This is a genomic window from Aliirhizobium sp. YIM B11859 (assembly GCF_057163345.1).
In genome coordinates, this window is the sequence record NZ_JBXHAY010000002.1 from 898,114 (window position 1) to 952,440 (window position 54,327).

Sequence of the window (54,327 nt, forward strand, 5' to 3'; positions counted from 1 at the left end):
GTTCCTTTCGCGCATTCCGGCGATCATGGCGGCGATGGCGTTTACCTGGTTCGTCAACCGCAACCGCACGTTCGAACCCTCACCGCATTCGCTTGCGGTCGAGGGATTTCGCTATTGGACGGTCGGGATCACCTCGGCGCTGATCAACTACGCGATCTATTCGACCTTGATCGCCCGTGCACCGATCCAGCCGGCGGTGGCGATCGTTTTCGCCTCCGCTGCCGCCACGGTCTACAGCTTTTTCGGTTATTCCCGGTTCGTCTTCCGCCACAAGAACCAAGGCTGAGAATAACTCAGACCGTCTCCCAGCCGTCATGCTCACCGGCACGGTAGACGGCATCAATGAAACGCTGGTTGCTCACCGAGTTCTCCAACGTCACGATCTCGGTCGGTTCGCCGGCAACCGCCTGGGCAAAGGCCTCCGCCTGGCGGCGATATTGCCGGCTGTCCTGAAACCGGAAGATCTGCGAGACATCGTGCTTCTGGCTGGTGAGCTCGATTTCCTCGGCGCCCCAGCGGTCGGCGTTGAAGGGGGACTTCACCTCGATGTAACCCTCGGTGCCATGGAAGATCATGACCTGGCGGTTCGCCATCTGGGTCGAGATGTAGAAGGTCATTTCGAACGTGCCGAAATCAGCCTTCACGCTGGCGTAGATATCGGTGCCGAAATCCGGATCGCGGCGCACCACAGCCTGCACGCGCTGCGGCTCCAAGCCGGTGGAAAAGCGGGTGGCAATCGTCGGATAGACGCCGATATCCGGCAGAGCGCCACCGCCGAGCTCGGGGATATTGCGCATGTTGGACGCATCGCGATTGAAATAGCTGAAGGCGCCCTGGACATGCAGGAGTTCGCCGATCGCACCGTCCTTCAACAATTGCCTCACCTTATGCCAGACCGGCGCATAGGTGACCATGAAGGCTTCCGATACAACGACCCCATTGCGGTCACGCGCCTCGATCAGTGCGTTTATCTCGGACGCCTTCAATGCCAGCGGCTTTTCGACAAGGACGTGTTTGCCGGCATTTGCCGCCTTGATCGACCATTCGACATGCTGGCTGGTCGGCAATGGGATATAGACCGCATCGATTACCTCGGAGGCCAGCATTTCCTCATAGGAACCAAAGGCATGCGGCGCGCCGAAACGATCGGCCAAGGCCCGCGCCTTGGTCACGTCACGGCTGGCGACCGCAGTGACAATGCAGTTTTCCGCATCCTGGATCGCCGGCATCACGGCATCTCTTCCAATCTTGGCGGTCGATAAAATCCCGAAGCGCAGCATCGCATTCTCCCATCGCAAATGTTCCCGAAAGCTTAGGGTGGCAGGCTGCCCGGTTCAATGCGTCATGTCCGGCATTTGCCGTCCATTGTTGAAAAAGCGCCGTGCCGCGCAAGATAGGGGATTGCGGCGCAGCCGTATTGGAATAACCTGAGGCTCCCTCCGCATAGAAATCTCAAAATCCGAAAATCTGGAGAATATCATGGAGTTGCGCAAACTCGGCCGGACCGGCCTGTCTGTTTCCCCTGTCGTGTTTGGCGGCAATGTGTTCGGTTGGACGGCAGACGAGAAGACCTCCTTCGATCTCATGGACAAGTTTTTCGACGCCGGTTTCAACACGCTTGATACGGCCGACGTCTATTCCAAATGGGTTTCGGGTCATGTCGGTGGTGAAAGTGAAACGGTTATCGGCCGGTGGCTGAAACGCGGCACGGTCACTCGCGACAAGGCGATCATCGTGACCAAGGTCGGTCATCCATCGATGAATGACGACAAGCTGAAGGCGCGCTGGATCATGCAGGCGGTGGAGGATTCGCTGAAGCGGCTACAGACCGACTATATCGACCTCTATCTGTCGCATTTTCCCGACGACGATACGCCGCATGAAGAAACGCTCGGTGCCTATGCAAAGCTGAAGGAGCAGGGAAAGATCCGCGCCATCGGCTGCTCCAACTACAGCGCCGAACAACTTAGGGCTTCACTCGAGGCTGCCGCCAAGAACGACCTGCCGCGTTACGACGTGCTGCAGCCGGAATACAATCTCTACACCCGCGACAAGTTCGAGAGTGCGCTTGCCGATCTGTGCATTGCCGAGGATATCGGCGTGATCAGCTATTATGCGCTCGCCGCCGGCTTCCTGACCGGCAAGTACCGCAAGGCGGAAGATGCGACAGGCAGCGCCCGCGGCTACCGCATTCCCGACTACATCAACGACAAGGGAACGAGAGTTCTTGCGGCACTGGATCAGGTTGCCGCCGAGACGGGTGCCAGCCTTGCCGCGATCTCGATCGCATGGGCGGCGGCAAGACCGGGGATCACCGCCCCGATCGCCAGTGCCACCAGCCTGAAACAGCTCGACGCGATCTTCGATGCCGGCAAGCTGTCACTGAGCGATGCGCAGATGAAGCTGCTCAACGACGCCGTTTGAGCGGGCCGCAGCTAACGACTTCGTGACCCGGGATGCGGTTTGATCGCCACATCTTTGGACTTAGATCAAGAGGAACCGGTATCCACCGGTTCCTTCCCGCAATAGACATTTGGAGCATATCATGGATCTGCGCGTACTCGGCCGGACCGGCCTTTCCATCTCGCCCGTCGTTTTCGGCGGCAACGTGTTTGGCTGGACGGCAGACGAAAAGACTTCATTCGAGCTGCTCGACAAGTTCTTCGATGCCGGGTTCGACACGATCGATACGGCGGATTGCTATTCGGGATGGGCGCCCGGCAATGCCGGTGGCGAATCCGAGACGATTATCGGCAAATGGCTGAAGCAATCCGGCCGCTCGCGTGACAAGGCGGTGGTGATCACCAAGGTCGGATCCAGCATGCAGGGCGCGGCCATACCGAAAGGGCTTGAAAAGGCGCGGATCATCGAGATGGTCGACGCTTCGCTTCGCCGACTGCAGACCGATTATATCGACCTCTACCTGTCTCATTGGCCGGATCCGCAAACGCCGCATGAAGAAACACTATCGGCCTTTGCGGCGCTGAAGGATCAGGGCAAGATCCGAGCGATCGGCTGCTCCAATTTCGATGCGGCCCAAATGCAGGCATCATTCGAGGCTGCGGAAAAGGCGGGGCTGCCGCGTTACGACGTGCTGGAACCGGAATATAATCTCTATGACCGGTCGGGCTTCGACGGTGCGCTGGCGGAGCTCTGCAATGCAAACGATATCGGTGTGATCACCTATTTCAGCCTCGCCTCCGGTTTTCTCACCGGCAAATACAAAAGCAAAGCCGATGCGGAGGCGAACAAGAATCGCGGCGGCATGGTGACGAAATATTTCGACGAGCGGGGCATGCGTATCCTTGCAGCACTCGACGAAGTCGCTGCCGAGAGCCATTCCCAGCCGGCTTCGGTCGCGCTCGCCTGGATCGCCCAGCGCCCCGGCGTGACCGCGCCGATCGCCAGCGCCACCAGCCCGCGCCAGCTCGACACGATCATTGCCGCCGGCAAGCTGAAGCTCTCCGGCCATCAGATGGAACAACTGAACGACGCCAGCAGCTGAGGCATAAGGCAGAAGAGCCGGCTTCGTCATTCAGTGTGACGGAAGAAATCCACGAAAGCCCGCAGCGCCGGACGCATCTGGCGCCGCGAAGGATAATAGATGTAAAACCCGTCGAAGGGCGCGCACCAGTCGTCCAGCACCCGGACAAGGCGCCCCGCGGCAATGTCATCACGCACACGCGGTTCGAAAACGAAGGCGAGGCCGGCGCCATCGACCGCCGCCCGGCGGATCATGGTCTGGTCGGACAGGATCAGCGGCCCACGCACGTCGACGACGATCGTCTTGCCATCCTTTTCCATTTCCCATCGGTAGATCCGCCCGCCGGAAAAACGCCGTCGGATACAGCGATGCGCCATCAGATCATTGGGGTGCAGCGGTATCGGGTGGCGCTCGAAATATTCCGGTGTCGCAACAACCGCTCCCCGCCAAGGACCACTCGCCTTGACCGCGATCATATCCGCCTCAAGATGCTCCCCAAGGCGCAGGCCCGCATCATAACCGCCGGCAACGATGTCCTCGAAGCGATCGTTGGTGGCAAGATCCAGCTCGATATCCGGATAAAGGCCGAGAAACTCGCCGAGCCGCGGAACGATCAGGTCGTCGGCGGCAAGCTGCGGCATGGTGATACGCAACGGACCGGCAGGCCGGCCGGCATGTTCCGCAAGATTGTCCAGGGTCGTGCCGATATCGCCGAGCGCCGGGGCCAACGTCTCAAGCAGCCGCCTGCCCTCCTCCGTCGGTGCAACGCTGCGCGTGGTGCGCGACAGAAGCCGCATTCCAAGGCTTGCTTCCAGGGCCGAGACGGCATGGCTGATCGCGGAGGGCGCGATACCGAGTTCGCCGGCAGCACCGCGAAAGCTACGCGCTTCGGCCACGGCGGCAAACACTGCAAGCTGGGAAAGTTGGGTTCGGTTCATTGTTCTATATTTTAGAACAGCCGGCGCGCAATTGCAGCAGTTATCTTGCGGTCGATCCTGATCTATCTTCACCCTATTGCCGGGTTAGCCGGCACATTCGAAAGGCAATCGATCATGCATATGCGCAAACTCGGCAAGGAACTCTCGGTCTCGGCCATCGGCCTCGGCTGCATGGGCATGAGCCATGCCTATGGCGGGCAGGACGAAGAAACTTCAATCAGGACACTGCAGCGCGCCGTCGAGATCGGCGTGACCTTCTTCGACACGGCAGAGGTCTATGGTCCCTTCGTCAACGAGGAACTGGTCGGCAAAGCGCTCAAACCCTATCGCGACCAGGTGGTGATCGCCACCAAGTTCGGCTTCCGCATCGATCCGACGAAAAAGGATTCCGCCGCCATGTCCGGTCTCGACAGCCGGCCAGAGCACGTGCGCGAGGTTGCCGAAGCCTCGCTGAAACGGCTCGGCATCGAGGTGATCGATCTTTTCTACCAGCATCGCGTCGATCCTGAAGTTCCGATCGAGGATACGGTCGGGGCGATGGCCGAACTGGTCAAGGAAGGCAAGGTCAGGGCACTGGGCCTGTCGGAGGCGAGCGCCGACATCGTCCGTCGCGCCCATGCGGTGCATCCGATCTCGGCGCTGCAGAGCGAATATTCGCTCTGGACCCGCGACCCGGAGGGCGAGATCCTAGATACCTGCCGCGAGCTGGGCATCGGTTTCGTGCCGTTCAGCCCGCTCGGCCGGGGCTTCCTCACCGGCAAGATCCAAAGCGCGTCCGATTTCGGCAAGGGCGATCTTCGCGCCAACATGCCGCGCTTCGAGGCCGACAACATGGCCGCCAACCTGGCGCTGGTAAAACTGGTCGAGGAGATGGCGGCAACGAAGGGCGTGACGGCGGCGCAGCTGGCACTGGCCTGGGTGCTGGCCAAGGGCGATTTCATCGTGCCGATCCCCGGCGCCCGGAAAATCCCCAATCTGGAGCAGAACGCGGCAGCGGCCGATGTGACTTTGACTGCCGACGAGGTGACAAAGCTCGATGACATGCTGTCTCCCGACAAGATTGCCGGGGCACGTTACGGTGCAGCTGCGGCATGGACGCCGAAACGCTGACCGCCTGCAACGCGACATTGCTCCCGCCCCCGGCTTTGCTATAGTCGGGGCGGGAGGATTTCAGCAATGTCAGAAGAACAGTCGGTCGAATCCGTTGTGCATCTTTATGTCGACGGCATGGCGCTTGCCCATGCAGGCGCACTGCGCAAAGCCTTCCATCCGAAAGCGTCGATCATCGGCAATTACGAGGGCAAGGTCGAATGGCTGACGCTCGATGCGTTCATCGATGCGGTCGCGTCCGAAGGGCCGACCGTCAATGGATCACAACCACTGATCCAGATCGAGGCGATCGACGTGACCGGCGACGCCGCAACCGTCAAGGTGGTTGACGAATTCGCCGGAATGCGGTTCTCCGATTATCTGTCACTGCTGAAGATTGAGGGGCGCTGGCTGATCGTCAGCAAGGTCTATTACCTGCATTCCTGAATGCCGTTTCAGGCTGACGGTTTTGGAAAGGCCTCGTACCATTCGGCATGACTGCCTTCATGGTTGGCCATGCCACGCCTGGTCAATACGCCGCGCGGGGCCACATAACTCATGATCCGCCTAGACGGTCTTTCGTGCCACTGGATATTGAACGCCCAGAGTTTCGGGAAAAAGCACAAGGACGCATAAGGCAGGTGGTCATGGATCCACCAGGCGAGACGCTGCCAATCTCCCTGCCTGTCGCAATTGTCGATCAACCATGGCACGACGATACAGGCAGTGGCTCCAATGCAGCCTTCGGCATCGCGCATGTCCCAGATATGATCGGCGGCAGTCGTCGCATTGGTCGAGCAATTGAGGTTGTTTTGGTTGCCGAACGCGTTGACCTGAGGCGAGCGATAACCCGAACGGATATGCAGCCGGCCAAATGTCGCCTGTAGCGGTTCCAGCAATTCCTCGCATAAATGCCGTCCTGCCTCGACTGCGAGATCCGGGTTTTGCGGGATATTCGGGATGCGATAAAAGTCGGCAATCTCGGAATGCAGGAAATCACGGAAGAAGAAGTTCTGCGACAACCGCAGCCGGCCGAGATCCTCCAAACCCTTCATCGAATTCGGTTTACGCATGCCGCTGTTTCTCCCGGATATGCTCATTCCCATGATTGTAATGGATACGAGGAAGGGTGGTTTTCGCCAGTAAGGCACCTGGCAGTGGAAAGGAAGGCTAATGTTTGCAGACCTTCGACGCCACCCGATTTCCGCGTAATGAAATATCGGATTCTTATAATTGCATATGCAATCATACCTGCTATGATGGCTTCATGTTCGATCATTGCCTCTATCACAACACCACCGCCCTTGCCCGCCAGCTTGAACGTATCTGGTCGAAGGCCTTCAAGCCTTTCGACCTGACGCCGTCTCAGGCCTTCACTTTACGCGCTGTGCTGCAAAAACCCGGAATGCTGCATAGCGAACTGGCTGATGAATTGAAGATCGCACGGGCGACCGCCACGCGCGCCGTCGATGGCCTTGTGGCGCGCCAATTGCTGGAACGGCGCCCGACAAAACAGGATGGCCGGGAATCGGAAATTCATCCAACCCCGGCCGCCATCGAACTGAAGGACGGCTTGAACGCTGCGAGCGGCGACGTGACGGCGCGACTGAAGGATGAACTCGGCGTGGATGTGTTCGCCGAATTCGTCAAGCGGGCGCGGTCGATCGGCAGCCACCTGCCTTGATGAAAACCCAGATAGTTGCATAGCTAATCAAAGGAGAAAGACATGCCGATCCTGAATGTGAAAGTCAGTGGCGAACGCTCGGACGCGATGACACGCGCTATCGCCACCATGCTGACCAACCTTACGCAACGCATACTCGGCAAGGATCCGGCGGTGACGGCGATCGCCATCGACTATGTCGATCCGCGCGACTGGATCGCGGGCGGTAAGACGCTTGCAGAACAGGGTAAGTCGAGCATCTATTTCGACATCAAGGTCACCGATGAAACCAATACGAAAAGCGAAAAGGCCGCCTATATCCAGGCGGCCTTCGACGGTTTTGAGCGACTTCTCGGCAATCTGCACGAGGAAAGCTACATCTATGTGCAGGATGTGCGCGCCGCAGCTTATGGCTATGGCGGGCGAACCCAGGAATGGCGATACCAGCGCGCCGGTTAGGCGCGCAACGTACCGCCCGTCGTCTTTTCGACATTGGCGACGATCTTGGCCGTCAGCGCTTCGAAATCCTCATCCGTCAGGGTCTTGTCGACCGGCTGAATGAGAACCTCGATTGCAACCGACTTTCGGCCCTCGCCGAGCGATGCACCTTCGAACACGTCGAAGATGTTGACGCCGGTGATCAGCTTGCGGTCGGCGCTCACCGCCGCCTTGACGATCGCGCCGGCCTCAACCTGCGAACCGACGACAAAGGCGAAGTCGCGCTTGACCGCCTGGAAGGGCGAAAGCTCGAGCCCCGGCTTGGTGCGGGTCGCCTTCTTTTTCGGCTCGGGCATGGCATCGAGATAGACTTCGAAACCGCACAGCGCGCCGGAGACATCGAGGCTTGCGAGCGTCTTCGGATGGAACTCGCCGAAATAACCGAGCACAACCTTCGGGCCCATCTTGATCGTGCCGGAACGACCCGGGTGATACCAGGCGGGACCGCCCTGTTCGATCTGGACATTGCCCATCGGCAGGCCGCAGGCTTCGATCACTGCCAGCGCATCGGCCTTGGCGTCATAGACGTCGACCGGCTTGCCGCCACCCTTGGCGGCATTCGACCACATGCGGCCGGCACCGTTGATCGAGGCCGTGCCACGGCGGATGCCGCCGGCGACACGACGCTGGCCTTCCGGCGTATCGGTCTCATAGGTGCCCGAGACTTCGAAAATCGCCACATCGCCGAAACCCTTGTCGGCATTGCGCTGGGCGGCCGTCAACAGGCCCGGCAGAAGCGACGGGCGCATGTCGGACATGTCGGCAGCAATCGGATTGGCGAGTTTCAGCGAGGCCGCACCACCGCCGAACAGTTTCGCCTGGTCTTCGGGTATGAAGGACCATGTGACGGCTTCCAGCATGCCACGCGAAGCCAGCGCACGCTTGGCGGTGCGGGTGCGGATCTGCAGCGTGGTCAGGATCTTGCCGTTCACCGCGCCGAGATTTTCCAGCGGTTCCGGCGTGATCTGGTCGACGCCATGGATGCGCATGACCTCCTCGACGAGATCGGCCTTGCCATCGACATCCGGGCGCCACGACGGAATTTTCACGCTGACGCGTTCGCCCGACCCTTCGACGGTGAAGCCGAGGCGGGTAAGGATTTCGCGGCTTTCTTCAGTCGAGACGTCCAGACCGGTGAGGCGTTTCACTTCCGCAAATGGGAAGTCGACGGTTTTCGCTTCGTAACCCTTGTAGCCGATGATCTTTTCCTTCGCCGGCGTGCCGCCGCAAAGCTCCAGCACCAGCTGTGTGGTGCGGTCAAGACCCGGGATCATGTATTGTGGGTCGACGCCGCGTTCAAACCGATAACGCGCATCGGTGATGATGCCGAGCGTGCGGCCGGATTTGGCGATGTTGATCGGATCCCAGAGTGCCGATTCAATCAAAACGTCGACGGTGTTTTCATCGCAGCCGGAATGTTCGCCGCCCATGATGCCGCCGATCGATTCCACACCATTGTCATCGGCGATGACGACGTTGTTCGGACCGAGCTTGTATTCGCGGGTATCCAGCGCCAGCACAGTCTCGCCTTCCTTGGCGCGGCGGACGACGAGGTCGCCCTTGACCTTGGCGGCGTCGAAGACGTGCATCGGGCGACCCTGGTCGAAGGTCATGTAATTGGTGATGTCGACCAGCGCATTGATCGGGCGAAGACCGATGGCCTTGAGGCGTGTTTGCATCCAGGCCGGGCTTGGGCCGTTCTTCACGCCGCGCACAAGGCGCAGGCCGAAACCGGGGCAAAGCTTTGTGTCGTCGAGATTGATCGACAGGCCGACCGTGGTTTCACCTTCGAGCTTCAGCATGGGAGCAGCCGGAACCTTGAGCGTGCCGAGACCGGAGGCCGCGAGATCGCGGGCGATGCCGTAGATCGAGGTGCAGTCCGGACGGTTCGGCGTCAGGTTGATCTCGATTATCGGATCGTCGAGGCCGGCATAGGTGGCGAAAGACGTACCAACCGGCGCGTCTTCTGCAAGATCGATGATGCCGTTATGGTCTTCCGACATGTTGAGTTCCTTCTCGGAACACATCATGCCGTGGCTTTCGACACCGCGGATCTTGCCGATGGCGAGCGTCACGTCGAGGCCCGGGACATAATCACCCGGACGGGCGAGTGCGCCGACCAGACCGGCGCGGGCATTCGGCGCGCCGCAGACGATCTGCAGCGGCTTGCCGCCGTTGACCTCGGGACCGGCATCGACGGATAGAACCTTCAGGCGATCCGCTTCCGGATGCTTTTCAGCCGACAGGACCTTGGCGATGACGAAGGGCTTGTAGGCCGCCTTGTCATCGACATCCTCGACTTCAAGACCGATCGCGGTCAGGCGCTCGCAGATCTGTTCGAGAGTAGCGTCGGTCTCAAGATGATCCTTGAGCCAGGAAAGGGTGAATTTCATCGGTCGTCTCCTGAAGGCCTCGGCGCGGTCATGGTTTCCATCCGTGGCAGGCCGTCATCGATATGGAAGAAGGGAAGCGCTTCGCGCACATAACCATGCACGCGAGGCGGATAGTTTTCCGGCGCGTCCATGGCGCCGAGCATGAAGAAGATCTGGTCGGCGATCCGTGCATCAGTATAGGCGATAGGGGCGCCGCAGGTGCCGCAGAAACTGCGGCTTACCGGAGCCTTGCCATAGCTCGATCCGGTCTCACCAGTGAATGTCACATCTTCGGCCCGGAAACCGACAAAGGCCGCCACCGGCGCACCGCTTGCGCGCCGACAATCGCCGCAATGGCAATAGCTGGTGTAGAACTGTTCGGCCGTCGCCTCGAAACGGATGGCGCCACAACGGCATCCGCCACGATGAACCTTATCCTGTTGCGTCACCATCTCGCTCATGGGTGGTCCCGTTCGTCCGGGGTTCGGTTACTGGCTCAGACCACCAAACAGCGTCGGCATGTCGAGCGGGCGGAAGCCGTAATGGTTCATCCAGCGGACATCGGCGTTGAAGAAGTCGCGCAGGTCCGGCATGCCGTATTTCAGCATGGCGATACGGTCGAGGCCCATGCCCCAGGCAAAACCCTGGTATTCGTCGGGATCGAGGCCGCCGGAGCGCAGCACGTTCGGGTGGACCATGCCGCAGCCGAGGATCTCCATCCAGTCGGTGCCTTCGCCGAACTTGACGATCGGGCCGGAGCGGTCGCACTGGATGTCAACCTCGAAGGACGGTTCCGTGAAGGGGAAGAAGGACGGGCGGAAGCGCATCGTCACCGAAGGCACTTCGAAGAAGGTCTTGCAGAATTCTTCGAGGATCCAGCGCATGTTGCCGACATGCGACTTCTTGTCGATGACGAGGCCCTCGACCTGATGGAACATCGGCGAATGGGTCGCGTCCGAATCCTGACGATAGGTCTTGCCCGGAATGACGATGCGGATTGGCGGATCCTGCGCTTCCATGGTGCGGACCTGGACCGGCGAGGTGTGGGTGCGCAGCACCTTGCGCTCACCCTTTTCATCCGGCTGGAAGAAGAAGGTGTCGTGCATTTCGCGGGCCGGGTGACCTTCGGGGAAATTCAGCGCGGTGAAATTGTAATAGTCGGTCTCGACATCCGGGCCTTCGGCGATCGAGAAACCCATATCGGCGAAAACGGCGGTGATTTCGTCGATGATCTGGCTGATCGGGTGGATGCGGCCACGCTCGGCGGGCGAAGAGCGCACCGGCAGCGAGACGTCTAGCGTTTCGGCCTTCAGGCGCGCTTCGATCGCGGCATCCTTCAGCAGCGTCTTGCGGGTGGTGATCGCCTCGGTGATCTCGTTCTTCAGCGCGTTGATCGCGGCACCGCGGGTCTGGCGCTCTTCCGGCGTCATCGAACCCAGCGTCTTCAGGAGTTCGGAGACGGACCCCTTCTTGCCGAGAGCAGTGACGCGCACGGCCTCAATGGCCGCTTCGTCTCCGGCACCGGCAATCTCAGCCAGCAGGGCGCTCTTCAATGTTTCGAGTTCTGTCATCTTTTCCTGCTTTTCGGCCCGTCAGCCGTGAAATACTGTTTTCAGATAGGTGGTGGCCAGGATGAATTGCCGCAAATCTCTACCCATGTGAATCCGGCCAATCAACCGGGCAATCCATAAAAAGCGGCCCACGGACCGCGTGAGAATACCAAGTTGGGCAATTGCTGCTTCGGGTGCCGCCGCCGCCCAGGCCTGATAAGCCCGATCCTGGGTCGCCCGACGCTCGAATGACCGATCGCTGACCTGCAGAAAGAACAGCCAGAGATCGCGTGCCTGCGCCATGGGCATCGGCATGACAGCCTCCGGCTCCTCCTCGAAATCGATATAGCCGAGCCGCCCGTCCCTGACGAACAGATCGCGTGGGACCGGTCGGCCGTGACAGAGGCCTGCCGCGTGCAACCGACCCAGCTCACCGCAGCAGAAGATGAGAAGCTCATCGTAGGCCTCAGAATCTATCCTGCGGAGCGCCCTTAGCCTCTGGTCCACCGTGGGGGCTATGTCGCTCAGCACGATCGCACTGCCGGACGAATAAACAATCGACGCCGTCGGGATATCGGCTTTCTGCAAGTGCTCCATCCGGCGCATGTCGCGAGCCACCATTCCCGCTCCGGTCGCGGCCGGAGACGGACGTAAAAAAGGCAACCTCAGCAGCCGGGCGAGAAACTTCTGCGCGGCCACGATCATACGCCGCCCCTTGCCGCTATGCCGCTTGATCCATACCGTGCCGCAACTGAGCGAAACCGACTGCACCCGGCCATCGTCGGCAACGAGTGCCGCCAGAAGCGCCTCGACATCGGTTGCGGACAATAACGGCATGTTGCCTATGTCAACGATTTCATTCGGCAATGACGGCAACCCCTGCCACCTGCATATCTGTAATAGGCCGGCCTCGCCGCGACCCGGCAAAAGGCTCAAATAGAAAAACCCGCGCTGACCTTCTGGCCGGCGCGGGTTGTTCAAATGCGAATTGGTTCGCTAGCGCCGGCTTACTTGACCGCGCTTTCAAACTCGTTCTTCGTGCCAGCGTCCTTGAGATAGGCAAGCGCCTTCTTGGAAGCTTCGACCAGTGCGCCGAAAGTTGCCGGCTCATGGATTGCCATGTCGGACAGAACCTTGCGGTCGACTTCGATGCCAGCCTTGTTCAGGCCGTCGATGAAGCGGCCGTAGGTCAGGCCGGATTCGCGCACAGCTGCATTGATACGCTGGATCCACAGAGCGCGGAAGTTACGCTTCTTGACGCGACGGTCGCGGGTTGCGAACTGACGCGAACGATCAACAGCAGCCTTTGCGGCGCGGATGGTATTCTTGCGGCGGCCGTAGAAGCCCTTGGCTGCCTTGAGGGTCTTGGTGTGCTTGGCGCGGGAAGTTACGCCACGTTTTACGCGTGCCATGTCATGATCTCCTTAAACGTTTCCAAATAGCCTGAAAGTCTCAGAGACCGTTGGGCAGGTAGTTCTTGATGACCTTCTTGCCATCGGGCTCAGCGAGGACCATCGTGCCGCGTGCATCGCGGATGAACTTGTTGGAACGCTTGATCATGCCGTGGCGCTTGCCGGCGGCAGCTGCAACGACCTTGCCGGTGGCGGTTACTTTGAACCGCTTCTTGGCAGACGATTTCGTCTTCATCTTGGGCATTTTGCTACTCCATATATCTTGTATCGAAGTCGACTGATGAGGTCAGCTTCAAGCATTTAGAACGGCCACGGCATGCCCTGCCGGACCGTTCGGACGGGCGCTTATAACCGCAGCCGGCTAAAAGCGCAATGGGGGAAATCCTGGTTGAAACCGGCGAAAAACCGGCTTGCCCGCCGCCATAAGGCTTCCTCAAGGCGGGAAGGTACGGCGCTTATCTCGGCGCCAGTACCATCATCATCTGGCGGCCTTCAAGTTTCGGCTCGGCCTCGACCTTGGCGATCTCTACCGTGTCTACCTTGACCTGCTGCAAAAGCTTCATGCCGAGTTCCTGGTGAGCCATTTCACGGCCGCGGAACTTCAACGTCACCTTTACCTTGTCGCCTTCTTCGAAGAAACGGTTCATCGCCTTCATCTTCACCTCATAATCATGGGTGTCGATGTTCGGGCGCATCTTGATTTCTTTGACTTCGACGACCTTCTGCTTCTTGCGAGCTTCAGCCGCTTTTTTCTGGTTCGCGTATTTCAGCTTGCCGAGATCGAGGATCTTGCATACCGGCGGATCGTTGTTCGGCGAAATCTCTACAAGATCAAGTCCCGCTTCCTCGGCCATCTTGAGGGCCTGGTCAGTCGGTACCGGACCGAGATTCGTGCCTTCGGCATCGATGAGCTGGACCTTGGGAACGCGAATTTCCCGGTTGGAGCGCGGCCCCTCCTTGACGGGGGCATCGGCTTTAAATGGTCTGCGAATGGTCGTATTCTCCTAGATAGTTTCGGGCGCCGGCAACGACAGAAAACGCGCGCAACCCGGGGCCGAGCGGAATGTCGTGATTACCGGTTGGAAGTCAATAGCATGACGGCGTGAAAAAATCACCTCCTGACAACCGGTTAAAATCTGCTCTATAGCTCCTGCCGTTTGCAGGAGTGAGCTTATGTCCAAAGTAACCGCCACCACCATTACTGTCGGCGCCGATGCGCAAGCCCGAGAGATCGCCATCATCCATCGTGCAGCCGTGGGCAATCCGGACAGCCCCGCACTGGTCTGGCTTGGCGGCTATCGATCCGACATGAGCGGAACCAAGGCGGTGAGGCTCGATGCCCTTGCGGAGACGCTCGGCGCCCCCTGCATTCGCTTCGACTATTCCGGGCACGGCGCATCGGGCGGCGCATTCAATGACGGCACGATTTCCCGCTGGTTGGAAGAGAGCCTTTCAGTGATTGACGCGCTTGCGCCGAAAAGCGTCATCCTGGTCGGCTCGTCGATGGGCGGATGGATAGCTCTTCGTCTCGTTCAGGAACTGAGGCAACGGTCGACAGGCCCGAGGATTGCCGGCTTGGTCCTGATCGCGCCGGCCCCGGATTTCACCAGCGAGCTGATCGAACCGAACCTGACCGACAAGGAACGCCGGTCGCTTAACGATCGCGGTTATTTCGAAGAGCATTCGCAATACAGTCCCGAGCCGAACATCTATACCCGTGCGCTGATGGACGACGGCAGGCTGAACCGTGTCCTTACCGGCATTATCGAAACCGGCTGCCCGGTCACCATCCTGCAAGGCATGGCAGACCCGGACGTGCCTTACGCCCACGCGCTCAAACTGATGGAATTCCTGCCGGCCGACGACGTGGTGCTGACGCTGATCCGCGATGGCGACCATCGACTGTCGCGGCCGCAGGACCTTGAAAAGATGGACGAGGCGGTGCGCAGCCTAATTTTGCATGATGAAAAATCAGGCTGATACAGAAATGCAGCAGTCTTAACCATATTCACAAACAGCCCCGCCTTAACAAAAGCTGAACAATTGACTCTCGACCCCATACGCTCTTAACTTTTTGTTAGGAATTTAAGGGACGGGTAAATGACGATAGCCCTGAAGGCGTGGCGTGTAGCTGCGATCCTCATTGGTGTGCTTGCACCTGTTAGCGCCGCAATACCGGCTCCGCAGCATTCGGCTGCATCGATGGTCACGGGTGCCGTGACCTCGCAGCCTATTGGCCATTACGAATTCTGCCAGCGTCTTCCCGACGAATGTGACATCAAGAGCCGCTCGGCGCCTGCCGCCCGGATGGATGACGCAGCTTGGGCAATCGTCCGTGACATCAATCATGCGGTCAATGTCCGCTACATTCCCAAGACGGATCTCGAAGCCTATGGCGTCGAGGAATACTGGACCTATCCGACCATCTACGCCGACTGCGAGGACTATGCGCTGGAAAAGCGCAAGGAACTGGCGCAGGCAGGCTTTGCACTTTCGGACCTGCTGATCACCGTGGTGCGCAAACCGGATGGCGAAGGCCATGCGGTGCTGACGCTTCGAACCACGGATGGCGACTTCATTCTCGACAATCTCGATAATGACGTGCTTGCCTGGTACCAGACGCCCTATACCTACCTGAAACGCCAGGCGACGTTCAACACGGGCCGCTGGGTGACGATCGAAAACGGCCGCGACCTGCTGGTCGGTGCGCTGCGCTGATCCGGCTGAAAAATATAAGTCGTTAAGCATATAACCCGCTCTGCTTGCAGCAGCGGGTTGTTTTCTCTAGTCTTTCGGAAACAGAAGGATACCGGGAATCAGCCGGATGCCCGCCTCACCACCTGGCCGTGCGAAATCTTTCTGCGATGGAGGCCTGTGGTGCGTAAAGATCGATTGACAGGCCTTATACGCCCGCATGGCTCTGCCCGGCCGACACTGCCGCTCTGGCTTGCCGCCGTGCTGGTCGCGGCCGTATTCAGCGTCGGCGCGTTGACGGTCTACGAAAACTACAACAATGCACTGAAGGAAGGCGAAGCCCGCGCGGTTTCCTCTGCCCATGTCGTCGCCGCCCATCTGGAATGGATGATGGAGGCAAGCGACCTGGCACTGCGCCGCATCGAGGCGGCGATCGGCGGGCGTCCGATCGATTCCTCGGCCGAGCTGATCGTCGATATGGAGCGGGCCGTCGGAGAACTGCCGGCCGGCTTCCAATACGCCATTCTCGACCGGGACGGCCAGACGCGGTTTTCCAGCGAGATCGGCGATACGCTGCCAAACCATGCCGACCGCTCCTATTTCACAAGGTTAAAGGCCGGCGAGGAACTGACATTCAGCAGACTTCTGGACAATGAGCGGGCCGGCCGGCCGGGCTTCATCATCGCAAGGCGCATCGGCGGCAGGGACGAATTCAACGGGGTGGCGTCGATCACCATTCCCAACGACAATCTCGACCGGTTCTGGGCGTCGATGAACCTTGGGCCCAATTCGACGATCTCGGTTGTGCGGGACGATGGCTGGCTGATGGCGCGGCGACCGCAGGCGCTGAAGCCGGTCGATCTCAGCAAGACGGACTGGTATCCGCTGACGCGCCGACAGCCGACCGGTTTTTACCACAATCCGGTGTCGCAGATCGACGGGCTTTCGCGTATCGTGGCGTTCTGGAAAGTGCAGGACTGGCCGCTGTTTGCGCTCGCCGCGATCGAGCGGCAAGAAGTGCTCGACCAGTTCTGGAAGAGCCTGTTTGCCGACGCGCTGCTCGTCGTACCGCTGATGGCGATCCTCGTCGGTGCATCCTTCTGGATCTACGCGCTGCTCTACCGCACTGCATTGCGCAACGACGAACTGGAACAGGCAGTCGACCGGAACCGCTTTCTGCTCAGGGAAATCCATCATCGGGTGAAGAACAACCTGCAGGCGGTGCTGGCGCTCGTTCGGCTGCAACGGCTGCCGCAGGAGGTGCGCGACGACATGGCGCGGCGGATCGGCGCGATGATTGCCGTCCACGAGCAAATCTACAATACCGACCAGTTCGAGGAGATCGAGGTAGCGCCCTATGCGACGCGGCTGATCTCCGACATTGCCTCGGGCTACGATATGCCGGTGAAGCTCGACCTCGACCTTCAACCGATCGCGCTGGACCGGGACCAGGCCCTCCCTCTCGGGATGATCATTAACGAGGTCGTCTCAAACGCCTTCAAATATGCCTTCGGTGATCGCCGCAACGGCACGCTGACCGTCCGCCTCGTCGCCGACGGCGAAGCGCTGACACTGACGATCCGTGACGATGGTCCGGGCGTTGCCGAAGATGCCCGCACCAGCGGCATGGGTACCAAACTCATATCGAGCTTCGTGCGCCAACTCGGCGGGCAATCAGAGATCCATAATGACGGTGGCGCGGTGTTCACGCTGACGGTGCCGCTCTCGAGCGACGCGAAAGAAGCGGCCTGAACCTCGTCAGCCCGCGGTGCCGATGAAGATGCCGGCTGCCAGAACCAGCGACCCACCGAACACGACCTGGAAAACGGCGCGCAGGAAAGGCGTTTCCATAAAGCGGTTCTGAATGAAGGCAATCGCCCAGAGCTCGAAGAAAACGACAATGGCGGCAACGACCGTGGCGGTCCAGAAATGCGGGATGAGATAGGGCAGCGCGTGACCGAGACCGCCCAGCGCCGTCATGATCCCGGAGGCCAGGCCGCGCTTGACCGGCGAACCGCGACCGGAGATCTTGCCGTCATCGTGGGCTGCCTCCGTGAAACCCATCGAGATGCCGGCACCGACCGAGGCGGAGAGGCCGATCAGGAAGGTCGACCAGGTGTCGCCGGTGGCAAAGGCGGCCGCGAAGATCGGCGCCAGTGTCGAGACCGAGCCGTCCATCAGGCCGGCGAGACCCGGCTGGACATAGGTGAGGATAAACTGGCGGCGGGCGGTTTCATCTTCTTCGCCACGAGCCTCTTCCGAGACATTCTTTTCGGCCAGCATGCGGGCAATATCCTCATGCCCCTCCTCTGCCAGCGCCAGATCGCCGAGCAGCCTGCGGGTTGAGGCATCCGACACGTTTTTCGTCGCCTCACGATAGAAGCGGGCGGCCTGCCTTTCCATCGCTTCGGCCTCGGCTCTCACCGTGTCGAGAGCCAGGTTCTTCCTCAGCCAGTCCGGCTTTCGGGTATAAAAGCCCTGCACATGTTCGCGGCGGATCAGCGGAATGCGCTCGCCGAAACGCGAGCGGAACATCTCGATCAGCATATTCTTGTGGGTCTGTTCGACCTCGGCCATGTCCTCGAAAACTTTTGCGGATGCCGGGTATTCGCTCTTCAGGCCATCGGCATAACCGAGATAAATGCGCGCATCTTCTTCTTCGGACGCGATTGCCAGCGCCAGGATCTCCTCTTCGGACAGGGATGCAAAAGGCCGGCGAGAAGATGACAGTAGGCGGATCAGCATGAAAGGCTCCTTTTAGAATTATTCTAAACTAGCTCTCGCAAGATGGAAAGGCAAGAGCGAGGCCTCACAGGTGTGATGCAGATGGCGAAAATCCTCAGGAATCACCGGATCGGCCGGGATTGGACTTGTTCTCGTCAAATCAATGCGATTATCAGGTGACTTACGATCATCCGCACGCATCGCTTACAATTGATCGAAGGGGAGGAGTATTTTCATGGATCGCAGGCAGTTCATCAGGAAGGCGACGACAACCAGCATCGGCGCCGCGGCGACGGCAGCACTCGTGGCGCCGCTTGCGGCACCAGCGATCGCGCAGGAAAACCCCAGGATCAACTGGAGACTGACGTCTTCCTTCCCGAAAAGCCTCGACATCATCTTTGGCGCCGGCAACGAGATCGCCCAGATCGTCAGCGACGCGACGGACGGCAACTTCACCATTCAGACCTTTGCCGCAGGCGAACTGGTGCCCGGCCTGCAGGCTGCCGACGCCGTTGCCAACGGCACGGTCGAGATGGCGCATACCTGCTCTTATTATTATATTGGCCAGGATCCCGCTTTTGCGCTCGGAACTGCCATTCCCTTCGGGCTGAATGCCCGGATGACGAATGCCTGGTTCCAGAACGGCGGCAATGAGCTGATCAACGAGTTTCTCGCGCCGCGCGGCCTCTTTGCCTTGCCCGCCGGCAATAGCGGCACGCAGATGGGCGGCTGGTTCCGCAAGGAGATCGTCACCATAGATGACCTGAAAGGGTTGAAGATGCGGATCGCGGGCCTTGCCGGTCAGGTAATGTCGAAGGTCGGTGTGACACCGCAGCAAATCGCCGGCGGCGACGTTTATGCCGCTCTCGAAAAAGGCACGATCGACGCTACCGAATTCGTCGGGCCTTATGACGACCAGAAGCTCGGCTTCGTCAAGGTCGCCAAATATTACTATTATCCGGCATGGTGGGAAGGCGGCCCGGCCATGCATGCCTTCTTCAACCTTGAGAAGTTCAATGCCTTGCCAAAAAGCTATCAGGCTATCCTGAGAAGCGCCTGCGCCTCGGCCAATACCAGCATGCTGGCCAATTACGACGCGCATAATGCGGTTGCTCTGCGCAAGCTTGTGGCTGAAGGCGCGATCCTGAAACCGTTCAGCAAGGATATCATGGAGACCTGCTTCAAGGCGGCGATGGAGGTTTATGCCGGGCTTTCCGCAAAAAGCCCGTCGTTCAAGAAGATCTACGATCACCAGCAAGCATTCAAGAAGGATGCCTATCTGTGGTCGCAGGTCGCCGAATACAGCTACGACACATTCATGATGATGCAGCAGCGCAACGGCTCGCTCTGAGCCTGCGGGTTCTGGCGTGAACGGTCCGGAGCATAGCTCCGGGCCTTTGTTTTTCCGGCCTACGAATACCGGCAGAAGGGAATTAATTCCCCTATTTCATTGATCTTGCCGCTCGGCGCCCCATATTAACGATATCGAAATTTCAATCGCGACCGCCGCGCCCGCATGTTTCGTGCCGGCAGGTTCGGGTGGACGTGTTGAATGCCAGTCGCTTCTCCTGACCGCGGATGTACCGGCAGTGAGTGCAGGCGACTGGTCCCGGAAAGGTCGGGTTTGCCCGGCCTTTTTTCGTTTATGCCGTCAGGTGTTTCAGATCTGAGAGGATATAGTTTGCAGGTTATCGTCAGAGACAACAATGTCGATCAGGCCCTTAGGGTCCTGAAGAAGAAGATGCAGCGTGAAGGCGTATTTCGCGAAATGAGGGCTCGTAGCGCCTACGAAAAGCCGTCTGAGCGGCGCGTGCGCGAAAAGGCCGAGGCCGTCCGGCGCATTCGCAAACTCGCCCGCAAGAAGATGCAGCGCGAGGGCCTTTTGCCGGCGCCGAAAAAGGCCGTGCATACGCGCTGAGCCGATCAGCATCGTTCCCAAGCCCCGCAAGATGCAAGTTCCAAAGCAAGGAAGAGATCATGACCGCGATCAAGGAAGAACTCCCGACCCCAGTTAAGCTTTCCTCTCGCGAAAAGGCAGCTGTCACCGATGAGATCGCACGATCCATCATTGCCGCCGAAGTGTCCGTGCGCGAGGAAAAGACCGAAAAGCTGCGGCTGCTCCGCCTTCAGCGTGAAGCGGCCGAAGCCGATGCCAAGCCGGCGCCGCGCAAGCGCCGCAGTACCAAGGATCACTGATCCCAAAAAGCCCGGCTTGATGCCGGGCTTTTGTTTGATGCCTCACGTTACGCAGGTTGGAGCTTTGCCTCCCGCTGGCGCGGCAGAGGCGGAAAGGCCAACGCGATCAGAGCTGCGGCGAGCCCGACCAGCGCAGACCCCAGAAACAGCCAGTTGTAATTGTCAAAGGCATCGAAGGCCCATCCGCCTGCCAGCGGGCCGAAGGCCATGCCGATGCTTGAGAGCATCGAGGCCGCACCCAATACCGTGCCAAGGATGTTCGTGCCGAAATAATCCCGCGCCAGAACCGCGTAAAGCGGCATGACACCGCCATAAGTGCCACCGAAGATGATCGCCAGCAGATAGAAATGGGTGATATCGGTCGCCATCGTATAGGCGGCAATCACCAGAGCCTGGATCAGCAGGCCAACCAGCAGCACCGGTTTCACCCCCAACCGGTCGGCGGCGAGACCGTAAAGAATGCGTCCGCCAAGTCCTGCCGCTCCCTCGACGCTATAGATAGAGACTGCGGCCATCGGCACCACACCGCAAGACATGGCGTAACTGACCATGTGGAATATCGGCCCGGAATGGGCAGCGCAGCAAGCGAAGAAGGTAAAGGCCAGAACCAGGAATTGTGGTGAGCGGAACAATTTTCCAAGCGGCATGCCGGCGGCTTCGGCATGCTGCCCGTCGACCGCCTCCTTCCCGGCAGGCGGATTGCGTACCAGAAGCATCGTCGGCAGAAGGATCGCCCAGGCGCCGATGCCGATGATCAGCATGGCGGTGCGCCAGTCGCCATATTCGGTGATCAGCCATCTGGCGAGCGGCGAGATGGTCATCGGCGCCATGCCCATGCCGGCGGACACCAATGACACTGCGAGGCTGCGCCTGGTATCGAACCATCGCATCGTGAGCGAAATCATCGGCGCCATAAAGGCGCTGGCCGAAAGACCAACCAGGCAGCCATAAACAATCTGGAAGGCGAGAAGACTTTGCGTTCGGCTTGCCAGAACAAGCGCCAGTCCGGCCAGAACGGAACCGATGAAGACAACAATGCGGGTGCCGAACCGGTCGCTTGCCGCACCCCACAGGAAGCTGCCGAGCCCCATGACGATGAAGTTGAGCGTCATGGCGCTTGAGATCGCCGCGTGCGACCAGCCGGTCTGAACGGCGATCGGCTCTAGGAAGACCGCAAGCGAAAACATCACGCCAACCGCCACACAGCCCATCAGGCCACCTGCAAACACGATCACCCAACGATAATTGCTGCTCATCCTGCCCTCCCCATTTTCGAGATCCTCCCGGCACATGAGAATGCCAGAATACACCATGGACGAATGGGCGGCAGGGTTTCCGACATCGGGCCGGGATATTCTTCAACAACAGCAGAAGGCCCCGCTCGGGCTTCAGTTCGAGCGAGGCCTTCCGAATTGTTCAAGTGGTGACGTCAGCTGCCGCTATTGGTCCGGTTGCTGCCGACATTGGCGTTCATAGACGACGTCTTGCCGTCGGCGCTCTGGCCGTAATATGTGCCACCAAGGTGGCCGCCGGAACTGGTATTTTCGACCTGCCGCTTGGCGCGTTTGATGGCTTCCTGAACGTTGCTTTTACTCATGTCTGTCCTCCAGCTTTGAGGGTTGGTGACATCGGACCAACCCTTTTCGGGCCAAACGGTTCCGAGATTTCTCCGCTCTTTATGCTTGCCCCTATTGACCAAAGTCTGTCGCCCGCCTATTTGGAAACGATCATTTCCTATTAGATAAAAGCTATGAGCACCGATACAGCAACCATGAACCGCCCCGCCGGACGTCCGCGCGAATTCGACGTCGACGAGGCGCTGGACAAGGCGGTCGCGGTCTTCAGCGAACAGGGTTATCACGGAACCTCGATTGCCGACCTGCGGGATGCGATGGGGCTGACGGCCGGAAGTTTGTACAAGGCCTTCAAGGACAAACATGCGATCTTTCTCGCAGCTTTCGACCGGTACAAACAGGTCCGCAACGGACTTCTGGACGATGAACTGGCCTTGGCATCAAACGGGCGCGACGGCGTCTACAGAATGTTGTCCTTCTACGCCGAGGGCGCATATGGCGAAGCCGGACGCCGCGGATGTCTGGCGGTGGGAACGGCCGTCGAACTGGCGATTTTCGACGACGAAGCCGCGCTCAGGGTCGGGCGTTCGATGGATCGCTTCGAAGAAACGTTCGAGGCGTTGCTACGCAGGGGCCAGGAGGATGGTTCCGTCAGCCGATCGATCGATGCGGGAGGGACCGCGCGGCTGCTGCTCACGGTCGTCCAGGGCCTGAGGGTTCTGGGCAAGACCAGCCCGAACCGTGAGCAAACTTTTTCCGTGGTCGACGTAGCGATGACGCTTCTCGACTGACCATCCTTCAGAATTTTTAAGGAACACCCCAATGGACAGCTCAACTGCGGCGCTCAAGGCGCCGGCAACCCATTCCCATATGACGGCAGGACTGACCTTCGTTATGGCGGCAGCCGCCGGCCTGATCGTTGCCAATCTTTATTATGCCCAGCCGCTTGCCGGCCCGATTGCGCAGGCCATCGGCCTGCCGCCGCACCTGACCGGCCTGATCGTCACCCTGACGCAGATCGGCTACGGTCTCGGCCTGTTGTTCATCGTGCCACTCGGCGATCTCGTCGAAAACCGCCGGTTGATCGTCGTCATGATCGCAGCCGCGGCCATCGCGATGATCGCTGCCGGACTTTCGACTGCCGCCATTCCCTTCCTTGTCGCCTCGCTGGCGATCGGGCTAGCCTCGACCGCGGTGCAGATGATCGTGCCATTTGCAGCCGGACTTGCGCCTGAGGAACATCGCGGCCGGGTGGTCGGCAATGTGATGAGCGGGTTGATGATCGGCATCATGATGGCGCGGCCGGTGGCAAGCTTTATCGCCGGCGCCACGTCCTGGCATGTGATCTTCTATCTGTCGGCCGCCGTGATGGTCGTGCTCGTGTTCATCATGGCAACGCAACTGCCGAAACGGGTGCCGCATACCAAGCTCTCCTATGGCGGACTGCTCGTGTCGCTTGGCACGCTTTATGCCACGCAGCCGGTTCTGAGACGCCGGGCCTTCTACCAGTTCTGCCAGTTTTCCTCGTTCAGTCTTTTCTGGACGGTGACGCCGCTGGTGCTTGCCGGCCCCGCCTTCAATCTCAGCCAGGCCGGCATTGCCATTTTCGCGCTGGTCGGCGTTGCCGGTGCCGTCGCTTCGCCGATCGCCGGACGGCTTGCCGACCGGGATCTCAGCCGGCCCGCAACCGCCTTCGGCATCGCGGCCGTCGGTGCCGCCTTCCTGATCACCCATATCGCGCCGGAAGGCTCGACACTCGCGCTCATCCTGCTCGGTGCTGCCGCCGTGCTGCTTGATTTCGGCGTGTCGATGACGCTGGTCATCAGCCAGCGGGCCATCTATTCGCTTGGCGCGGACCTGCGTTCGCGCCTCAACGGCCTGTTCATGGCGACCTTCTTCGTCGGCGGTGCGCTTGGATCCGCGGTCGGTGCCTGGGCCTTTGCCGAGGGCGGCTGGATGCTTGCCTCGGTGATCGGCATGGCGCTCTCCGCCATCGGCCTCACCTACTTCATGACCGAACGCAAGCCGCGCCATCACAAGGCCTGAGGTTCGGCAGCATCCTCGTTCACCGGATGCAGGTGGACGAGGGTCGCCATCTTCACCGAATAAAACGACCTCGATCGTGATCGAGGTCGAATGCCCGTGACCGGTCTTTCATGTTCATCCTCGTTCTCCAACCAGACGAGGCCTCCCATGACACCAAGGGCATTGTTTCTCACCTTTTCGTTTTTCATGCTTACCACCACGATCCATGCCGCCGAGCCTGTCGGCGTGCGCAGCATCAGCGTCGTCACCCCGACCTATCCGCGATCGCTTGCCGTGACGGTCTGGTATCCGGCAGTTGCGGCCGCCGGCCAGACTGCGGTCGGCGACGACAGGATTTTCGAAAGCCCCTCCGCGCAGAAAGATGCTACGATCCGGGAAGGCCGCTTTCCGCTCGTACTGCTTTCGCACGGGTCCGGCTCACGTGCCGAAGGCATGGGCTGGATTGCAGCAAGCCTGGCGGAAGCGGGATACATCGTCGCCGGCCCTAACCATCCGGGCACGACAAGCGGCGATTCCACCCCGGCAGCGACCCCGAAGATCTGGGAGCGCACACAGGATATTTCGACGGTCATCACCGCCCTGTCCGAAGACAAGCGCTGGGCATCATCGATCGACACCGGCCGTATCGGAGTTCTGGGTTTTTCGCTCGGCGGGGCGACCGCGCTGGAGCTTGCCGGCGCCCGTGGTGACCTTTCCGCCTATATCCGGTACTGCGATGAAAACCCGTCAATGATGGATTGCCGCTGGTTTGCCGGCGGCCGGGGTTATGCCGGTGGCGGCTTGGTCGATGTCGAACCTTTCAAGCTTTCCGATGTCGACACGACACGGTTCGAAGAACAGAACCGCGATAACCGCATCAGCTCCGTCGTCGCGGTCGATCCAGGCCTCGCCACCACGTTCCAGAAGGATAGTGTCAAGGCCATCGACGTGCCGGTCACGCTGATCAATCTGGGCAGCGTCGGGCATATTCCGCCGGCCGTGCTTTCCGATCAGCTGGCGAATGACATTCCCGGCGCCGCCTACGCGCAGGTCGATGGCGCCGATCACTTCAGTTTTCTGCCGGTCTGCAAGTCGGGTGCGGCGGCATTCCTGAAATCGGTCGGCGAAGTCGATCCGATCTGCGATGAAACGCAACGCCCGCGCAGAGACATCCACGCCGAACTCAACCGGCTGATCGTCGAGGCTTTCGGAAAAATGCTTGGTGCCGGCAACTGAGGTTACCGCGGAAGGCGTCCCGGCGTAATGCGAGCCGGTGCAAGATTAAACTGACGAAAGACCAGGCTACTCGTTTTTCGTCAGCCAATCCGCTTGTAGAACAGTGTTGTGTCGCAATAACCGCCCTGCGGCCACAATGCGTAATCGGGGATGACACCGACGCGCTCCCAACCGAGCCGCGGATAGATAGCCTCGGCGTCGCTGCCGGTTGCGGTATCCAGAACCAGAAGCGTACGGCCACGATTTGCGGCCTCCGCCTCGACAGCCTGCGTCAGCTTGCGCGACAGGCCAAGCCCGCGGGCCGAGCGATGCACGAGAAGCTTCATCAGGTCGCCGCGATGCGGCTGATTGGGTTTCGAAGCCAGCCCGATCTGCACCGTGCCGACCATACGGCCATCCACCTCGGCTGCGGCCAGAATGATGCCGCCCTTTTCCACCTCACCTGCAATATCGGTCCAGTAAACGATACCATCCTGCGGCGCGAAGGGCAGCATGAAGCCCAGCGATGCGCCGCCATTGATGCAGTCGGACAGAACTTCGCAGAGATCGGGAATGGCGGAGCGAGCGCTTGTCGCATCGAGAATGCGGATGGTGGCAGTCATGCAGGTTCCTCTTGATGTCATCGTCCGCGGTGCAGGATCACCGCATAACGCGCAGGCTTGTCGGACGGATTGTGGAATTCAAAGGCGTCGCCGATATCCATGAACAGGCAGTCGCCCGGCTGCAGCCGATGCGTGACATCGGGCAGAACCATGTCGAGCACGCCTTCGAACAGCCAGACGTGCTGGGTCATCACCCGGCTTTCTTCGCGTGGCGGAAAACTGACGCGGGCGCCGGCCGGAAACTCCACCTCGACGACATCGACCGGACTCGGCATGGCCGCCGGCGAGACAGAGCGACGCAGATAGCCGGTGGTTGGGTCGCGCCACAAGCGTTGCTGCGATCGCCGCGACAGGCGAGAAGACGACGGATCTTCCGGAGCGAAAAAGGCTGAGAGCGTCAACCCAAGCCCTTCGCAGAGCCTTGCGAGAAGCGCTGCCGTCGGGCTTGCCTCCGCACGCTCGATACGGGAGATCATGGCGCGACTGACACCGGAGCGATCGGCCAGCTGATCGAGCGTCAGCGCCGCCACCGTCCTCAGCGTCTTCAACCGCTCACCGATCGCCAGTTCTATTTCCTGATCTGCGCTATCCATCATAAGAGAATTTCACTCTCTTATGATGGAGTCAATATGCCGAACAAATGGTTCGGCACTTCCGATGGAAATTTCGACGCGGTGGCGTTTGTGCGATAGCTAACATGCCGCCTGATAGGTTATGGAGGCCAAACGTGCCGCACGAGAGACAGCGGCCTCCGGAGATTTTTCGCATGACGGGTCAGTCCAGTCAGTCCGTTCCGCAGGCTCATGTCGCGGCTTCGCCCTTTTCGATCGCCAGTATCATCGTATCCATGACCATCGCGGCGATCGGCAGCGGCATCATGGCGACCTATGTGCCCTTCGTACTGACCCAGAACGGCGAAGCGTGGGCCGCGCGGCTTGCGGTACCGGCCCTTGCCTTCGGCGGGCTGCTTGGCTGCGTGCTTGCCGGACCGCTGATCAAACGCGTCGGCCACGCCCGTCTGTTCGCCTGCTCGATGGCAATGGTCATCATCGGCGCAGTTTTGGTGGCAGCCGACCTGCCGGCTGCCTGGTGGATCCTGGCGCGCGCCATTTACGGGGCCGCATCCAATGTCAATTTCATCATCGCCCAGAGCTGGCTCAACCACGCGTCATCCAACCAATGGCGCGGACGGGCGATGTCGTTTTTCTACATGGCTTTCGTGCTGGCGCTCGGTGGAGGAGCATGGCTGTTCGGCCAGGTGCCGACCGACACCAATCTGGCGCCGCTGATCGTCGTGTTCGTCACTGCATTGTCTATCCTGCCTATCGGACTTACCCGGCTACCCAACCCACCGGCGCCGGCAAGCGTCAGCGTCAACGTCAAGATGGCATGGAAAATCTCGCCGGTCGGGCTTGTCGGCGTTCTGGCATCGGGCGGCCTGTCGATGGTGGTGCAGGGCTTTACTCCGATCTATGCGACGCTGAACGGCGTATCCCAGGGCGAAGTGGCGCTGCTGATGCTGGTCATGCAGACCGGGCTGCTGTTCATACAGTATCCGCTCGGGATCATTTCCGACCGGCTCGACCGCCGCGTCGTGCTGCTATTTACCTGCGGGCTTATCGTGATCGCCGGCATTGCCGCGTTGATGGTCTCGTTTACCACCTTCGTTCTGCTGATGATCGTTTTCCTCGTCTTCGGCGGGGCGGTGGAAACCGTCTATTCGGTCGCCAATGCCCATGCCAACGATCGTGCCGATCCGGGCGACTTCGTGCCTTTGTCTTCCACCCTGCTTGTCGCATGGTCGACGGCGGCCACGATCGTGCCGCTCGGCATCACCTTCCTCGCGCCGGTTTTCGGTCAGCAGACCTTCATCTACGCGATCATTCTGGTGGCGCTCGCCTATGGCAGCTACATCGTTCTGCGCCTCAAGGAACGTGGCCCGGCACCGGAAGACGAGCGCGATACGCATGGTGTAAGAAGCGCCCAGATGCCGAATGCAGCGATCATCACCGAGCCGGGTGCTGCCGAAGCGCAGGCGGAAGCCAAGGCCCAGGCACGCGAAACCTCGCCCTGATCGTCAACAAAGCGTTATCTTTCCCCTTTGCGGCAGGGATTCGCACTGCTATATGCGCGAACCATGAGCACCAATTCCCGCACGCCGCTTGACCATATCCGCAACTTCTCGATCGTGGCCCATATCGACCACGGCAAGTCGACGCTGGCCGACCGTCTGATCCAGACGACCGGCGGCCTTGCCGAACGCGATATGTCGGAACAGGTTCTCGACTCGATGGATATCGAGCGCGAGCGTGGGATCACCATCAAGGCCCAGACTGTTCGTCTGCATTACAAGGCCAATAACGGCGAGACCTATATTCTCAACCTGATCGACACGCCCGGCCATGTGGACTTTGCCTATGAAGTCTCGCGCTCGCTGTCGGCCTGCGAAGGTTCGCTGCTCGTCGTCGATGCGTCGCAGGGTGTCGAAGCCCAGACGCTTGCCAATGTCTATCAGGCGATCGACAACAATCACGAGATCGTCACCGTTCTCAACAAGATCGACCTTCCCGCCGCCGAACCGGACCGGATCAAGGAACAGATCGAGGAGGTGATCGGTATCGACGCTTCCCAGGCCGTGCTGATCTCGGCAAAGACCGGTCTTGGCATTCCCGACGTTCTCGAAGCGATTGTCCACCAGTTGCCGCCACCGAAAAGCGAAGCCGGTGAAAAGGGTCCGCTGAAGGCGCTGCTCGTCGACAGCTGGTACGACACCTATCTCGGCGTCATGGTTCTGGTGCGGATTCTCGACGGCGTTCTCGCCAAGGGCCAGACCATCCGGATGATGGGCACCGACGCCAAATACCAGGTCGAACGCGTCGGCGTGCTGACGCCGAAGATGCTCGCGGTCGACAGCCTCGGTCCGGGCGAGATCGGCTTCTTTACCGGCTCGATCAAGGAAGTCGCCGATACCCGCGTCGGTGACACGATCACCGAAGATAAGAAGCCGACGGCAAAAGCACTGCCGGGCTTCAAGCCGGCCCAGCCGGTGGTGTTCTGCGGTCTCTTCCCGGTCGATGCGGCCGATTTCGAAGATCTGCGGGCCGCGATGGGCAAGCTGCGCCTCAACGACGCGTCGTTCTCATTCGAAATGGAATCGTCCGCCGCACTCGGCTTCGGTTTCCGCTGCGGCTTCCTCGGCCTCTTGCATCTGGAAATCATCCAGGAGCGGCTGGAGCGCGAGTTCAACCTCGACCTCATAGCAACAGCGCCTTCGGTCGTCTATCAGCTGACCATGAGCGACGGTTCGGAACGCGAGCTGCACAACCCGGCCGACATGCCGGATGTCGTGCGGATCTCCGAAATCCGCGAACCCTGGATCAAGGCGACCATCCTGACGCCGGACGATTACCTCGGCGGCATCCTTAAACTTTGCCAGGACCGTCGCGGCATCCAGACCGAACTCACCTATGTCGGCAAGCGCGCCATGCTGACCTATGAACTGCCGCTCAACGAAGTGGTGTTCGATTTCTACGACCGGCTGAAGTCGATCTCCAAGGGGTATGCCTCGTTCGACTACCATCTGCATGGCTATCGCGAAGGCAATCTCGTCAAGATGTCGATCATGGTGAACGGCGAGCCGGTCGATGCGCTGTCGATGCTGGTCCACCGTTCGGCTGCCGAAAAGCGCGGCCGCGACATGTGCGAAAAGCTGAAGGACCTGATCCCGCGGCACATGTTCAAGATCCCGATCCAGGCGGCAATCGGCGGCAACGTGATTGCACGCGAGACGATCTCGGCGATGCGCAAGGACGTAACCGCCAAGTGCTACGGCGGCGACGCCACCCGCAAGCGCAAACTTCTGGACAAGCAGAAGGAAGGCAAAAAGCGGATGCGCCAGTTCGGCAAGGTCGACATCCCGCAGGAAGCGTTTATCGTGGCGTTGAAGATGAAGGACGATTGAGGGCAACAGGCGCATTAGCCTCGCCCTGCAGTAACCGGCTGGATTATGGCCAAAGCTTCCGGTTTCCAATCAAACGCCGCCTCCACGGGCGGCGTTTTGCATTCTGCGAAAGATCGCCCTTACCTGGCTGCCGTCTTCGCACGCGCCTTGCGGGCGATGCTTTCGGCGAAAAGCGGGGTTTCGCGGTGGTTATGGTCACCGCCTGCGGCCTGGCGCGCGGCAGCGGCCTGTTCGAATGTCTGGCCGTGCTTTTCGATGAAATCCATGAAGGCATCCGTCGGATGGCAGGTGACGCGATTGGTGTAACGGGTGCGGTTTGCGTCGATGGCTTCGCCGATCAGTTCCCAGATGACATTGACCTGCGTGCGCTCTCCCGTCGGCGTGAAGACGTCGGAGATCGAATTCATGCGGCAGTAGGATGGTGTCGCTTCTTCCGCGACGTAATGCTGGACCACGAGACCGGTCCCGATCTTCTCGACATTGATCGACATGCGGCGCCCGTCATCGGTCGTGGTCGAACCTGCGGAGATGTGATCCGGCGGGCAGCAGCGCTGATATTCGGCCTCGGGCAAATTGAAAAGCCAGTCGGCGATATCAATCTCGCCAAGGGGAATATCGATTTCGTGGGAATAGGCGGATAGGGAAAGAATCCTGTCGATCAGAACTTTCATTATGGCTTCCTTCAATCTGTTTTTCTCCGTCGAACCTCGCTCACGTCTGCGTATCGCGCTGGATGGGAGGGCCTGACTGGAGGGGGTTTCAGGCGAGCAAAACCTCCGTTCCGCTCGTGAGACAGGCTCTCATCTGCTCGCTTTAACCTCAATCATACATGGGGTTTGCAGTGCTATCCTTGGGTTTACTGACCAGGTTCCACGGTATGACGGCTGGTTCTCAGGAACGCCGATTTGGCTTGTGCTTCTGATGCCTGGCGATGGATGAGGTCTTCTGGACTGCCGTGCGCAATTGCCGCCACGGGCCGGTGTGATCGGCACGCCTTCCGTCTTGATTGCCACCTTTCGGCTGGCTACGACGTGATACCGTGAAATCCCGCCAGTCAGGACCGCTGCCCTTGCCGAACTTCCCCTTTTCCGAAGCAGACCCGATCCAGTTCTCCGGCCCGGCGCCGAAACGCTCGGACGTGGTGATCATCGGCGGCGGTGTGATCGGGGTCACCACCGCGCTTTATCTTGCGCAAAGCGGCGTGCAGGTCACGCTGGTCGAAAAAGGGCGGATCGCCGCCGAACAATCCTCACGCAACTGGGGCTGGATCCGCCAGCAGGGCCGCGATGCGGATGAGTTACCGGTCGTCATCGAGGCCTGCCGCCTGTGGAAACGGCTGGCCGAGGAATGCGGCGAGGAGATCGGCCTTCGACAGACCGGGGTGACCTATCTTGCCAATACGGCCAAGGATTTCGCCGGTTTCGACAGGTTCATGACGATCGCTGACCAGCACGGCGTCGATACGCGGTTGCTGAGTGCGACGGAGACGGCGGCTTTTATCCCCGGCATGTCGGGCAAATTCCATGGCGCGATGACGACACCGTCGGATATGCGGGCGGAACCGTGGCTCGCGGTGCCGGCGCTTGCCAGGCTTGCGGCACGCAAGGGCGCTACGATCGTCGAGAACTGCGCCGCGCGCAGCATCGACATTTCGGCCGGCCGGATCAGTGGCGTGTGGACCGAGGCGGGCATGATCGAGACGTCCAGCGTGCTGGTCGCGGGTGGCGCGTGGTCGTCGCTGCTGCTGCGTCTTCATGGCGTCTCCATCCCGCAGCTCAGCGTCCGCTCGACGGTAGCGGCCACCGAAGCGATGCCGGAGGTCCATATCGGAGCCGCGGTCGACGCGCATGTGGCTTTCAGACGTCGGCAGGATGGCGGCTATACGCTGGCGCCGGGTGGCGGGAGCTCCCTCTATGTCGGGCCGGACGCATTTCGGCACGCGATCAAATACCTGCCGGCCCTTTTCGACAATCCGTTCGGGCTGGGCTATCTGCCAGCCGCGCCGGGCGGTTATCCCGATGCCTGGTCGACACCGCGGCAATGGACGGCGGAAGAGCAGAGCCCGTTCGAACGGATGCGTATCCTCAACCCCGCCCCTTCACAGAAGGGACTGCGTTCGGTCGAACGGGAGTTTGCGCGGCTGTTTCCGGGTCTCGGTCCGGTTCGCCTGAAAACCGCGTGGGCAGGCATGATCGATGCGATGCCGGATGTCGTGCCGGTGATCGATCGCGTAGAGGCAATCGGCGGCCTTTTCGTTGCTACGGGCATGAGCGGCCATGGTTTCGGTATCGGGCCGGGCGTCGGTCGTGTTGTCGCCGACCTGATCCAGGGCAATGCCGTCGGGCATGATCTCACCCGCTTCCGGTTGTCGCGGTTTTCTGACGGAAGCCCAATCCGGCTCGGCCCGGCGCTTTAAAGAGACAGCCGTCCCGCCTGATCAAAAAGTCGTTCGACGGCCGGGTTTTTCGACGCTACCGGGGCGCAGAGGATGATATCGAATTCGGGAGGATCGATCAGCGGGCGGGAGATAACGGTTTTGCCGAGATCGCCGCAAAGCGATTGCGGGATGAGGCCGACACCCAGCCCCTCGCCCACCAGTCTTATGATCGTGTGCTGCAGGCGCGGTTCCAGCGCGAAATTCGGGATGATGCCGCCCGCCGCGCAATAGGCGCCGATCGCCGAGCGCAATGTCGGCACGACCGAGGCGGGTGCAGCGATCAGCCGTTCGGTCGCCAGCGCCTGCGGGCCGACCTGGTTGGCCGTGGCCAGGGGATGATCCGCATGGACAATCAGGCGCAACCGGTCGCGGGCTAGGAACAGCGTCTGCAGATGCGGCACTGACGGGTTTCCGAGGGTCACTGCGGCATCGAGCCGCCCTTCCAGCAGAAGCTCGTCGATATCGGTCGGCAACCGCTCTTCAAGCACGAGCCGCACATCCGGCACGGCGCCGGACAGGAGACGTACCAATTTCGGCACGATGGTCTGTGCCGCATACATGGTGAAGCCCAGTTTCAGCTCGCCCTTGACGCCGCTCGCCACCAGCCGCACATCGCGGCAGGCAGCCTCGAACCCGGCCAGTACCGCGCGGCAATCGTTGAGAAAATGCCTGCCGGCCACCGTCAGCGCGACATTGCGGGAATTGCGCTCAAACAGCCGAACGCCAAGCGTTTTCTCGATGGCCGCGATTTGCCGGCTGAAGGGCGGCTGGCTCATATTCATGCGTGCCGCTGCCTGACCGAAATGCAGGGTCTCCGCCAGGGCCAAGAAATAGCGCATGTGGCGCGTATCCATTCCATACCTCTAGAGCATTGATCTTGCATAACAATGACATTGGATTATATCGATCTTCCGCGATAGGCAATGAACACGACACATTCGAGCCGACCGCGATGCTGACCAACCTTCTTATCGTCCTGCCCATATTCGCCCTCATCCTGGCTGGCTGGATCGCCCGCAAGAGCGGAGCGCTCGGACCGGCGGCGACGCGTGAGGTCAATCGGCTGGTGGTCTATCTGGCGCTGCCGGCCCTGCTGTTCGACATCATGGCCAATGCAAAGATCGACGAGATCTGGCAGCCCGGCTTCATTGCTGCCTTCACCATCGGATGTGCCGTGATCTTCGGCGGAACCCTTTGGTGGCGGCTGGCAAAGGGGCGGCATCTGGCCGATGCCGCACTCGACGCGCTCAACGCAAGTTATGCCAATACCGGTTTCGTCGGCTTTCCGTTGATGCTCTCGCTGGTCGGCAGCACCGGCATGGGACCAACACTGATTGCGACGATCCTGACGGTCTGCGTGCTCTTTGCCGTTGCCATCATTCTGATCGAAGGCGGCCTGCAGTCGGAGAAACGTCGCCGTGACATCGTCTTCAAGACTTTGGCATCGCTGGCCAGGAACCCGTTGCTTGTCGCTCCGCTGCTTGGGGCGCTCTTCATGTTCTCCGGCTGGGCCTTGCCATCACCCGTCCACGCGTTTCTGAAGCTGCTTTCAGGCGCCGCCTCCCCTTGCGCCCTGATTGCGCTCGGGCTGTTTCTCGCAGGTCCGCAGGCCGCGGCAGCTGCAAATCGGCTTTCGACCATCGGCATCCTGGTCGCCCTCAAGCTTATCGCCCAGCCGCTGGTGACTTTTATCGTCGCGGGACCGATCTTCGGGCTTCCGTCGACTTCGGTACATATGGCGGTCCTGCTTGCCACGCTGCCGACCGGCACGGGCCCGTTCATGCTGGCGGAATTCTATAACAGGGAAGCAAGCCTGACGGGTCGCGTCGTGCTGATATCGACGATCCTGTCGGTCCTGACGATCTCGGCCTATCTGTTCATCGCTCAAGGCTGATGCAAGGCCCGTCCAACGCCCAAAGCAGGCCTGTCAATTCCCCAGTTTTCTGCAGTTAAGGCGCCGGGTTGATCCGATAACAGCAAAGAAGCTGCTAACTGCCTTGATGAAAGCTGCTCGCCTTTCGTTTACCGGTACCGTACGCTCACCCGAAAACCGCGATTTTCCGCTTGAACACCCTTTGAAAAGGGCGCTTCTGCTCCATATAAGCGGCGCTTATTCCATACTCATGTTTTTGGTGACTTAATGAACCATCAGGTCGTATCCGCCCATTGGCCGATTGGCGGAGGCGAGGCCGGGGAACTGGTCCGCGCATTCGACTGGTCGAAGACATCGCTCGGGCCCATTTCCGAGTGGCCTTCACACCTGAGGATCAAGGTCAATTCGATCGTCAACTCGCCCATTCCACAAGTGCTGATGTGGGGCGACGACCATGTGATGATCTATAATGACGGTTATATCGAGATCGCCGGCAATTATCACCCGCGGGCGCTGGGCGACACCGTCCCCGGCATCTGGCCGGAAATCTGGAACTGGAACAAAACGATCCTCGAGGCTGGCTTCCGCGGCGAGGTACAGTCCTTCCGCGACCAGTTGATGGTGCTGCATCGCCATGGCGAGCCCGAGAATGTCGTCTTCGACCTGTTTTATACGCCAATCTATGCGGAAAGCGGCAAGGTCGACGGCGTGCTCTGCACGGTGCTCGAAAATACCGACAAGGTGAAGGCCCTTGCCGAACTCGCCGAAAGCCGCGAGGAACTTGCCCGGCTGACCAATGCCTTGCCGATCCTGGTCGGCTTCATTGACCGCAACAGCACCTATCGCTTTGCCAATGAGGGCTACCGCGAATGGTTCGGCCTGCCGGCCGCCGATGTAATCGGCAAACATGTGGCCGACATTGTCGGCCAGGATTACTACAAGACCCGCATTCCCTTCATCAACAAGGCGTTTTCCGGCGATCCGATCATCCACGATACGGTGATCCGCCGCCCCGATGGAGAAAGCCGGACGGCGGAAGTCCGCTATGTGCCGCGACGCACCGCCAAGGGTGACATCGACGGCATCTATGTTCTGATCATCGACGTGGAAGGCCGCAAGCGGTCCGAGAATGCGCTCCGGCGCAGCAATGACCGGTTTCGGGCGGCGGTCAATGCCATCCATGGCGTGCTCTGGACCAATACTGCCGACGGCCGCATGCTGGGTGAACAGCCCGGCTGGGCGACACTGACCGGGCAGGCTCTCGACGAATACCAGAATTACGGCTGGTCGGATGCCGTTCATCCGGACGACCGCGCCGGGTCTGTCGCCAGCTGGCAAGCAGCCGTGGCTGCCAAATCCACCTATATCTGGGAACACCGGGTGCGCCGTCACGACGGCATCTACCGCACTTTTGCCATTCGCGGCGTGCCGATCCTTGACGCCGACGGCGAGATCGAGGAATGGGTTGGCGTCCATACCGACATCACCGAGCAGCGGGCGGCCGAATCCAGCCTGCAGGAACATGCCAGCAATCTTGAGCGCCAGGTGCGCCACCGGTTGCGGGCGGAAGAGCAGCTCAAGCAGCTGAACGAAGGGCTGGAGGTCCGCGTCGAAGCCGAGATCGCCGAGCGACGGCAGGCCGAACGCGCGCTGCAGCAGGCGCAGAAGATGGAATCGATCGGCCAGCTCACCGGCGGCGTGGCACATGACTTCAACAACCTGCTGCAGGTCGTCGCGGGCAATCTCCAGCTTCTCGCCAAGGATATTGCCGGCAATGAACAGGGCGAGCGACGGGTCGCCAACGCGCTTGCCGGCGTGTCCCGTGGCGCCAAGCTCGCAAGCCAGTTGCTCGCCTTCGGCCGCCGCCAGGCGCTAGAACCGCGAGTCATCAATATCGGCCGGTTTATTGCCGGCATGGACGACCTGCTGCGACGCTCGCTCGGCGAGGCGGTCGAGGTGGAAGTGATCGCCAGCGGTGGGCTGTGGAACACCTATGCTGACCCGACGCAGGTGGAGAACGCGCTGCTCAACCTTGCAATCAATGCCCGCGATGCGATGGAAGGCTCCGGCAAACTGACGATCGAAGTCGGCAATGCCTTCCTCGACCAGGATTACGCCCGCACCCATTCCGAGGTGGCAGCGGGGCAATATGTGATGCTCGCCGTCACCGATACCGGCTCGGGCATGACACCGGAAGTGCTGGAAAAAGTGTTCGAACCGTTTTTCTCGACCAAACCGGAGGGCAAGGGCACCGGGCTCGGCCTTTCGATGGTCTATGGCTTCGTCAAGCAGTCCGGCGGACATGTGAAGATCTATAGCGAGATCGGCCAGGGCACGACGGTCAAGGTCTACCTGCCGCGCTCGGTTGCGGACGAAGACCGCGAAGTGGTGATCCAGGGCGGGCCGGTTGTCGGTGGCACAGAGACCGTGCTTGTCGTCGAGGATGACGAGGAAGTTCGCAACACGGTGATCGAGACACTGACCGATCTAGGCTACCGAGTGCTGGCTGCCAAGGACGCACAGGCCGGCCTTAACGTGGTGGAAAGCGGCATTCCGATCGACGTGATCTTCACCGACGTCGTCATGCCAGGCCCGCTGAAAAGCCGCGAGATGGCGCGCCGCGCCAAGGAGCGTCTGCCGGGCCTCGCAGTTCTTTTCACCTCGGGCTACACGGAAAACTCGATCGTCCATGGCGGCATTCTCGATGTCGGCGTCGAACTGCTCTCCAAGCCCTATACGCGCGAGGCGCTGGCGCAACGCATGCGCCACGTGATCGCCAACCAAAGGCAGGCGGAACAGGTGACGGCCGCGCGGGCGGTTGCCGCCATGCCGGCTTCGGAAGACGCGCCGGCCAAACCGCTGAAGATCCTTCTGGTCGAGGATGACTTCCTGATCCGCAGCAACACTGCCGAGATCATTGTCGAACTCGGCCATGAAGTGATCGAGGCGGCAAACGGCCGAGAGGCGCTTGCCGAACTTGGCTCTGCTGCGATCGACGTGCTGCTGACCGATATCGGCCTGCCGGACATTACCGGTGGTGAGCTGGCAAAGCTTGCGGTCGGCCTGAAGCCCGGCCTTGCGGTGATCTTCGCGACCGGCGAGAGCCGTAAACCGGAAGGTGCTCCACCGGGCGCCGGCCTGCTCAGCAAGCCCTATGACGAAAGAGATATCGCCGCTGCGCTTAAAGGCATCCGGCAATAGGTCGCTTCATCCTTCAATGGAGCGCCGGATGCGGCAGATCGGACGGGGTAATCCACACCCGTCCGTCAAAAGCGATGTCGCCATGGTCGAGCTTGCGGGCAGCGATCGCCTCGATGAGACGCAGCTTTGAGCGGACATTTCCAATGCGGCTGTCATTCAGAACGCAGACCGCATGGCAAACTGCGTCCTCCTGCATCAGCAATAACGTATGATGGGAACTGTCGAGGATCTTTCCGGGCAATGTCACAAGCGTCATGCGCCTCTCCTTGCCAATGAGGGTCATGGACCGACGGTTTCAGCTGTCGGATCCTCTCCAGACAAGGTTAACAAATCGTTAACATCAAAAGCACAAAGACACCTTTTGCGCGCATCGAAAGCGGTCAAATAAACCCTGCGTCGAGCCCGCAACTTGTTGTATTATCAGGAAATTAACTTGGATACTCTATGTAGACAGTCACATTTTCAGTAACCCTCTCTCTTATTGAGGATAATCAAGTATGGCTTTGTTTCATTCCGGTTCAGACCAAGTCCTTTCAGCCCTCGATCTTTCGATGGCAATCATCGAATTCGATCTCGACGGCCGAATTCTCAAGGCCAACAAGAATTTCTGTGACGTGATGGGCTATCAACAGGCCGAAATCGTCGGAAAACACCACAGCATGTTCGTCGAGCCGGCTTATGCCAAGTCGCAGGACTACCTGTCTTTCTGGAACGAATTGAAGAAGGGAAATTTCTTCTCCAGCGATTTCAAGCGGATCGGCAAGGGCGGCAAGGAAGTCTACATCCGCGGCAACTATAATCCGGTGAAGAACAGTGCCGGCAAGGTGCTGAAAGTGGTGAAATTCGCCAACGACGTCACCGACACAAAACTTCATTCGCTCGACACCGACGCCAAGATCAACGCGATCTCGCGCGCTCAGGCGACAATCGAGTTCAAGACCGACGGCACGATCATCAGCGCCAACGAAAACTTCCTGGCAGCGCTCGGCTACACGCTCGACGAAATCGTTGGGCGCCCTCACCGGATGTTCGTCGACAGCGCCTTTGCCGCGTCTGCTGAATATGCGCGTTTCTGGGAACGGCTTCTGTCCGGCGAGTTCGTTGCCGGGGAATTCACCCGCGTTGGCAAGGGCGGGCGCCATGTCTTCATCCAGGCATCCTACAACCCGGTCTTCGACGACAACGGCCGTGTGATCAAGGTCGTCAAGTTCGCTACCGACGTGACCCAGCGGGTCGAGAATGTCGAGCAACTGGCCGCCTGTCTGACCAATATGGCCGAAGGCGACCTGTCCCAGGCGATCGATCAGCCATTCATCGCCTCGCTCGAAAAACTGCGCACCGATTTCAACACGGCATCGGCAAAGCTGCGCAATGCGATGACCAACGTTGCCGACAATGCCCGTGCGATCGCCGCCAGTTCGAGCGAGGTCCGGGTTGCCGCCGACGATCTGGCGCAGCGGACGGAACGCCAGGCCGCCTCGGTCGAACAGACGGCAGCGGCACTTGAAGAAATCACCACGACCGTCAAGGATTCCAGCCATCGTGCCGAAGAATCCGGCGCGCTGGTCAAGCGCGCCAAGACCGATGCCGACCATTCGGGCGAGATCGTCCGGGAGGCGATCAAGGCGATGGGGGCGATCGAGAGTTCTTCCCGCGAGATTTCAAACATCATCGGTGTCATCGACGAAATCGCCTTCCAGACGAACCTTCTGGCGCTTAATGCAGGCGTCGAAGCTGCCCGTGCGGGCGAAGCCGGCAAAGGTTTTGCCGTCGTTGCCCAGGAAGTGCGGGAACTGGCCCAGCGATCCGCCGGTGCCGCCAAGGAAATCAAGGCACTGATCACCGCTTCCAGCAACCATGTCGCTAGCGGCGTGGAACTGGTCAGCAAGACGGGATCTGCCCTGCAGCAGATCGGCGGGCATGTGCATCAGATTAATTCCGACATCGTCGCCATCATCGACGCGTCGCGCGAACAGTCTCTGGCGCTCGGAAACATCAATCAGGCGATCAACGACGTCGACCATGGCACGCAGCAGAACGCCGCCATGGTGGAGCAGCAGACGGCCGCCAGCCGTAGCCTGGCAAACGAATCGCAGGCGCTCTTCACCCTGCTCGAACAGTTCCGCTTCGACCAGACCGGCACCATGGCGGCTCGCACCGAGTCCCGCATGGCAGCACCTGTGGCAAGAGCCAAGGTCGCCGTGTCGAGGCCGACGCATCAGGCATCGCCGCGACCGCGTTCCGTCGGCGCGACGGCGCTGGCAGTCGAACCCGGCTGGGACGAATTCTGATCGATATAAACTTGAGGCAAGTCATCAGCCTGAACGCAAAAGGCCGCCCGCTCGATGAGCGGACGGCCTTTTTTCTATCCAATGATCATTTTACGGCTGCGAGCTACCCGAGCCACCACCCGTGGCCGGAGCCGAAGGAGCCGGCGTTGCAGGTGCCGGGGTCGCCGGAGCGGCCGGTGCTGCCGGAGCAGGAGCTGCCGGCTGTGCGGCAGGCGCCGTGGTCGATGACGTGGTAGTCGCATCGGTAGGCGAGTTACCCATCTGCGTCCAAACGAAAGCACCCACCACGATCACGGCAAGAACGGCCACCCAGCCCATCCAGGAAGAGCTGCTGCGAGGCTCCGCTGCCGGCGTGCGAAGATCAGACGGTGTACGAAGATCGGGACGATTGTCATTCGGATTCGGATCATAAGCCATTTTCGTTTCCTCCTTTTCCAGCCAATACAATGCCCGCAACCTCAGTTTGTTCCGTCCCGGTGCATTTCCTGTCGCTTCGGTTGTGGAAATGGAATTTGCCGGCGGAACGGGTTAGGACAGATATCCGAAGACGAAGCAGGCAGAAAGGGACCCGGCGCATGAGCAAAACGCGGATCGGCATTATCGGACTGGGCCGCATGGGTCGGGCGATCGCCACACGACTTGTCTCCGGCGGGTTTCCGGTCAGCGGCTGGAGCCGCAGCGGCATTCCCCAAAGCCTTGCCGACGAGGCCGGGATCACCAGCGCCGCAGATATCGGAAGCCTTGCACGCAACTCCGACATCATCATCCTTGCCCTGCTCGACGATGAAGCGGTGCACACCGTTATCGCCAATCTTGAAACGCTCGATCTTTCCGGCAAGCTGATCGTCGATACCAGCACCGTCAGCCCGCTCACCCTTGGCGCGCACCGGGCAGCCGTGGAGGCCGTCGGCGGACGACTGATCGATGCGCCGATCTCCGGAGGACCGGAAACTCTGCTTGCCGGAAAGGCGGGATTTTACATCGGCGGCGCGGACAGCGATTTTCAATGCTTTCTGCCGGTGGTGGAGGTGCTGTCCGACCGGATCCACCATGTCGGCGCACTCGGCCACGGTGCGGCGGCGAAGCTGATCAACAACATGATGCTGTCCGGCCTTTGGGAAAGCCTGAAGGAGGCCCTGCAGCTTGGCGCCAGGGCCGGCCTCAAGCGCGACAAGATGATCGATGTCCTCTCCGGCAGTCCCGCGGCAAGCCCGGCAATGAAAGGCCGCCTGCCGGTCGTGCTCGGAGAGACGGATCATGTCGGTTTTCCGGTCTCGGGCGTGGTCAAGGATTTGAGCGTGGTGCGCGACTATGCCAGGCAGATCGACCTCGCGATCCCGGCGATGCAGGCAGCGCTTGAAAGCTTCGAGGATGCTGCACGGGCGGGATTTGCCGACCAGGATCTTGCGACGATGGTGAGGCTTGCCCTCGACGAGGCAATGTCTGGGGGGAAGCCTGCTGCTGCGCCGGTGAAACCACAAATCACCATCCTTTACTGCACGCAGTGCAACTGGCTGCTGAGGGCCGGCTGGATGGCGCAGGAACTGCTGCAGACCTTCGGTGACGCGCTTGGGCAAGTGGGCCTCATTCCGGGCACCGGCGGAACATTCGAGATCCGCGTTGATGGCACACTGATCTGGGAGAGAAAGCGCGATGGTGGTTTTCCAGGGCCGAAGGAATTGAAGCAGCGAGTTCGTGACGTGATCGACCCTCAACGCGACCTCGGTCATCTGGACCGCCACGCACTGAAAAATGCCGCTGACGGGGACGCGTGAGCGGGGTCGGCAAAAGTTTTTCGGTAACTGACACAGAAACTTCAAAAACCCGGTTGACAGCAGAGGGCCACCCCCGTACATCGCTCTCCGTCGCCCAGATGGCGGAATTGGTAGACGCGCCAGCTTCAGGTGCTGGTACCCGAAAGGGTGTGGAGGTTCGAGTCCTCTTCTGGGCACCATTCCATTCTTAAGTCCTTGCCAGGACTTGCTTTATCCAAAAGCAAAATCTTGCATCGCCGCTTGCTTAACCAGCAGGCTGGCGGGCCTGATTTTAGCCGGATCGGCGCTGTGGCGCCATCTCGCGTGATCGGTCGGAACGGCTTTCGTACCACCCTCCCGGCGACCGCAATTTCTCTCCTTTCATCACCGGCGCGCATCTGGACAGACAGCATCCCTTGCCATTCAGCGTGCCCGATCTGCGTTTTGCGAAGGGCAGCGCAGCGGAATAGACGTTTGTCAAATTGTGGCGCGATCCCCTAGGCCTTGGGCCTTGATGATCACGTGCAAAGGACCCGGATTATGGACGCTCTTTCTCCCTCCGACATGGAATTGACGCTCAGGACAATCGCCATGCCCGCCGACGCGAACCCCGCGGGCGACATATTCGGCGGCTGGGTGATGTCGCAGATGGACCTTGCAGCCTTCGTGCGGGCAAACGAACTGGCCGGTGGCCGCACCGTGACTGTCGCGGTGCACGAGATCGTCTTCAAAAAACCGGTAAAGATCGGCGATACGCTGTGCGTCTATACCAGCATCAAGAAGGTCGGGCGCACGTCGATTACCCTGACAATAGAAGCATGGACCCGCCGCCATTACGAGCATACGCGGGAAAAGGTGACGGAAGCGGTGTTCATCATGGTCGCCGTCGATGCCGAGGGTAATCCGCGTCCGGTCACGGAGCTGCAATAACCGATCGGCTCCAGCGGCGCCTCCAAGGGCATGGCGGCCTGCTGCCGCCGGCCAGGGCACGTGGCCGGCGTTGTGCTTATTTCGGCAGGAACTGCGGGCTGATGCCTGGCACCCATTGTGTCTTCGGCATCTGCGTGCCGGTATAGGTCGCGCCATTGGCCGCCGTGCAGTGATAAAGGCGGACAGGCACATCATGCCAGCCCAGAATGTCGTAACCGCCGCGCGAACTGGAAACATAACCGATGTCGCTGGTGCAGCTGTAATCGTCGGGTTTGACGCGCTGGGCTTCCGGCACGACACCGGGAAGATCCTTGAAATAGGTCCCCATCGATTTGCCGAAAGGATTGCCGTCGGCTGCAAACACCGTGGCGGGCACTGCGACCAAAATCAGAGCAACCAGCATTGCTGCCGGCAATATCCAGGCGCCTTTCAGCATGGGTACACTCCTCATCTCTCGATCTGCATTTTCCGTCCTGCGGCTTACCTCTAGATAGGCAATGGCATTCGACGATGCCATGGATGGCTCCCAACATTCCCGTGATCGCCAGCGTGGTGTGGACGACATGGATAAGGCGACAAATCCGCTCAGGCGATGCGTCTATAACCGGTCGGCTGGTCGTAAAGCCAGCCGATGCGTTTCACCGCAGCCTCGAAATTCTCCCGCGCCACGGTCATGGTGTGGCCATTGGCATGCAACAGGGTTTGCTGGTCTTCCATGATGCCGACATGGCCTTTCCAGAAGACGAGATCGCCGCGGGTGAGTTCATCACGACCTATCTCTTTTCCGAAAGAGGCCTGCATGTCGGAATCGCGTGGCGCCTTGCGGCCGGTCATCATCAGCGCCAGCTGCACCAGGCCGGAACAATCGATGCCGAGGCCCGAACGACCGCCCCACAGATAAGGCGTCTCAACGAAACGCGCCGCGACGGATACGTAGTCTTCGTCCGCATTCTGGCCGACCGGCAAGCAATGGGCGGCAATCACCGCCTCACCGCCTGGCAGGAGGAAATAACGCGTGCCGCGGGTTTCAGCCTCGCCGATGACGGACACGAGACTTCCCATTGACAGGGCCGCAATCGGGGGCTTGCGTAGCTCGGCCTGCGGATAAAGGAAAGTGCGCGGCACGCAGATCCGGTGGGTCGGCTCGATCGCAGGTCCGATCATCTCTTCCGGCAGGTAACCGACATAACCGTCCCAATCCGCCTGCACCCAGGCAAAGCCGTCCGCCCGGTCGAAGACCCGCAGGCTCTCGCCACGGAGAAGCTCGGTATCGATGCCGCGCGCCAGATCCGGAAACGGGCGAAGCGAAACGACGGGGGCGAGCACTGAAGCGGGTTCGCCCTTGACGAAGCGAGCGGCCTCCACCTTGTCCTTCAATGTGTCTGCCGCCAGATCCGGCCTGAAGGCATTGAGGCGTCTATCCAGTTCCATGGTCAAGTCCTTCACGACGCGGCGCGTCTTCCCTCGCGGATGATCATGTCGCCGAGCTTCTCCAGATAAAGTGCGCCGCCGACGGTCCGTCTTATCACGACATTGCGGCGATCGCGATCATCACGCATGCGATCGACAAGGCCAAGTTCACCCATCGTATCCAGCGCACGGGTAACGACCGGCTTGGTGACACCGAGCGTTTCGGCCAGTCCCCGTACGGTGTGCGGGGGCGGCACCATGTAGATCTGCAGGAGGATCGCCATCTGTCGCAGGGTAAGATCAGGGGATTGCCCCCTCACCTCTTCCAGCGCGACGCGGTGCCACAAGCCCAGGGCCTCCGTTGCCGTCAGCTCTACAGGCATGTTCCATACTCCGGGCCAGATCTCGATAGGCGCCCGATCCTAACGGCAAACCGTTACCGGTCTCTTCCGCAGTGCCCTTCTCAGCTTCGACCATCGCCAAGGTCGCGGATGACGCGATAAAGCGCGCGGATGGCAAAGGCTTCGCCACCCACCGGCGCATGAGGCTTTTCGGCAGGGTTCCAGCCGTAGATATCGAAATGGATCCAACTCGGCGAGGCGGTGACGAAGCGCTTGAGGAAAAGCGCTGCGGTGATCGAGCCGGCCATGCCGCCGGAGGGTGCATTGGTGATGTCGGCTGCGCGCGAACGAAGATCCTTGTCGTAGCCCATCCAAAGGGGCAGGCGCCAGACGGGATCAACCGCCTCCTTCGCCGCCAGGGACAGCCTGCCGGCCAGTGTCTCGTCATCGGTGAAGAAGGGAGCAAGTTCCGCGCCGAGCGCGACGCGGGCGGCACCGGTCAAGGTCGCCATGTCAACCAGGAGATCGGCCGGCGCCTCATCTGCGTAGCTGAGCGCATCGGCAAGGATCAGCCGGCCCTCGGCATCCGTATTGTCGATCTGGACGGTAATGCCCTTGCGGCTCTTGTAGATATCCCCCGGACGGAAAGCGTTGCCGGCAACGGAATTCTCGACGGCCGGGATAAGCACGGTGAGATCGATGGCAAGCCCCGCATCCATGATCATCAGCGCCAGACCCATGACATTGGCGGCACCACCCATGTCCTTCTTCATCAGCGCCATGTTGGATGCGCTCTTGAGATCGAGGCCGCCGGTATCGAAGCAGACGCCCTTGCCGACCAGCGTTACCTTCGGATCGCCCTTCTTGCCCCAATGCATTTCGAGCAGGCGGGGTGCCACGGCACTTGCCCGGCCGACCGTATGGATCAGCGGGAAATTCTTTTCGAGCAGGTCATCGCCGACGAGCGCGGTGACGGTCGCGCCGTAATGGGCGCCAAGGGCGCGGAAGGCCGCTTCGAGATCATCCGGCCCCATATCGTTGGTCGGCGTGTTGATGAGGTCACGGGCAAGCACGATGCCCGCCAGCTGCCGCTCGACATCCGCAGCGTCGGCCGCATCGGGGATCGCAAGGCGAGCAGTGCGGGCCTTTTCCGATTTGTACTTGCTGAAGGAATAGGTGCCGAGGCCGAAACCCAGTGCCAGATGCTCGGGCGAAATGCCATCCGCATCGATCGCCCAGTCGCCCGGCGGCAGAAGCTTTGCCAGTTTGCCGGCGATGAAGGGCATTTCGGCGGGATCGCTGCCGAGGCCGAAAAGCACGCCCGATACCGATCCGACTTCCTCACCGGGAATGGCGAGAACTGTTCCGGCTTCGGCCTTAAAGCCGGCAGCGGCGGCCCAGGCGGCCGTCTCTGCGGGCAGCGAGCCATCTTCCAGGGCCGCGGGCGTGACGGCCGTTACCGGTTTCGCCACGGCACCTGCAGGCGTGAAAGGGGACGGACGGGGAATATGCTGGAACGGGGTCATGGCGGCTTCGTAACCTTCAGGAATCGCTGATATTAACGCTTCGTTAGGGTTAACAGTTTATTGCTAAGGGGGAAATGCGCCACCTGATTTTGCCGGTGGCGAACGGCAAGGCAACCGATCGACGAGAGCATGATGACTGCAGCAAAGACCGCCTTTTCGCTTTCATCCCTTCCAAAATCATCGATGGCACGCGCTGCCGCGCTCATCTGCGTCGCGGTTGCGGTCAGCGGCTGCAACACGACCAGGAATGACAGCATTACCACCGGGTCGATCCCGAAAGCATCGTCTGCACCGTTGGACAATATGAATGCCGCAGAGCTGGCTGCTGCCGAAAAGACGGTCGGGGGCGACTATGTCAAAAACCCGAAGAGCAAGGATATCGGACTGCGTTATGCCAATATACTCGGCATGACGGGCAAGAACGACCAGGCGCTTGCGGTAATGCAACAGGTGGTGATCGGCAATCCGAACGACCGGCAGGTCCTCGCCGCTTATGGCAAGGCGCAGGCCGCTGCCGGGCAGCTGGATCAGGCATTGACCACGATCGGCAGGGCGCAGACGCCGGATCACCCCGACTGGCGGCTGTTTTCGGCCGAAGGCGCGGTGCTCGATCAGCTCGGACGTTCCGACGAAGCCCGGCAAAAATACCGCATGGCGCTGCAGACGCAGCCGAACGAACCGAGCGTGATATCCAATCTCGGCATGTCCTATGTGCTTTCCGGCGATCTGAAGACAGCCGAGACCTATATGCGCAATGCTGCCCAGCAACCGGCAGCCGACAGCCGGGTGCGGCAGAACCTGGCGCTCGTCGTCGGCCTGCAGGGACGCTTCTCGGAAGCCGAAGGCATTGCCCGCAAGGAGCTTTCGCAGCAGCAGGCGGACGCAAACGTCACGTATCTGCGTTCGATGCTGACCCAGCAGAATTCATGGGCAAAGCTTGCCGCCAACGACAAGGCGAAATCTGCGACGAACTAGCGCATTTCGCTGCCGCAAGCCGCCGACAATTTTACGCCCATTCTCTAATTGCCGTCATTCGGCGGTAAATTTCAGCACACCGAAAAGGCGGGACTTATCGCCAGCCTGACCATCAGACGGATGCGAAACGCCGTTGGCGACCGGCACTTCTGCAAAATCGAATGGGCTCACCCCTTCGAGGCATGCGACGTTCACACCGTATTGCTGCGGGTTCGAGCGCCGCTGATGATGCGTGTAGATCCCGCAGACAGAACAGAAATAGTGTTTCGCCGTTCTGGTGTTGAACTGGTAGAGGGTCAGCGCGCTCTCGCCTTCCAAAATGCGGATGTCTTCCAGATTGGCCGAAACGGCGATCGCCCCGCGCATCCGACAATAAGAGCAGTTGCAGCGTCTTGCGCTGCGCAGGCCATCCGACAGCCGAACATGAAATCTGACCGTGCCGCAATGGCAGGCTCCGTCGAGCTTATCGCTGTTTTCGTCCGGCATGAGTTATCCTTGCGTGGTGGGAACCGGCCGGACCATAAACGAAAGCTGCGGAAATCAGAACCGGTCGGCGACCTGGATCCCGGCGGGGCCGAGAATGACGGCGACCAGCACCGGCAGGAAGAACAGGATCATCGGAACAGTGAGTTTCGGCGGAAGGGCAGCAGCCTTCTTCTCCGCCTCGTTCATCCGTTCGTCGCGGCCTTCCTGCGCGAGAACGCGCAGCGCCTGCGCCACCGGTGTGCCGTAGCGGTCGGCCTGGATGAGCGCCTGCACGACGGAACGGACGATATCGATCTGGGTGCGATTGCCGAGATTTTCGAGTGCGGTCTTGCGGTCCGGCAGGAAGGACAGTTCCGCAGTGGTGAGCGCCAGCTCTTCGGCAAGCGCCGGTGATTGCGTACCGATCTCTTCTGCAGCGCGGCGCATCGCGTGTTCGATAGAAATACCCGATTCGACGCAGATCAGCATCAGATCAAGGGCATCGGGCCAGGCGCGCTTGATCGAGGCCTGTCGCTTCTTCATCTTGTTGGAGACGTAGATGTTGGGCGCGTAAAAGCCGAGATAAGCAAAGCCGACGACCGCAAGGATACGAATGCCGAACGGTTTGGATTCCAGATTTCCGAGTGCAAAGACCCATATCGCGGCGATGACCAGGAACAGAAACGGCAAAAGGAAGCGCGCCACAAGAAACATGTTCAACGCGTTCTGGGTTCTCAGGCCGGCGGCGCGCAGCTTGTTGATCGTGCCCTCATCGACCAATGCTTCACGCAGGTTGAAGCGCTCGACGATCTGGCGGACCGACTGGTTGTTTTGAGTGCGCAGGCTGGCCTTGCTGTCCGCGTTCATGCGGGCGCGCTCACGGGCGCGCAATTGTTCCCGTTCGGTGGAAACAGCCTTCATCCGCTTGTCGAGATCACCCCGATCCATGAAGGAGGCTGCCAGGGTGTAGAGCGTCGCGAAAACCGCGACGGCGACGAGAATGGCAAAAAGCGTGGTCGGCTCGGTTATGGCTGCGGAAAGTGCTTTCACCGGCCGATCCTCAAATGTCGAAGTTGATCATGTTACGCATCACCACGATGCCGATGGTCATCCACACGGCGGACAGGAGCATGATGATATGTCCACGCGTATCGGTGAACAGGATCATCATGTATTGCGGCGAGGTGAGGTAGACGAGCGTGGCGACGATGAACGGCAATGCGCCGATGATCACCGCCGACGCCTTGGCTTCCATGGACAGCGCCTGCACCTTGGCTTTCATCTTGCGACGTTCGCGCAGCACCTTGCCAAGGTTGCCGAGCGCCTCCGACAGGTTGCCACCCGCCTGGCTCTGGATGGCGATGACAATGGAGAAGAAGTTGACCTCGGACAAAGGCATGGTCTGCAGCATACGGGCGCAGGCTTCCGGCACGCTGAGGCCGATCCGCTGGGATTCGACGACCCGTTGGAACTCGCCCTTGATCGGGTCGCGGCCGTCGACCGCGATCATCCGGATCGCGTCGTTGAGCGGCAGTCCCGACTTGATCGAGCGGACCATCACGTCAAGCGCATTGGGAAATTCTTCGAGGAACTTGTTCTGGCGGCGCTTGACCAGGAAGCCGACGACCCAGCGCGGCAGGCCGAAGGCAAAGACGAAACCCGCGCCGAGGGACGCAAGCAACGGCATGCCGGCAATCAGCGCGCCGAGAGCGACAAAAATTCCGAAACCGACGGAAAAGACCATGAATCGGCCTATCGTCAGCGGTAGTCCGGTCTGACTTAGGCGTGATTTGAGGCTCTTGTCGCCGATATACTTGTTCTTCTCTTCCTGCTTCTTTTCGAGATCCTTCAGAGTGTCCTGCAGGGATTTGCGGCGCTTCGACAGTTCCTGAACGCGGTCGCGCGAGGCCTTGGCCCTGCTGACATCGCTTTCGGCCGCCTTGACCCGTGTCAGCCGGGCGCCAGCCTTTTTTTCGGTCTCTATTCTCGAAAACAGCAAGGCATAGGCGACCGAGGCCGCCGAGACGGCAGCCAAAAGGACGATCAAGAGCATGGTCAAATCAAGCCCGAACATGCGAATTGCCCCTCAGTTTCAATCTCTCGCCGCTTCCATGCCGTCGAACGCCGCCGACAGGCGACGCTCCTCGCCGAAATAGCGTACGCGGTCCCAGAAATGCGGCTTGATGATGCCGGCCGAGACATGCCGGCCGATCAGGCGGCCATTGGCGTCTTCGCCGTCCAGTTCGTAGCGCATCAGATCCTGGGTGATGATGACGTCACCTTCCATGCCGACCACCTCGGTGATCTGGGTGATGCGGCGCGAACCATCGCGAAGGCGCGCAGCCTGGATGATGACATCGACCGAACCACTGATGATCTCACGCACCGTCTTGGCCGGCAGGGTGTATCCGCCCATGGCGATCATCGATTCCATACGGCTCAGGCACTCGCGCGGCGTATTGGAGTGGATCGTGCCCATCGATCCGTCGTGGCCGGTATTCATCGCCTGCAGAAGGTCGAAGACCTCCGGGCCACGGACTTCGCCGACGATGATGCGTTCGGGACGCATACGCAGGCAGTTCTTGACGAGATCGCGCATTGTGATCTCGCCTTCGCCTTCGATGTTCGGCGGACGGGTTTCAAGGCGCACGACATGCGGCTGCTGCAATTGCAGTTCGGCCGTGTCCTCGCAGGTGATGACGCGTTCGTCCAGGTCGATATAGCGGGTCAGGCAGTTCAGAAGCGTGGTCTTGCCCGAACCGGTACCGCCGGAGATAACGACGTTGCAGCGGACACGGCCGATGATCTGGAGCAGCACCGCACCTTCGGCAGTGATTGCACCGAACTTCACCAGCTGGTCGAGCGTCAGCTTGTCCTTCTTGAACTTGCGGATGGTAAGCGCCGGACCATCGAGCGAGAGCGGCGGCGCGATGACGTTGACACGTGAACCGTCGGGCAGGCGTGCGTCGCAGATCGGCGACGACTCGTCGACGCGTCGGCCCACCTGGCTGACGATGCGCTGGCAGATGGACAAGAGCTGGGTGTTGTCGCGGAAGCGGATTTCCGACTCGATCGTCTTGCCGGCGACTTCGATGAAGGTCTGCCCGGCACCATTGACCATGATGTCGGAGATATCGTCGCGGGCGAGCAACGGTTCGAGCGGACCATAACCCAGGACGTCATTGCAGATATCGTCGAGCAGTTCCTCCTGCTCGGAGATCGACATCGCGAAATTCTTGATCGTGATGATATCGTTGACGATATCGCGGATTTCCTCGCGCGCGCTCTCGGTATCGAGCTTGGCAAGCTGCGACAGGTCAATCGTATCGATAAGCGCGGAGAAGACCTGGGTCTTGGTGTTGTAATATTGCTCGTTGCGGGCCGGGCGCTTGCGGGCCGGTGCTGCGGGCGCAAGTGGCGGCGGAGCCACAGGCTGGCGCTGCGGTGCGTTCTGTGCCGCTGCATCCGGTTCTGCCTGGGGCGCCGATGGTCGGGCGGGTGCCGGCGAATATGCAGCGGCAGGCGCCGGCGCGACTACCGTACCTGACTTACCGAACCCGTCGTTTCCGCGCTTTCCAAACATCCTTAAGACCTAATTCTCATCTGGCGTGAACTCACTTGCGTCCCAGCATGCCCAGCATCTTGCCGAGGCCGCCCTTCTTGGTTTTCTTCATCGCGATGCGGCCGGTGACCACATGGGCGATCTGCGAGAAGGTTTCGGCGATCGGCGACTTGGCGTCGATTTCGGAAATCATCCGGCCGCTATTGGCTGCCGTGCCGAAAAGCTGCGCATCGAAAGGAAGGATCGCGATCGGTTCGATCTCCAGCGGCTCGATGAAATCCGAAGGGCTGATCTCCGGACGTTTCGGCATGCCCACCTGATTGAGGATGAGGTGCGGCGCGCGGTCGTTCGGCCGCAGCTTCTTCAGCGCGTCCAACATGTTCTTGGTGTTGCGCAGGTTGGCGAGGTCGGGGGCGGCGCAGATGACGACCTCGTCGGCATCCGCGAGGATCGACGTCGTCCACTCGTTCCAGCCGTGCGGGATATCGAGCACTGCCATCGGTGCGCTGCGCTGCAGGATCTCGATGACCGGCTGAAAGGCGCGCGCATCGAAGTCGTAGGATCGGTCAAGCAGCGACGGAGCCGACAGAAGCGACAGATGGTCCGAGCACTTGGTGAGAAGACGATCGAGAAAGACTTCGTCGAGGCGGTCGGGGGCGAAAACGGCCTCGGCGATGCCCTGCATCGGATCCTGGTCGAAATCGATATTGGCAGTGCCGAAGGGAAGATCGAGATCGGCGAGAATGGTTTCGGTCGAGAACAGGCTCGATATGCCGAAAGCGCAGTTGTGAGCGATCGTCGAAGCGCCGACGCCGCCTTTGGCGCCGATGAAGGCGATCGACTTGCCGAGCGGTTCGGCATCGGGATCGACGAAGATGGCAGAGATTGCCGCCATCATGTCGGCCATCGGCACCGGCGCGACCAGATATTCGGAAATGCCGTTGCGGACGAGTTCGCGGTAGAGAGCGATATCGTTGTAGCGGCCGATAAGGATAACCCGGGTAGACGGATCGCAGACCTGCGCCAGCGGCGCGAGTTCGGCAAGCAGATTGCGCGGCTCGGCTGCCGTTTCCAGGACGATCAGGTTAGGCGTCGGCGCCGATGAAAACATATTGGCGGCAGCACTGGTGCCACCGCTCGTGACGCGCAGATTGACCTTGGCCATGCGGCGATCACGCCCCAGCTGGTCGGCCATGCGTTGTACGACATCGCTTTCGCAAAAGATGTGTACGGAAATGCGCGGCAGCGGCCGGACCGATTCCAACTCTATGCCAGACGGCTGTTCGCCCTGCGCATCACCCTGCGAAGACCCGCCGTTCATATCGTATTGGACAGTGCTTATCATGGCATCACGCTCCCAGACCGTTGAGCTGGCTCATTCGTCCATGTCCTTCAGCTCGACGACAGCCGTGCGATAGCGGTCGATCACGTCGCCGCGCTGCGTGCTGTCGGGCGGCGTCATGCGGCGCGGCCCGAGGATGTCGTTCGGGTTGGCCATCTGTGCCGCAAGGTTGGCCTGGTTGGCGCAGCCGAAATTATAATAGTTCTTGTTGGAGGCGGTATTCAGCGTCATGTCCGCCGGCCATTCGCCACAGGGACCGGCCTTGGCGGCGATCGCCACGTAACTCAGGCGGATCGGTGCCGATTCGCCGAACTCTGCCGGAAAATTCGCCTGAAGAATCTTCTGGGCGGGAACACCCATCTTGACCATCAGCCTGCGGGTGGCGGAGGCGGCCGAAGCGGCGGCGCCCTCGTTGGCCGATCCGCGCGGCGTGACGATCTGGATGATGCCGGAGGACGTGCGGCGGTATTCGGCGACAAAGCCGGCGATCACTTCCGACTGGCCCTTGCTGATGCCACTATCGCCGGCAGCAATCGGGATATCCATGGTCTTTTCAGCCTCGCCGACAACGATCGGATGGCGGGTGCGGTAATCGTCCGGCAGCGAGCCGGTGGTGAAGCTGTCCTTGCCTGCACAGGAAGACAGCAACGCCGCGGCGCCGATGACCAGCGCTGCCGAGAGGCGGCCGGTCGAATATCTCGTTGTCTTTCTCGGATCCATGAAAGGATGCCTTTCCTGCGCCTGACTGTGTCCGGGGGGCTGGTGCTCTGCTCGCTTGGTCATTTGTAGATGAACCCGACATTGCCCTGGTAAGGTGCCGGCGGCGGCGCCTCCTTGCGGCCGTAGATCTTGTTGACCCGACCGAGGAAGACGCTCTCGATATCGTCGGCGGGCTGAAAATTGTCGTCCGGACGGGACAGTTCGTTGCGAGCGACCGGACGCACCAGATAGGGCGTCGCAATGATAACCAGTTCGGTCTCGTTGCGATCATAGGTCTTTTCGCGGAACAGCGCGCCGAGAAGCGGAACCTTGGAAGCGACGGGGGTGCCGTTCATGCTCTGCTGGACGTCGTCACGGATCAATCCGGCGAGGGCGAGAGAACCGCCGGAGGGCAGTTCGACCACGGTTTCCGCATCGCGCTTGCGGAATTCGACACTGGTCGTGCCCGTCGAAACCGGCTCCGACACGCGCGTCTGGATCCTGAGGCTGATGCGGCCTGACGAAAGGACCGTCGGCGTGAAGCCCAGCGAGATCCCGTATTGGTAAGGCGTGACGGTGGTGACGCCATCAACACCGGTTGTCGTGTAAAGTCGTTCGCCGCCGGAATTGAAGGTCGCCGACTGGCCCGAAATCGCCGTCAGCGTCGGTTCGGCCAATGTGCGGATGGCGCTTGCCTGTTCCAGTGCGCTCAAGGCCGTTTCGATGCCGAGCTTGCCGATGCTTCCGGCGATCGTGCCTGACAACCCGGTGGAGCCGGCACCGATCGTCAGCACGTCCAGACCGTTTCTCGATGTGGCGTTGCGGGTGAAGGTGTTGTCGAAACCGAGCTGCTTCAGAACCTCGCGGCGGATTTCCGCCACGGTAATCTTCAGCGTTACCTGATCCTCGCCCTCGATGCTGAGCAGATTGACGATCTGTGAGGTCTGTCGGCCTTCGGCATAAATCGCCGAATCGCCGCCATTGTTACCGCTGGTGGCGGTGATTTCGCGCGTTGTCGCCTCGCCGCCCTTGAGGAAGGCCTGGGCAAGCTTCTGGGCCTGCGAGCTATCCTGCGGGGTGCGTACCGTTCCAGAAAGAACGATGTTGTCCGAAATGATTTCGACCTTGATGTTGGAATCCGGCAGGAAGCGACGAAGGTTCGCTTCAAGACCGGAAATATCCCGCTCGATCTCGACATCGAGCGTGACGATCTCCTCGCCGTTCGGGCCGAAGACGAAGATGTTGGTCTGACCAACGGTCTTGCCGAAGAGATAGATACGCCGCGACGTGCGTGTCACGGCATCGGCCATGGCTGGGTCGGCGACGAGGATGTCATGCGCATCGGAGGGGAGATCGATGACCAGCGCCTTGTTCAATCCGAGCGACAGGCGTCGCTTGATGCCGGGACCACCCTGGGCGATGCGGATGACGCCACTATCGCCTGCGACCGCTTCGGTCGTCGCCATGAAAGAAGGAGCGAAACCTTCAGGAATACCGGCAAAG

55 protein-coding genes, 1 tRNA gene and 1 pseudogene (2 of these 57 cut by a window edge) are annotated in these 54,327 nt (G+C 60.4%); 27 read left to right on the forward strand and 30 right to left on the reverse strand.

The features are described 5' to 3' along the window. Positions 1 to 286, forward strand: partial view of a GtrA family protein gene (locus AC2GXZ_RS10570; protein WP_483759104.1) — the 3' portion only. Its footprint begins 98 nt before the window's first position; the window shows 286 of its 384 coding nt (coding positions 99-384); its start codon lies beyond the left edge, outside the window; its stop codon occupies positions 284 to 286. A 7-nt stretch (positions 287 to 293) separates the two neighbouring features. Here AC2GXZ_RS10570 and AC2GXZ_RS10575 read toward each other — a convergent pair whose 3' ends face one another. Then, positions 294 to 1,280 carry a Gfo/Idh/MocA family protein gene (locus AC2GXZ_RS10575; RefSeq protein ID WP_483759105.1) on the reverse strand — a complete coding sequence of 329 codons (987 nt, stop codon included), beginning with the start codon at positions 1,278 to 1,280 and terminating at the stop codon, positions 294 to 296. A 199-nt stretch (positions 1,281 to 1,479) separates the two neighbouring features. Between AC2GXZ_RS10575 and AC2GXZ_RS10580 the strand changes: the two genes are divergently transcribed. Both AC2GXZ_RS10580 and AC2GXZ_RS10585 read left to right on the forward strand, forming a co-directional pair. Then, positions 1,480 to 2,424, forward strand: a complete 945-nt coding sequence (locus tag AC2GXZ_RS10580) for an aldo/keto reductase (RefSeq protein WP_483759106.1) — start codon at positions 1,480 to 1,482, stop codon at positions 2,422 to 2,424. A 121-nt stretch (positions 2,425 to 2,545) separates the two neighbouring features. Further along, on the forward strand, positions 2,546 to 3,505 hold the full coding sequence (locus tag AC2GXZ_RS10585) for an aldo/keto reductase (protein WP_483759107.1): 960 nt from the start codon (positions 2,546 to 2,548) through the stop codon (positions 3,503 to 3,505). Positions 3,506 to 3,531: 26 nt separating this feature from the next. On the opposite strand, the gene AC2GXZ_RS10590 is transcribed toward AC2GXZ_RS10585, so the two are convergent. Next, a complete protein-coding gene (locus AC2GXZ_RS10590; RefSeq protein WP_483759108.1) occupies positions 3,532 to 4,422 on the reverse strand; it encodes a LysR family transcriptional regulator in 891 nt (296 codons plus the stop codon). 114 nt (positions 4,423 to 4,536) lie between these two features. On the opposite strand from AC2GXZ_RS10590, the gene AC2GXZ_RS10595 reads away from it, so the two are divergent. Both AC2GXZ_RS10595 and AC2GXZ_RS10600 read left to right on the forward strand, forming a co-directional pair. Beyond that, positions 4,537 to 5,532, forward strand: coding sequence for an aldo/keto reductase (locus AC2GXZ_RS10595; protein WP_483759109.1), 996 nt, complete (start codon positions 4,537 to 4,539; stop codon positions 5,530 to 5,532). A 66-nt stretch (positions 5,533 to 5,598) separates the two neighbouring features. Further along, positions 5,599 to 5,958, forward strand: coding sequence for a nuclear transport factor 2 family protein (locus tag AC2GXZ_RS10600; protein ID WP_483759110.1), 360 nt, complete (start codon positions 5,599 to 5,601; stop codon positions 5,956 to 5,958). An 8-nt stretch (positions 5,959 to 5,966) separates the two neighbouring features. On the opposite strand, the gene AC2GXZ_RS10605 is transcribed toward AC2GXZ_RS10600, so the two are convergent. Beyond that, complete coding sequence (locus tag AC2GXZ_RS10605) at positions 5,967 to 6,584, reverse strand: hypothetical protein (protein WP_483759111.1); 618 nt, start codon at positions 6,582 to 6,584, stop codon at positions 5,967 to 5,969. A 194-nt stretch (positions 6,585 to 6,778) separates the two neighbouring features. On the opposite strand from AC2GXZ_RS10605, the gene AC2GXZ_RS10610 reads away from it, so the two are divergent. Both AC2GXZ_RS10610 and AC2GXZ_RS10615 read left to right on the forward strand, forming a co-directional pair. Then, a complete protein-coding gene (locus AC2GXZ_RS10610) occupies positions 6,779 to 7,195 on the forward strand; it encodes a MarR family winged helix-turn-helix transcriptional regulator (protein WP_483759112.1) in 417 nt (138 codons plus the stop codon). A 42-nt stretch (positions 7,196 to 7,237) separates the two neighbouring features. After that, positions 7,238 to 7,633, forward strand: a complete 396-nt coding sequence (locus tag AC2GXZ_RS10615) for a tautomerase family protein (protein ID WP_483759113.1) — start codon at positions 7,238 to 7,240, stop codon at positions 7,631 to 7,633. Here AC2GXZ_RS10615 and pheT read toward each other — a convergent pair. The 7 genes from pheT to infC all read right to left on the reverse strand — a co-directional run bounded on the left by pheT (position 7,630) and on the right by infC (position 13,998). Further along, positions 7,630 to 10,065, reverse strand: a complete 2,436-nt coding sequence (pheT, locus tag AC2GXZ_RS10620) for a phenylalanine--tRNA ligase subunit beta (protein WP_483759114.1) — start codon at positions 10,063 to 10,065, stop codon at positions 7,630 to 7,632. The two genes, AC2GXZ_RS10615 and pheT, sit on opposite strands and share 4 nt — an antisense overlap. Then, a complete protein-coding gene (locus AC2GXZ_RS10625; RefSeq protein ID WP_483759115.1) occupies positions 10,062 to 10,505 on the reverse strand; it encodes a GFA family protein in 444 nt (147 codons plus the stop codon). Before AC2GXZ_RS10625 ends, pheT begins: the two co-directional genes overlap by 4 nt. Before the next feature lie 27 nt (positions 10,506 to 10,532). Continuing rightward, positions 10,533 to 11,615, reverse strand: coding sequence for a phenylalanine--tRNA ligase subunit alpha (gene pheS, locus AC2GXZ_RS10630; protein WP_483759116.1), 1,083 nt, complete (start codon positions 11,613 to 11,615; stop codon positions 10,533 to 10,535). 21 nt (positions 11,616 to 11,636) lie between these two features. After that, complete coding sequence (locus AC2GXZ_RS10635; RefSeq protein WP_483759117.1) at positions 11,637 to 12,461, reverse strand: BUD32 family EKC/KEOPS complex subunit; 825 nt, start codon at positions 12,459 to 12,461, stop codon at positions 11,637 to 11,639. Between the two features lie 140 nt (positions 12,462 to 12,601). Continuing rightward, on the reverse strand, positions 12,602 to 13,006 hold the full coding sequence (rplT, locus tag AC2GXZ_RS10640; protein WP_139675802.1) for a 50S ribosomal protein L20: 405 nt from the start codon (positions 13,004 to 13,006) through the stop codon (positions 12,602 to 12,604). Positions 13,007 to 13,046: 40 nt separating this feature from the next. Further along, positions 13,047 to 13,250: a 50S ribosomal protein L35 gene (rpmI, locus tag AC2GXZ_RS10645; protein ID WP_112454548.1), complete on the reverse strand. Its 204-nt coding sequence runs from the start codon at positions 13,248 to 13,250 to the stop codon at positions 13,047 to 13,049. Positions 13,251 to 13,461: 211 nt separating this feature from the next. Continuing rightward, the gene (infC, locus tag AC2GXZ_RS10650; RefSeq protein ID WP_483759404.1) at positions 13,462 to 13,998 is read right to left on the reverse strand and encodes a translation initiation factor IF-3; all 537 of its coding nucleotides are present in this window, start codon (positions 13,996 to 13,998) and stop codon (positions 13,462 to 13,464) included. 181 nt (positions 13,999 to 14,179) lie between these two features. On the opposite strand from infC, the gene AC2GXZ_RS10655 reads away from it, so the two are divergent. The 3 genes from AC2GXZ_RS10655 (at position 14,180) to AC2GXZ_RS10665 (ending at position 17,452) form a co-directional block, all read left to right on the forward strand. After that, complete coding sequence (locus tag AC2GXZ_RS10655; RefSeq protein WP_483759118.1) at positions 14,180 to 14,986, forward strand: alpha/beta hydrolase; 807 nt, start codon at positions 14,180 to 14,182, stop codon at positions 14,984 to 14,986. 120 nt (positions 14,987 to 15,106) lie between these two features. Next, positions 15,107 to 15,724, forward strand: coding sequence for a transglutaminase-like cysteine peptidase (locus AC2GXZ_RS10660; protein WP_483759119.1), 618 nt, complete (start codon positions 15,107 to 15,109; stop codon positions 15,722 to 15,724). Between the two features lie 159 nt (positions 15,725 to 15,883). Next, positions 15,884 to 17,452, forward strand: coding sequence for a sensor histidine kinase (locus tag AC2GXZ_RS10665; RefSeq protein ID WP_483759120.1), 1,569 nt, complete (start codon positions 15,884 to 15,886; stop codon positions 17,450 to 17,452). A gap of 6 nt (positions 17,453 to 17,458) precedes the next feature. Here the strand turns inward: AC2GXZ_RS10665 and mbfA are convergent, their stop codons facing one another. Beyond that, positions 17,459 to 18,445 (reverse strand): iron exporter MbfA, encoded by a 987-nt coding sequence (gene mbfA / locus AC2GXZ_RS10670; protein WP_483759121.1) that lies wholly within the window; start codon positions 18,443 to 18,445, stop codon positions 17,459 to 17,461. Positions 18,446 to 18,659: 214 nt separating this feature from the next. Here mbfA and AC2GXZ_RS10675 point away from each other — a divergent pair, with 214 nt between their 5' ends. The 3 genes from AC2GXZ_RS10675 to AC2GXZ_RS10685 all read left to right on the forward strand — a co-directional run bounded on the left by AC2GXZ_RS10675 (position 18,660) and on the right by AC2GXZ_RS10685 (position 20,620). Further along, complete coding sequence (locus AC2GXZ_RS10675; protein WP_483759122.1) at positions 18,660 to 19,775, forward strand: TRAP transporter substrate-binding protein; 1,116 nt, start codon at positions 18,660 to 18,662, stop codon at positions 19,773 to 19,775. Between the two features lie 330 nt (positions 19,776 to 20,105). Beyond that, a complete protein-coding gene (gene rpsU, locus AC2GXZ_RS10680) occupies positions 20,106 to 20,342 on the forward strand; it encodes a 30S ribosomal protein S21 (protein ID WP_483759123.1) in 237 nt (78 codons plus the stop codon). A 59-nt stretch (positions 20,343 to 20,401) separates the two neighbouring features. After that, on the forward strand, positions 20,402 to 20,620 hold the full coding sequence (locus tag AC2GXZ_RS10685) for a hypothetical protein (RefSeq protein WP_483759124.1): 219 nt from the start codon (positions 20,402 to 20,404) through the stop codon (positions 20,618 to 20,620). A gap of 47 nt (positions 20,621 to 20,667) precedes the next feature. On the opposite strand, the gene AC2GXZ_RS10690 is transcribed toward AC2GXZ_RS10685, so the two are convergent. Together AC2GXZ_RS10690 and AC2GXZ_RS10695 are read right to left on the reverse strand one after the other, a co-directional pair. Continuing rightward, a complete protein-coding gene (locus AC2GXZ_RS10690; protein WP_483759125.1) occupies positions 20,668 to 21,876 on the reverse strand; it encodes an MFS transporter in 1,209 nt (402 codons plus the stop codon). Between the two features lie 173 nt (positions 21,877 to 22,049). Next, the gene (locus AC2GXZ_RS10695) at positions 22,050 to 22,217 is read right to left on the reverse strand and encodes a hypothetical protein (protein WP_483759126.1); all 168 of its coding nucleotides are present in this window, start codon (positions 22,215 to 22,217) and stop codon (positions 22,050 to 22,052) included. A 153-nt stretch (positions 22,218 to 22,370) separates the two neighbouring features. On the opposite strand from AC2GXZ_RS10695, the gene AC2GXZ_RS10700 reads away from it, so the two are divergent. The 3 genes from AC2GXZ_RS10700 to AC2GXZ_RS10710 all read left to right on the forward strand — a co-directional run bounded on the left by AC2GXZ_RS10700 (position 22,371) and on the right by AC2GXZ_RS10710 (position 25,455). After that, positions 22,371 to 22,985 carry a TetR/AcrR family transcriptional regulator gene (locus tag AC2GXZ_RS10700; RefSeq protein ID WP_483759127.1) on the forward strand — a complete coding sequence of 205 codons (615 nt, stop codon included), beginning with the start codon at positions 22,371 to 22,373 and terminating at the stop codon, positions 22,983 to 22,985. Positions 22,986 to 23,016: 31 nt separating this feature from the next. Continuing rightward, positions 23,017 to 24,240, forward strand: coding sequence for an MFS transporter (locus AC2GXZ_RS10705; protein WP_483759128.1), 1,224 nt, complete (start codon positions 23,017 to 23,019; stop codon positions 24,238 to 24,240). A 147-nt stretch (positions 24,241 to 24,387) separates the two neighbouring features. Then, positions 24,388 to 25,455, forward strand: a complete 1,068-nt coding sequence (locus tag AC2GXZ_RS10710) for an alpha/beta hydrolase family protein (protein WP_483759129.1) — start codon at positions 24,388 to 24,390, stop codon at positions 25,453 to 25,455. Positions 25,456 to 25,535: 80 nt separating this feature from the next. Here the strand turns inward: AC2GXZ_RS10710 and AC2GXZ_RS10715 are convergent, their stop codons facing one another. Further along, complete coding sequence (locus AC2GXZ_RS10715; RefSeq protein ID WP_483759130.1) at positions 25,536 to 26,057, reverse strand: GNAT family N-acetyltransferase; 522 nt, start codon at positions 26,055 to 26,057, stop codon at positions 25,536 to 25,538. Positions 26,058 to 26,074: 17 nt separating this feature from the next. Continuing rightward, complete coding sequence (locus AC2GXZ_RS10720; protein WP_483759131.1) at positions 26,075 to 26,653, reverse strand: helix-turn-helix domain-containing protein; 579 nt, start codon at positions 26,651 to 26,653, stop codon at positions 26,075 to 26,077. A gap of 170 nt (positions 26,654 to 26,823) precedes the next feature. Here AC2GXZ_RS10720 and AC2GXZ_RS10725 point away from each other — a divergent pair, with 170 nt between their 5' ends. Continuing rightward, complete coding sequence (locus AC2GXZ_RS10725; RefSeq protein WP_483759132.1) at positions 26,824 to 28,131, forward strand: MFS transporter; 1,308 nt, start codon at positions 26,824 to 26,826, stop codon at positions 28,129 to 28,131. A gap of 63 nt (positions 28,132 to 28,194) precedes the next feature. Continuing rightward, positions 28,195 to 30,018: a translation elongation factor 4 gene (gene lepA / locus AC2GXZ_RS10730; RefSeq protein ID WP_483759133.1), complete on the forward strand. Its 1,824-nt coding sequence runs from the start codon at positions 28,195 to 28,197 to the stop codon at positions 30,016 to 30,018. A gap of 119 nt (positions 30,019 to 30,137) precedes the next feature. Here lepA and AC2GXZ_RS10735 read toward each other — a convergent pair whose 3' ends face one another. Further along, on the reverse strand, positions 30,138 to 30,689 hold the full coding sequence (locus AC2GXZ_RS10735) for a hypothetical protein (protein WP_483759134.1): 552 nt from the start codon (positions 30,687 to 30,689) through the stop codon (positions 30,138 to 30,140). 398 nt (positions 30,690 to 31,087) lie between these two features. Between AC2GXZ_RS10735 and AC2GXZ_RS10740 the strand changes: the two genes are divergently transcribed. After that, positions 31,088 to 32,434 carry an NAD(P)/FAD-dependent oxidoreductase gene (locus tag AC2GXZ_RS10740; RefSeq protein ID WP_483759135.1) on the forward strand — a complete coding sequence of 449 codons (1,347 nt, stop codon included), beginning with the start codon at positions 31,088 to 31,090 and terminating at the stop codon, positions 32,432 to 32,434. Here AC2GXZ_RS10740 and AC2GXZ_RS10745 read toward each other — a convergent pair. Beyond that, a complete protein-coding gene (locus tag AC2GXZ_RS10745; protein WP_483759136.1) occupies positions 32,431 to 33,294 on the reverse strand; it encodes a LysR family transcriptional regulator in 864 nt (287 codons plus the stop codon). The genes AC2GXZ_RS10740 and AC2GXZ_RS10745 overlap by 4 nt on opposite strands. A 113-nt stretch (positions 33,295 to 33,407) precedes the next feature. Between AC2GXZ_RS10745 and AC2GXZ_RS10750 the strand changes: the two genes are divergently transcribed. Both AC2GXZ_RS10750 and AC2GXZ_RS10755 read left to right on the forward strand, forming a co-directional pair. After that, on the forward strand, positions 33,408 to 34,349 hold the full coding sequence (locus AC2GXZ_RS10750) for an AEC family transporter (protein WP_483759137.1): 942 nt from the start codon (positions 33,408 to 33,410) through the stop codon (positions 34,347 to 34,349). 246 nt (positions 34,350 to 34,595) lie between these two features. Next, positions 34,596 to 37,529 carry a PAS domain-containing protein gene (locus tag AC2GXZ_RS10755; protein ID WP_483759138.1) on the forward strand — a complete coding sequence of 978 codons (2,934 nt, stop codon included), beginning with the start codon at positions 34,596 to 34,598 and terminating at the stop codon, positions 37,527 to 37,529. A 13-nt stretch (positions 37,530 to 37,542) separates the two neighbouring features. Here the strand turns inward: AC2GXZ_RS10755 and AC2GXZ_RS10760 are convergent, their stop codons facing one another. Next, positions 37,543 to 37,785 carry a hypothetical protein gene (locus AC2GXZ_RS10760; RefSeq protein ID WP_483759139.1) on the reverse strand — a complete coding sequence of 81 codons (243 nt, stop codon included), beginning with the start codon at positions 37,783 to 37,785 and terminating at the stop codon, positions 37,543 to 37,545. A gap of 241 nt (positions 37,786 to 38,026) precedes the next feature. Here AC2GXZ_RS10760 and AC2GXZ_RS10765 point away from each other — a divergent pair, with 241 nt between their 5' ends. Then, the gene (locus AC2GXZ_RS10765) at positions 38,027 to 39,820 is read left to right on the forward strand and encodes a methyl-accepting chemotaxis protein (protein WP_483759140.1); all 1,794 of its coding nucleotides are present in this window, start codon (positions 38,027 to 38,029) and stop codon (positions 39,818 to 39,820) included. 90 nt (positions 39,821 to 39,910) lie between these two features. Here the strand turns inward: AC2GXZ_RS10765 and AC2GXZ_RS10770 are convergent, their stop codons facing one another. Then, positions 39,911 to 40,237, reverse strand: coding sequence for a hypothetical protein (locus tag AC2GXZ_RS10770; protein ID WP_483759141.1), 327 nt, complete (start codon positions 40,235 to 40,237; stop codon positions 39,911 to 39,913). A gap of 29 nt (positions 40,238 to 40,266) precedes the next feature. Between AC2GXZ_RS10770 and AC2GXZ_RS10775 the strand changes: the two are divergent. The 4 genes and pseudogenes from AC2GXZ_RS10775 to AC2GXZ_RS10790 form a co-directional block, all read left to right on the forward strand. Beyond that, positions 40,267 to 41,232, forward strand: a pseudogene (locus AC2GXZ_RS10775) (NAD(P)-dependent oxidoreductase); the annotation flags it as partial. Positions 41,233 to 41,259: 27 nt separating this feature from the next. Further along, positions 41,260 to 41,595: an Rdx family protein gene (locus AC2GXZ_RS10780; RefSeq protein WP_483759405.1), complete on the forward strand. Its 336-nt coding sequence runs from the start codon at positions 41,260 to 41,262 to the stop codon at positions 41,593 to 41,595. Positions 41,596 to 41,687: 92 nt separating this feature from the next. Next, positions 41,688 to 41,774: transfer RNA gene (locus AC2GXZ_RS10785), tRNA-Leu, on the forward strand. A 340-nt stretch (positions 41,775 to 42,114) separates the two neighbouring features. Next, positions 42,115 to 42,504 (forward strand): acyl-CoA thioesterase, encoded by a 390-nt coding sequence (locus AC2GXZ_RS10790; RefSeq protein ID WP_483759142.1) that lies wholly within the window; start codon positions 42,115 to 42,117, stop codon positions 42,502 to 42,504. 76 nt (positions 42,505 to 42,580) lie between these two features. On the opposite strand, the gene AC2GXZ_RS10795 is transcribed toward AC2GXZ_RS10790, so the two are convergent. From AC2GXZ_RS10795 to AC2GXZ_RS10810, 4 genes are all read right to left on the reverse strand, one after another. Then, on the reverse strand, positions 42,581 to 42,940 hold the full coding sequence (locus AC2GXZ_RS10795) for a hypothetical protein (protein WP_483759143.1): 360 nt from the start codon (positions 42,938 to 42,940) through the stop codon (positions 42,581 to 42,583). A gap of 149 nt (positions 42,941 to 43,089) precedes the next feature. Beyond that, positions 43,090 to 43,935 carry a C40 family peptidase gene (locus AC2GXZ_RS10800; RefSeq protein ID WP_483759144.1) on the reverse strand — a complete coding sequence of 282 codons (846 nt, stop codon included), beginning with the start codon at positions 43,933 to 43,935 and terminating at the stop codon, positions 43,090 to 43,092. A gap of 11 nt (positions 43,936 to 43,946) precedes the next feature. Beyond that, a complete protein-coding gene (locus AC2GXZ_RS10805) occupies positions 43,947 to 44,297 on the reverse strand; it encodes a MarR family transcriptional regulator (protein ID WP_483759145.1) in 351 nt (116 codons plus the stop codon). Positions 44,298 to 44,377: 80 nt separating this feature from the next. Further along, the gene (locus AC2GXZ_RS10810; RefSeq protein WP_483759146.1) at positions 44,378 to 45,781 is read right to left on the reverse strand and encodes a leucyl aminopeptidase family protein; all 1,404 of its coding nucleotides are present in this window, start codon (positions 45,779 to 45,781) and stop codon (positions 44,378 to 44,380) included. Positions 45,782 to 45,964: 183 nt separating this feature from the next. Between AC2GXZ_RS10810 and AC2GXZ_RS10815 the strand changes: the two genes are divergently transcribed. Beyond that, complete coding sequence (locus tag AC2GXZ_RS10815) at positions 45,965 to 46,756, forward strand: tetratricopeptide repeat protein (RefSeq protein WP_483759406.1); 792 nt, start codon at positions 45,965 to 45,967, stop codon at positions 46,754 to 46,756. Positions 46,757 to 46,810: 54 nt separating this feature from the next. Here the strand turns inward: AC2GXZ_RS10815 and AC2GXZ_RS10820 are convergent, their stop codons facing one another. The 7 genes in view from AC2GXZ_RS10820 to AC2GXZ_RS10850 are tightly spaced (at most 59 nt apart) and all read right to left on the reverse strand, a layout consistent with a single transcriptional unit that may run on beyond the window. Continuing rightward, positions 46,811 to 47,242 carry a GFA family protein gene (locus tag AC2GXZ_RS10820; RefSeq protein ID WP_483759147.1) on the reverse strand — a complete coding sequence of 144 codons (432 nt, stop codon included), beginning with the start codon at positions 47,240 to 47,242 and terminating at the stop codon, positions 46,811 to 46,813. 54 nt (positions 47,243 to 47,296) lie between these two features. After that, the gene (locus AC2GXZ_RS10825; RefSeq protein ID WP_483759148.1) at positions 47,297 to 48,271 is read right to left on the reverse strand and encodes a type II secretion system F family protein; all 975 of its coding nucleotides are present in this window, start codon (positions 48,269 to 48,271) and stop codon (positions 47,297 to 47,299) included. Between the two features lie 10 nt (positions 48,272 to 48,281). Next, on the reverse strand, positions 48,282 to 49,295 hold the full coding sequence (locus AC2GXZ_RS10830; protein WP_483759149.1) for a type II secretion system F family protein: 1,014 nt from the start codon (positions 49,293 to 49,295) through the stop codon (positions 48,282 to 48,284). Between the two features lie 18 nt (positions 49,296 to 49,313). Beyond that, entirely contained in the window at positions 49,314 to 50,804 is a 1,491-nt protein-coding gene (locus tag AC2GXZ_RS10835) for a TadA family conjugal transfer-associated ATPase (protein WP_483759150.1), read from the reverse strand. 31 nt (positions 50,805 to 50,835) lie between these two features. Then, positions 50,836 to 52,104 carry a CpaE/TadZ family protein gene (locus tag AC2GXZ_RS10840; RefSeq protein WP_483759407.1) on the reverse strand — a complete coding sequence of 423 codons (1,269 nt, stop codon included), beginning with the start codon at positions 52,102 to 52,104 and terminating at the stop codon, positions 50,836 to 50,838. 54 nt (positions 52,105 to 52,158) lie between these two features. Then, the gene (locus AC2GXZ_RS10845; protein ID WP_483759151.1) at positions 52,159 to 52,845 is read right to left on the reverse strand and encodes a CpaD family pilus assembly protein; all 687 of its coding nucleotides are present in this window, start codon (positions 52,843 to 52,845) and stop codon (positions 52,159 to 52,161) included. A gap of 59 nt (positions 52,846 to 52,904) precedes the next feature. Further along, on the reverse strand, positions 52,905 to 54,327 hold the 3' portion of the coding sequence (locus tag AC2GXZ_RS10850) for a type II and III secretion system protein family protein (protein WP_483759152.1). It continues 62 nt past the right edge of the window; the window shows 1,423 of its 1,485 coding nt (coding positions 63-1,485); its start codon lies off the right edge, out of view; the stop codon is at positions 52,905 to 52,907.

Excerpts from the sequence above, each read along its gene's own strand:
- AC2GXZ_RS10690 (WP_483759125.1), bottom strand. The coding sequence starts at position 21,876 with ATGAGCAGCAATTATCGTTGGGTGATCGTGTTTGCAGGTGGCCTGATG.
- AC2GXZ_RS10745 (WP_483759136.1), bottom strand. The coding sequence starts at position 33,294 with ATGCGCTATTTCTTGGCCCTGGCGGAGACCCTGCATTTCGGTCAGGCA.
- AC2GXZ_RS10800 (WP_483759144.1), bottom strand. The coding sequence starts at position 43,935 with ATGGAACTGGATAGACGCCTCAATGCCTTCAGGCCGGATCTGGCGGCA.
- AC2GXZ_RS10685 (WP_483759124.1), top strand. The coding sequence starts at position 20,402 with ATGACCGCGATCAAGGAAGAACTCCCGACCCCAGTTAAGCTTTCCTCT.
- AC2GXZ_RS10750 (WP_483759137.1), top strand. The coding sequence starts at position 33,408 with ATGCTGACCAACCTTCTTATCGTCCTGCCCATATTCGCCCTCATCCTG.
- AC2GXZ_RS10735 (WP_483759134.1), bottom strand. The coding sequence starts at position 30,689 with ATGAAAGTTCTGATCGACAGGATTCTTTCCCTATCCGCCTATTCCCAC.
- mbfA (WP_483759121.1), bottom strand. The coding sequence starts at position 18,445 with ATGCTGATCCGCCTACTGTCATCTTCTCGCCGGCCTTTTGCATCCCTG.
- rpmI (WP_112454548.1), bottom strand. The coding sequence starts at position 13,250 with ATGCCCAAGATGAAGACGAAATCGTCTGCCAAGAAGCGGTTCAAAGTA.
- AC2GXZ_RS10790 (WP_483759142.1), top strand. The coding sequence starts at position 42,115 with ATGGACGCTCTTTCTCCCTCCGACATGGAATTGACGCTCAGGACAATC.
- AC2GXZ_RS10805 (WP_483759145.1), bottom strand. The coding sequence starts at position 44,297 with ATGCCTGTAGAGCTGACGGCAACGGAGGCCCTGGGCTTGTGGCACCGC.
- AC2GXZ_RS10705 (WP_483759128.1), top strand. The coding sequence starts at position 23,017 with ATGGACAGCTCAACTGCGGCGCTCAAGGCGCCGGCAACCCATTCCCAT.
- AC2GXZ_RS10715 (WP_483759130.1), bottom strand. The coding sequence starts at position 26,057 with ATGACTGCCACCATCCGCATTCTCGATGCGACAAGCGCTCGCTCCGCC.
- AC2GXZ_RS10605 (WP_483759111.1), bottom strand. The coding sequence starts at position 6,584 with ATGCGTAAACCGAATTCGATGAAGGGTTTGGAGGATCTCGGCCGGCTG.
- AC2GXZ_RS10615 (WP_483759113.1), top strand. The coding sequence starts at position 7,238 with ATGCCGATCCTGAATGTGAAAGTCAGTGGCGAACGCTCGGACGCGATG.
- AC2GXZ_RS10725 (WP_483759132.1), top strand. The coding sequence starts at position 26,824 with ATGACGGGTCAGTCCAGTCAGTCCGTTCCGCAGGCTCATGTCGCGGCT.
- AC2GXZ_RS10770 (WP_483759141.1), bottom strand. The coding sequence starts at position 40,237 with ATGGCTTATGATCCGAATCCGAATGACAATCGTCCCGATCTTCGTACA.
- AC2GXZ_RS10660 (WP_483759119.1), top strand. The coding sequence starts at position 15,107 with ATGACGATAGCCCTGAAGGCGTGGCGTGTAGCTGCGATCCTCATTGGT.
- AC2GXZ_RS10600 (WP_483759110.1), top strand. The coding sequence starts at position 5,599 with ATGTCAGAAGAACAGTCGGTCGAATCCGTTGTGCATCTTTATGTCGAC.
- AC2GXZ_RS10590 (WP_483759108.1), bottom strand. The coding sequence starts at position 4,422 with ATGAACCGAACCCAACTTTCCCAGCTTGCAGTGTTTGCCGCCGTGGCC.
- AC2GXZ_RS10815 (WP_483759406.1), top strand. The coding sequence starts at position 45,965 with ATGGCACGCGCTGCCGCGCTCATCTGCGTCGCGGTTGCGGTCAGCGGC.
- rplT (WP_139675802.1), bottom strand. The coding sequence starts at position 13,006 with ATGGCACGCGTAAAACGTGGCGTAACTTCCCGCGCCAAGCACACCAAG.
- AC2GXZ_RS10760 (WP_483759139.1), bottom strand. The coding sequence starts at position 37,785 with ATGACGCTTGTGACATTGCCCGGAAAGATCCTCGACAGTTCCCATCAT.
- AC2GXZ_RS10720 (WP_483759131.1), bottom strand. The coding sequence starts at position 26,653 with ATGATGGATAGCGCAGATCAGGAAATAGAACTGGCGATCGGTGAGCGG.
- pheT (WP_483759114.1), bottom strand. The coding sequence starts at position 10,065 with ATGAAATTCACCCTTTCCTGGCTCAAGGATCATCTTGAGACCGACGCT.
- AC2GXZ_RS10625 (WP_483759115.1), bottom strand. The coding sequence starts at position 10,505 with ATGAGCGAGATGGTGACGCAACAGGATAAGGTTCATCGTGGCGGATGC.
- AC2GXZ_RS10810 (WP_483759146.1), bottom strand. The coding sequence starts at position 45,781 with ATGACCCCGTTCCAGCATATTCCCCGTCCGTCCCCTTTCACGCCTGCA.
- pheS (WP_483759116.1), bottom strand. The coding sequence starts at position 11,615 with ATGACAGAACTCGAAACATTGAAGAGCGCCCTGCTGGCTGAGATTGCC.
- AC2GXZ_RS10700 (WP_483759127.1), top strand. The coding sequence starts at position 22,371 with ATGAGCACCGATACAGCAACCATGAACCGCCCCGCCGGACGTCCGCGC.
- AC2GXZ_RS10765 (WP_483759140.1), top strand. The coding sequence starts at position 38,027 with ATGGCTTTGTTTCATTCCGGTTCAGACCAAGTCCTTTCAGCCCTCGAT.
- lepA (WP_483759133.1), top strand. The coding sequence starts at position 28,195 with ATGAGCACCAATTCCCGCACGCCGCTTGACCATATCCGCAACTTCTCG.
- AC2GXZ_RS10840 (WP_483759407.1), bottom strand. The coding sequence starts at position 52,104 with ATGAACGGCGGGTCTTCGCAGGGTGATGCGCAGGGCGAACAGCCGTCT.
- AC2GXZ_RS10595 (WP_483759109.1), top strand. The coding sequence starts at position 4,537 with ATGCATATGCGCAAACTCGGCAAGGAACTCTCGGTCTCGGCCATCGGC.
- AC2GXZ_RS10655 (WP_483759118.1), top strand. The coding sequence starts at position 14,180 with ATGTCCAAAGTAACCGCCACCACCATTACTGTCGGCGCCGATGCGCAA.
- AC2GXZ_RS10575 (WP_483759105.1), bottom strand. The coding sequence starts at position 1,280 with ATGCTGCGCTTCGGGATTTTATCGACCGCCAAGATTGGAAGAGATGCC.
- AC2GXZ_RS10830 (WP_483759149.1), bottom strand. The coding sequence starts at position 49,295 with ATGTTCGGGCTTGATTTGACCATGCTCTTGATCGTCCTTTTGGCTGCC.
- AC2GXZ_RS10610 (WP_483759112.1), top strand. The coding sequence starts at position 6,779 with ATGTTCGATCATTGCCTCTATCACAACACCACCGCCCTTGCCCGCCAG.
- AC2GXZ_RS10795 (WP_483759143.1), bottom strand. The coding sequence starts at position 42,940 with ATGCTGAAAGGCGCCTGGATATTGCCGGCAGCAATGCTGGTTGCTCTG.
- AC2GXZ_RS10585 (WP_483759107.1), top strand. The coding sequence starts at position 2,546 with ATGGATCTGCGCGTACTCGGCCGGACCGGCCTTTCCATCTCGCCCGTC.
- AC2GXZ_RS10675 (WP_483759122.1), top strand. The coding sequence starts at position 18,660 with ATGGATCGCAGGCAGTTCATCAGGAAGGCGACGACAACCAGCATCGGC.
- AC2GXZ_RS10580 (WP_483759106.1), top strand. The coding sequence starts at position 1,480 with ATGGAGTTGCGCAAACTCGGCCGGACCGGCCTGTCTGTTTCCCCTGTC.
- AC2GXZ_RS10695 (WP_483759126.1), bottom strand. The coding sequence starts at position 22,217 with ATGAGTAAAAGCAACGTTCAGGAAGCCATCAAACGCGCCAAGCGGCAG.
- AC2GXZ_RS10755 (WP_483759138.1), top strand. The coding sequence starts at position 34,596 with ATGAACCATCAGGTCGTATCCGCCCATTGGCCGATTGGCGGAGGCGAG.
- AC2GXZ_RS10835 (WP_483759150.1), bottom strand. The coding sequence starts at position 50,804 with ATGTTTGGAAAGCGCGGAAACGACGGGTTCGGTAAGTCAGGTACGGTA.
- AC2GXZ_RS10820 (WP_483759147.1), bottom strand. The coding sequence starts at position 47,242 with ATGCCGGACGAAAACAGCGATAAGCTCGACGGAGCCTGCCATTGCGGC.
- AC2GXZ_RS10845 (WP_483759151.1), bottom strand. The coding sequence starts at position 52,845 with ATGGATCCGAGAAAGACAACGAGATATTCGACCGGCCGCCTCTCGGCA.
- AC2GXZ_RS10780 (WP_483759405.1), top strand. The coding sequence starts at position 41,260 with ATGTCTGGGGGGAAGCCTGCTGCTGCGCCGGTGAAACCACAAATCACC.
- AC2GXZ_RS10710 (WP_483759129.1), top strand. The coding sequence starts at position 24,388 with ATGACACCAAGGGCATTGTTTCTCACCTTTTCGTTTTTCATGCTTACC.